The sequence below is a fragment of the Gilliamella sp. Imp1-1 genome (genome assembly GCF_001690415.1).
Classification (GTDB): Bacteria; Pseudomonadota; Gammaproteobacteria; order Enterobacterales; family Orbaceae; genus Gilliamella; species Gilliamella bombi.
The window spans coordinates 1-57,671 of the sequence record NZ_LZHK01000013.1 but is presented as its reverse complement, the minus strand read 5'-3'; the positions used below and the strand labels follow the sequence as shown (position 1 = coordinate 57,671).

Annotated in this window: 46 protein-coding genes (1 of these 46 running past the window's edge); 21 read left to right on the top strand and 25 right to left on the bottom strand. The window is 34.3% G+C overall.

Features of this window, described 5'->3' with window-relative positions:
* Positions 1–705 carry the 3' portion of a 3-deoxy-manno-octulosonate cytidylyltransferase gene (kdsB, locus tag A9G38_RS01900; RefSeq protein ID WP_034912915.1) on the top strand. It extends 60 nt beyond the left edge of the window, so 705 of the gene's 765 nt are visible here — the last part of the coding sequence; its start codon lies beyond the left edge, outside the window; the stop codon is at positions 703–705.
* A 3-nt stretch (positions 706–708) separates the two neighbouring features.
* A complete protein-coding gene (locus A9G38_RS01895) occupies positions 709–1,401 on the top strand; it encodes a DUF2461 domain-containing protein (RefSeq protein ID WP_034912912.1) in 693 nt (230 codons plus the stop codon).
* A gap of 22 nt (positions 1,402–1,423) precedes the next feature.
* Here A9G38_RS01895 and A9G38_RS01890 read toward each other — a convergent pair whose 3' ends face one another.
* The gene (locus A9G38_RS01890; RefSeq protein WP_034912908.1) at positions 1,424–2,086 is read right to left on the bottom strand and encodes a MarC family NAAT transporter; all 663 of its coding nucleotides are present in this window, start codon (positions 2,084–2,086) and stop codon (positions 1,424–1,426) included.
* A 275-nt stretch (positions 2,087–2,361) separates the two neighbouring features.
* A complete protein-coding gene (locus A9G38_RS01885; RefSeq protein ID WP_034912906.1) occupies positions 2,362–2,880 on the bottom strand; it encodes a single-stranded DNA-binding protein in 519 nt (172 codons plus the stop codon).
* A gap of 216 nt (positions 2,881–3,096) precedes the next feature.
* Between A9G38_RS01885 and corA the strand changes: the two genes are divergently transcribed.
* The 4 genes from corA (at position 3,097) to A9G38_RS01865 (ending at position 5,881) form a co-directional block, all read left to right on the top strand.
* Positions 3,097–4,038 carry a magnesium/cobalt transporter CorA gene (gene corA / locus A9G38_RS01880; protein ID WP_034912903.1) on the top strand — a complete coding sequence of 314 codons (942 nt, stop codon included), beginning with the start codon at positions 3,097–3,099 and terminating at the stop codon, positions 4,036–4,038.
* Positions 4,039–4,225: 187 nt separating this feature from the next.
* Positions 4,226–5,188 (top strand): glucokinase, encoded by a 963-nt coding sequence (locus A9G38_RS01875; RefSeq protein ID WP_034912899.1) that lies wholly within the window; start codon positions 4,226–4,228, stop codon positions 5,186–5,188.
* 25 nt (positions 5,189–5,213) lie between these two features.
* On the top strand, positions 5,214–5,462 hold the full coding sequence (locus A9G38_RS01870; protein WP_080702342.1) for a YcgL domain-containing protein: 249 nt from the start codon (positions 5,214–5,216) through the stop codon (positions 5,460–5,462).
* The gene (locus A9G38_RS01865) at positions 5,459–5,881 is read left to right on the top strand and encodes a YcgN family cysteine cluster protein (protein WP_034912894.1); all 423 of its coding nucleotides are present in this window, start codon (positions 5,459–5,461) and stop codon (positions 5,879–5,881) included. Before A9G38_RS01870 ends, A9G38_RS01865 begins: the two co-directional genes overlap by 4 nt.
* Positions 5,882–5,913: 32 nt before the next feature.
* Here A9G38_RS01865 and A9G38_RS01860 read toward each other — a convergent pair whose 3' ends face one another.
* Positions 5,914–6,471, bottom strand: coding sequence for a YggT family protein (locus A9G38_RS01860; protein WP_034912890.1), 558 nt, complete (start codon positions 6,469–6,471; stop codon positions 5,914–5,916).
* Positions 6,472–6,507: 36 nt separating this feature from the next.
* On the bottom strand, positions 6,508–7,209 hold the full coding sequence (locus tag A9G38_RS01855) for a YggS family pyridoxal phosphate-dependent enzyme (RefSeq protein WP_034912888.1): 702 nt from the start codon (positions 7,207–7,209) through the stop codon (positions 6,508–6,510).
* 37 nt (positions 7,210–7,246) lie between these two features.
* Here A9G38_RS01855 and A9G38_RS01850 point away from each other — a divergent pair, with 37 nt between their 5' ends.
* The 9 genes from A9G38_RS01850 to A9G38_RS01805 all read left to right on the top strand — a co-directional run bounded on the left by A9G38_RS01850 (position 7,247) and on the right by A9G38_RS01805 (position 23,422).
* Positions 7,247–8,188: a type IV pilus twitching motility protein PilT gene (locus A9G38_RS01850; protein WP_065623121.1), complete on the top strand. Its 942-nt coding sequence runs from the start codon at positions 7,247–7,249 to the stop codon at positions 8,186–8,188.
* A gap of 421 nt (positions 8,189–8,609) precedes the next feature.
* Positions 8,610–10,208 (top strand): hypothetical protein, encoded by a 1,599-nt coding sequence (locus tag A9G38_RS01845; RefSeq protein ID WP_034912880.1) that lies wholly within the window; start codon positions 8,610–8,612, stop codon positions 10,206–10,208.
* Between the two features lie 936 nt (positions 10,209–11,144).
* Positions 11,145–12,242, top strand: coding sequence for a hypothetical protein (locus A9G38_RS01835; RefSeq protein WP_065623120.1), 1,098 nt, complete (start codon positions 11,145–11,147; stop codon positions 12,240–12,242).
* Positions 12,243–12,953: 711 nt separating this feature from the next.
* Positions 12,954–18,107: an alpha-2-macroglobulin family protein gene (locus A9G38_RS01830; RefSeq protein ID WP_051634190.1), complete on the top strand. Its 5,154-nt coding sequence runs from the start codon at positions 12,954–12,956 to the stop codon at positions 18,105–18,107.
* A gap of 133 nt (positions 18,108–18,240) precedes the next feature.
* On the top strand, positions 18,241–20,538 hold the full coding sequence (pbpC, locus tag A9G38_RS01825; protein ID WP_034911076.1) for a penicillin-binding protein 1C: 2,298 nt from the start codon (positions 18,241–18,243) through the stop codon (positions 20,536–20,538).
* A gap of 19 nt (positions 20,539–20,557) precedes the next feature.
* Positions 20,558–20,980: a nucleoside-diphosphate kinase gene (ndk, locus tag A9G38_RS01820; RefSeq protein ID WP_034911074.1), complete on the top strand. Its 423-nt coding sequence runs from the start codon at positions 20,558–20,560 to the stop codon at positions 20,978–20,980.
* A gap of 190 nt (positions 20,981–21,170) precedes the next feature.
* Complete coding sequence (locus A9G38_RS01815; protein WP_442902854.1) at positions 21,171–22,004, top strand: ABC transporter substrate-binding protein; 834 nt, start codon at positions 21,171–21,173, stop codon at positions 22,002–22,004.
* Positions 22,005–22,006: 2 nt separating this feature from the next.
* Positions 22,007–22,732, top strand: a complete 726-nt coding sequence (locus tag A9G38_RS01810; RefSeq protein WP_034911070.1) for an amino acid ABC transporter permease — start codon at positions 22,007–22,009, stop codon at positions 22,730–22,732.
* Positions 22,733–22,738: 6 nt separating this feature from the next.
* Complete coding sequence (locus A9G38_RS01805) at positions 22,739–23,422, top strand: amino acid ABC transporter permease (RefSeq protein WP_034911098.1); 684 nt, start codon at positions 22,739–22,741, stop codon at positions 23,420–23,422.
* 603 nt (positions 23,423–24,025) lie between these two features.
* Here the strand turns inward: A9G38_RS01805 and fis are convergent.
* Genes fis through A9G38_RS01780 form a run of 5 tightly spaced genes read right to left on the bottom strand, consistent with a single transcriptional unit; the run spans position 24,026 to position 27,909 of the window.
* Positions 24,026–24,322: a DNA-binding transcriptional regulator Fis gene (fis, locus tag A9G38_RS01800; RefSeq protein WP_034883623.1), complete on the bottom strand. Its 297-nt coding sequence runs from the start codon at positions 24,320–24,322 to the stop codon at positions 24,026–24,028.
* Positions 24,323–24,329: 7 nt separating this feature from the next.
* Positions 24,330–25,337 (bottom strand): tRNA dihydrouridine synthase DusB, encoded by a 1,008-nt coding sequence (gene dusB / locus A9G38_RS01795; RefSeq protein WP_034911067.1) that lies wholly within the window; start codon positions 25,335–25,337, stop codon positions 24,330–24,332.
* 12 nt (positions 25,338–25,349) lie between these two features.
* The gene (gene prmA / locus A9G38_RS01790; protein WP_034911064.1) at positions 25,350–26,240 is read right to left on the bottom strand and encodes a 50S ribosomal protein L11 methyltransferase; all 891 of its coding nucleotides are present in this window, start codon (positions 26,238–26,240) and stop codon (positions 25,350–25,352) included.
* Positions 26,215–27,666 (bottom strand): sodium/pantothenate symporter, encoded by a 1,452-nt coding sequence (gene panF / locus A9G38_RS01785; RefSeq protein ID WP_034911060.1) that lies wholly within the window; start codon positions 27,664–27,666, stop codon positions 26,215–26,217. Before panF ends, prmA begins: the two co-directional genes overlap by 26 nt.
* A gap of 6 nt (positions 27,667–27,672) precedes the next feature.
* A complete protein-coding gene (locus tag A9G38_RS01780) occupies positions 27,673–27,909 on the bottom strand; it encodes a YhdT family protein (RefSeq protein ID WP_034911058.1) in 237 nt (78 codons plus the stop codon).
* A gap of 172 nt (positions 27,910–28,081) precedes the next feature.
* On the opposite strand from A9G38_RS01780, the gene ilvC reads away from it, so the two are divergent.
* Both ilvC and A9G38_RS01770 read left to right on the top strand, forming a co-directional pair.
* On the top strand, positions 28,082–29,560 hold the full coding sequence (gene ilvC / locus A9G38_RS01775) for a ketol-acid reductoisomerase (protein ID WP_034911056.1): 1,479 nt from the start codon (positions 28,082–28,084) through the stop codon (positions 29,558–29,560).
* 303 nt (positions 29,561–29,863) lie between these two features.
* Positions 29,864–30,436 (top strand): cell division protein ZapC, encoded by a 573-nt coding sequence (locus A9G38_RS01770; protein ID WP_051634189.1) that lies wholly within the window; start codon positions 29,864–29,866, stop codon positions 30,434–30,436.
* Here A9G38_RS01770 and A9G38_RS01765 read toward each other — a convergent pair.
* Both A9G38_RS01765 and greB read right to left on the bottom strand, forming a co-directional pair.
* On the bottom strand, positions 30,426–31,529 hold the full coding sequence (locus A9G38_RS01765; protein WP_034911054.1) for a YcbX family protein: 1,104 nt from the start codon (positions 31,527–31,529) through the stop codon (positions 30,426–30,428). The genes A9G38_RS01770 and A9G38_RS01765 overlap by 11 nt on opposite strands.
* A gap of 102 nt (positions 31,530–31,631) precedes the next feature.
* Positions 31,632–32,114 carry a transcription elongation factor GreB gene (gene greB / locus A9G38_RS01760; protein ID WP_034911052.1) on the bottom strand — a complete coding sequence of 161 codons (483 nt, stop codon included), beginning with the start codon at positions 32,112–32,114 and terminating at the stop codon, positions 31,632–31,634.
* A 545-nt stretch (positions 32,115–32,659) separates the two neighbouring features.
* On the opposite strand from greB, the gene A9G38_RS01755 reads away from it, so the two are divergent.
* Complete coding sequence (locus A9G38_RS01755) at positions 32,660–33,886, top strand: hypothetical protein (protein WP_034911050.1); 1,227 nt, start codon at positions 32,660–32,662, stop codon at positions 33,884–33,886.
* A gap of 163 nt (positions 33,887–34,049) precedes the next feature.
* A complete protein-coding gene (locus tag A9G38_RS01750) occupies positions 34,050–36,356 on the top strand; it encodes a Tex family protein (RefSeq protein ID WP_034911092.1) in 2,307 nt (768 codons plus the stop codon).
* A 314-nt stretch (positions 36,357–36,670) separates the two neighbouring features.
* On the opposite strand, the gene A9G38_RS01745 is transcribed toward A9G38_RS01750, so the two are convergent.
* From A9G38_RS01745 to A9G38_RS01695, 11 genes are all read right to left on the bottom strand, one after another.
* On the bottom strand, positions 36,671–37,537 hold the full coding sequence (locus tag A9G38_RS01745; protein ID WP_034911048.1) for a YjjW family glycine radical enzyme activase: 867 nt from the start codon (positions 37,535–37,537) through the stop codon (positions 36,671–36,673).
* Positions 37,512–39,059, bottom strand: a complete 1,548-nt coding sequence (locus tag A9G38_RS01740) for a YjjI family glycine radical enzyme (protein ID WP_202961540.1) — start codon at positions 39,057–39,059, stop codon at positions 37,512–37,514. Before A9G38_RS01740 ends, A9G38_RS01745 begins: the two co-directional genes overlap by 26 nt.
* 14 nt (positions 39,060–39,073) lie before the next feature.
* The gene (gene ushA / locus A9G38_RS01735; protein WP_141671681.1) at positions 39,074–40,756 is read right to left on the bottom strand and encodes a bifunctional UDP-sugar hydrolase/5'-nucleotidase UshA; all 1,683 of its coding nucleotides are present in this window, start codon (positions 40,754–40,756) and stop codon (positions 39,074–39,076) included.
* A 30-nt stretch (positions 40,757–40,786) separates the two neighbouring features.
* Complete coding sequence (locus A9G38_RS01730) at positions 40,787–42,088, bottom strand: pyrimidine-nucleoside phosphorylase (protein ID WP_034911047.1); 1,302 nt, start codon at positions 42,086–42,088, stop codon at positions 40,787–40,789.
* Positions 42,089–42,192: 104 nt separating this feature from the next.
* Positions 42,193–42,588 carry a cytidine deaminase gene (locus A9G38_RS01725; protein ID WP_034911046.1) on the bottom strand — a complete coding sequence of 132 codons (396 nt, stop codon included), beginning with the start codon at positions 42,586–42,588 and terminating at the stop codon, positions 42,193–42,195.
* 32 nt (positions 42,589–42,620) lie between these two features.
* Entirely contained in the window at positions 42,621–44,594 is a 1,974-nt protein-coding gene (locus A9G38_RS01720; RefSeq protein ID WP_034911045.1) for a bifunctional 2',3'-cyclic-nucleotide 2'-phosphodiesterase/3'-nucleotidase, read from the bottom strand.
* Positions 44,595–44,623: 29 nt separating this feature from the next.
* Positions 44,624–45,793, bottom strand: coding sequence for an adenosine deaminase (add, locus tag A9G38_RS01715; protein WP_034911043.1), 1,170 nt, complete (start codon positions 45,791–45,793; stop codon positions 44,624–44,626).
* A gap of 305 nt (positions 45,794–46,098) precedes the next feature.
* Positions 46,099–47,340, bottom strand: a complete 1,242-nt coding sequence (locus tag A9G38_RS01710; protein ID WP_034911041.1) for a nucleoside permease — start codon at positions 47,338–47,340, stop codon at positions 46,099–46,101.
* A gap of 104 nt (positions 47,341–47,444) precedes the next feature.
* Positions 47,445–48,161, bottom strand: coding sequence for a purine-nucleoside phosphorylase (gene deoD / locus A9G38_RS01705; protein ID WP_034911039.1), 717 nt, complete (start codon positions 48,159–48,161; stop codon positions 47,445–47,447).
* A gap of 52 nt (positions 48,162–48,213) precedes the next feature.
* A complete protein-coding gene (locus A9G38_RS01700; RefSeq protein ID WP_034911037.1) occupies positions 48,214–49,443 on the bottom strand; it encodes a phosphopentomutase in 1,230 nt (409 codons plus the stop codon).
* A gap of 763 nt (positions 49,444–50,206) precedes the next feature.
* A complete protein-coding gene (locus A9G38_RS01695; RefSeq protein ID WP_202961539.1) occupies positions 50,207–51,223 on the bottom strand; it encodes an amidohydrolase family protein in 1,017 nt (338 codons plus the stop codon).
* Positions 51,224–51,663: 440 nt separating this feature from the next.
* Between A9G38_RS01695 and A9G38_RS11535 the strand changes: the two genes are divergently transcribed.
* A complete protein-coding gene (locus A9G38_RS11535) occupies positions 51,664–51,840 on the top strand; it encodes a putative quinol monooxygenase (protein WP_080702321.1) in 177 nt (58 codons plus the stop codon).
* 47 nt (positions 51,841–51,887) lie between these two features.
* Here the strand turns inward: A9G38_RS11535 and pbpC (A9G38_RS01685) are convergent, their stop codons facing one another.
* The 3 genes from pbpC (A9G38_RS01685) to A9G38_RS01675 all read right to left on the bottom strand — a co-directional run bounded on the left by pbpC (A9G38_RS01685) (position 51,888) and on the right by A9G38_RS01675 (position 56,962).
* On the bottom strand, positions 51,888–54,227 hold the full coding sequence (gene pbpC, locus A9G38_RS01685; RefSeq protein WP_034911032.1) for a penicillin-binding protein 1C: 2,340 nt from the start codon (positions 54,225–54,227) through the stop codon (positions 51,888–51,890).
* Between the two features lie 70 nt (positions 54,228–54,297).
* A complete protein-coding gene (argS, locus tag A9G38_RS01680) occupies positions 54,298–56,031 on the bottom strand; it encodes an arginine--tRNA ligase (RefSeq protein ID WP_034911030.1) in 1,734 nt (577 codons plus the stop codon).
* A gap of 589 nt (positions 56,032–56,620) precedes the next feature.
* Positions 56,621–56,962: a hypothetical protein gene (locus A9G38_RS01675; protein ID WP_034911027.1), complete on the bottom strand. Its 342-nt coding sequence runs from the start codon at positions 56,960–56,962 to the stop codon at positions 56,621–56,623.
* Between the two features lie 113 nt (positions 56,963–57,075).
* Here A9G38_RS01675 and A9G38_RS01670 point away from each other — a divergent pair.
* On the top strand, positions 57,076–57,671 hold a 596-nt coding region (locus A9G38_RS01670), incomplete at its 3' end, for an SMI1/KNR4 family protein (RefSeq protein WP_065623119.1).

Here is a 57,671-nt window from a genome sequence, read left to right as displayed (position 1 = left end):
CTAGCGGATATTCATGGTAAACCTATGATTGTTCGTGTGATGGAGCAAGCAAAAAAATCATCAGCTAATCGAGTGATTATTGCAACAGATCATCAACAAGTTTATGAGGTAATCAAAGAGTATGGTGGTGAAGTCATTCTTACTAGTGACAAGCATAATTCTGGTACAGAAAGGCTGGCAGAGGTGATAAATACTTATCAGTTTACTGATGATGAGGTTATTGTTAATGTACAAGGGGATGAACCTTTAATACCGCCTGTTATTATTAATCAAGTGGCTGAAAATTTAGTGCAATATAAAACGGGAATGGCAACGTTAGCTGTGCCAATTGATTCTGTTGAAGAAGCATTTAATACTGGTGCAGTTAAAGTTGTGACAGATAAAGATGGTTATGCGCTTTATTTTTCAAGGGCTACCATACCTTGGGAGCGCGATCGTTTTGCGAAATTAACTGAACAGTTAAAACCATCGAGTATAGGTAATTTTTATCTTCGTCATATTGGTATTTATGCTTATCGTGCTGGCTTTATTCGTCAATATATTAAATGGGCGCCATCAACGCTTGAACAAATTGAGATGTTAGAGCAATTAAGAGTACTTTGGTACGGTGAAAAAATTCATGTCGCTGTGGCAAAACAACCTCCAGCAATTGGTGTAGACACTTTAGAAGATTTAGAAAAAGTAAGAGCGTTATTTAAGGAGTAAGCAATGGCAAACTTTACTGGCTTTACCCAAGCTGGGCTTAATTTTTTGCAAGACGCTTGGATTAATAACAGTAAACCGTGGTTTGAAGAACATCGTGCTATTTATGATAACGATTTAGTTAAACCGTTTAGGCTTTTGGTTGAACAATTAACACCAGAGATGCTCAAAATTGATGAGTGGTTTGAAACTCGCCCTGCTATTGGTAAAACGATTTCACGAATACATCGAGATACTCGTTTTTCAAATGATAAATCACTTTATCGTAGCCGATTATGGTTGACATTTAAACGACCAAATAAAGATTGGAAAGAAGCGCCCGCTTATTTTTTTGAAATTAGCCCAAGTAGTTATCAATATGGACTTGGTTATTATTGTTCATCAAAACAAACGATGGATATCTTTCGAGACGAGATTCTTAACGATACTAAGAAATTTTTAGCAATGACACGTTGCGTCAAAAAACCATTTGAGCTTGTTGGTGAAAGTTATAAACGCCCATTAATTAAAGAGCAGGACAAAAAAGTTGCAACTTGGTATAACCGTAAAAATATTGCGGTTATGGTGACAAGTAATCATATTGAGGATGTATTAAATAGCGATTTACCTGATAAACTGGTTAAAGGTTTTAAACAATTAGTTCCGCTTTATGATTATTTAATGCGGGTAGAAATGATTAAAAACATACCAAATCTTTAGCTTTGTTAGTTGATTTCTAATATTAAATATTAGGAAAATTCAATACAATTTCTTTAATGCCATTAATTATGAATTGAGTTCCAACACAAACTAATAAAAAGCCCATAATTCTTGAAGTGGCTTCAATGCCACTTTTCCCCATAAAGCGCATTATGCTACCTGCACTGCGCATACAAAACCAAAGAATAATACATAACAATAAAGGCACTAATATCGAAGCAGTATAAACAACCCAAGTTGAAACGTTATAGCCACCACTTTTTACTGTTGATGACATGCTTATTATCATTGCTATAGTTCCGGGGCCTGCTGTACTTGGCATGGCGAGAGGAACAAAAGCGATATTATTTGAGATCTCTTTCTTTTTTGCATCTGCTTCAAGAGTTTTGTGTGATGGTTGTTGTGGAAATAACATTCTAAAGCCAATAACACCAACAATCATGCCACCAGCAATGCGTAATCCGGGAATCGATATGCCAAATGTGCTCATTACTAGTTGCCCACAATAAAACGATACAACCATAATTATAAACACATAAATACAGGTCAATTTTGATTGGTAATTCCGCTCTTCATTGGTCATATCGCCCGATAGACCTAATAACAGTACCACAGTGGTTAAAGGATTCGTTAAAGGAATAAATAAAATTAAACCAAAGCCGACAGTTTGTATAAGTTCCAACATAGATTTATTTTAAATCCGACAAAATTTGCAGCTAAGTATAATTGAAATAAACAGAAAATGATATATGGAGGTAGTTGTAATTCGGTATCGGATTTTATTACCATGTTTGAAAAAATTGTAGGTACTACACTGATAATTTTAGGTCTAATATTAATAGAAATAATGTCAAGCCTGAATAATTTTTATGAATTAGTAGATAAAATGTGATATCGAATTAAGGTTTGAAAGGAGTAATGTTCGACTCCTTTCATAAAATCAAATTGAACTTTTAATACTTAAAATGGAATATCATCATCGAAATCCATTGGTGGTTCTGGAGTCGCCGCAGGCTGTGCAGGTGTATTTTGTGTTAGAGGGCGAGAAGGAGCCACTGGTGCAGATGAAGAATTATTTGCACTTTGCCCCCAATTTTGTGAATTATTATCAATGCCTTCACTGTTATTGCGTGTTGCTAAAATTTGTAAAGTACCACCAATTGGGTTAACTACAACTTCAGTTGTGTAACGATCTTGCCCTGATTGATCTTGCCATTTTCGAGTTTGTAATTGCCCTTCAATATAAATTTGGGAACCTTTTTTTAAGTATTCGCCAGCAATTTCAGCTAATTTACCGAATATAACAACGCGATGCCATTCAGTACGTTCACGGTATTCATTGGTTTGTTTATCTTTCCATGATTCTGATGTTGCAATGCTAATATTCGCAACTGCATTACCGTTAGACATATAACGAACTTCGGGATCTTGACCTAAATTACCAACTAAAATAACTTTATTTATTCCTCTATTGGCCATTATTAACTCCTAAACATGACATAAGTATTTTAAGCTACATATTGTAACATGAGACTGTAGTAATATCAGCGAATTTAATTTAATAATGGAATTTTTCTCCCATTTTATAAAGATTAGAAAGATTGGTTTAAACATAGGAATTTGCTGTCATAGCGAGTATAATGCTAGACATTTGTTAATGTGATGTTCTAAAAGATTTTTCCTATAGGAGGCCTTATGATTAATGCGTTTGGATTGAAAAACAAACAATTAGTAAAAATTAATGAAGGCGATATAAATAATGCAACTTGGATTGATTTAATTGAGCCAGAAGAAGCCGATCGAGATTTTGTTTTAACACATTTAGGACAAAACTTAGCAACAAGTATTGAACTTGACGATATTGAAGCGTCAGCTCGTTTTTTTGAAGATAACGAAGGTTTACATGTCCACTCTTTCTTTTTTTATGAAGATGCAGAAGATCGTGCAGGCAACTCAACAGTAGCTTTTACAGTGCATAATGGTCGTTTGTTTACACTACGTGAGCGAGATTTACCAGCATTTCGTTTGTATCGCATGCGATCGCGCTATCAAGGAATGAACGATGGAAATCCTTATGAAGTATTACTTGATTTATTTGAAGTTAAAGTTGAACAGTTAGCAGATCAAATTGAAAATATTTACAGTGAACTCGAAGAATTAAGTTTAATTATTATGGATCGCTCAGCTCAAGAGCATTACGATGAAGCTATCACCTCGTTGGCTGAACTTGAAGATACCGCGTGGAAAGTTCGCCTTTGTTTGATGGATAGCCAACGTGCGGTTAACTATTTAGTTCGTCGAGCTAAAATGCCAGTAGATCAATTAGAACAAGCTCGTGAAGTTATTCGCGATATTGAATCGCTTGTTCCACATAATGAGTCATTATTCCAAAAAGTAAACTTTTTAATGCAAGCTGCAACCAGTTTTATCAATATTGAACAGAGTCGAATTATCAAAATTTTCTCGGTTGTATCTGTTGTGTTTTTACCCCCAACGGTAGTTGCTTCAGCTTATGGTATGAATTTTGAATTTATGCCAGAATTAAAATGGGAATATGGTTATCCGTTTTCATTACTATTAATGTTGCTAGCAGGCGTTGCTCCTTATATTTATTTTAAACTTAAAAAGTGGTTGTAGATTTATTGATTTAAATTGAGTTTTTATTCGATAGTTTTTTAATATATTAGATGAAATTCTTATCGTACTAACTGCTTAGGATAATTTAATATAAATAATTATTAATATCAGCAATATACTTTCATCGATTGATGGGCAAACTTATTATTTTAACTAAAAAGAATTAATTTATCATAAAGGAAGTAACATGAATCAATATGCACTTGTCACCGATATTGGTGGAACTAATGCTCGATTTGCGCTTTATAATTTGGCTACAAATGAGTTATCAGCAATAACTAAAGTTCTTATTGCAAAGGATGATGTATTGCTAAAATTAATTAAGAATTACTTACAAGCTCAATCAGTTACTATAAAAATGGCTTGTATTGCAATTGCATGTCCGATTAATGATGAAGATATAATTAGCATGACAAACAATGATTTGTCGTTTTCACGATCTGAATTAGTTAAGGAACTTAATCTTGAAAAACTAGAAGTAATTAATGATTTTACAGCAGTATCAACTTCAATTCCTAAATTATCTAAACAAGATCTTGTTCAGATTGGTGGTGATGAACCTGATTTAGATTATCCAATTGCAATTTATGGTGCAGGTACAGGACTTGGAGTGTCACATTTAATTAAAGTAAATGGACGTTGGATTAGTTTGTCAGGAGAAGGGGGGCATACAGAGCTTCCAATGATAAGTGATGATGAAGACCGTATTTTAGTGCAACTTCGCAAAAAATTTGGGCGTGTTTCTACCGAGCGGTTTTTATCAGGCAATGGTATTGTTAATATTTATCAAGCGTTGTTACAAATTAATAATCAACCAGTAATAGAGATTACACCCGACATTATTGTTGAGAAAGCGCTATCTAAAAGTTGTCCACTTTGCTTGCAAACTTTAACCTATTTTTGTACTTTTATGGGGCGTTTTGGTGGTAATTTGGCATTAACACTTAATACACAAGGTGGCGTTTATATTGCTGGGGGTATTGTGCCACGCTTTATCGAATTTTTTAAAACATCTCCATTTAGAGATGCTTTTGAACATAAAGGTCGTATGTCCTATTTAGTCAAAAAAATTCCTGTTTATGTAATAACACATGAAGATCCAGGCTTGTTTGGTGCAGGTGTTTATTTACAAAATTGTCTTAATAAATAGTATTAATGAGTAAAGGTTTTATTTTATGATGTGGTGTTATATTTACCGAAGTACCAAAAAAGAGAACTGCTATCTATATATGGAACATAAAAATGATTTTTCAACGATTCCTGAAAAAGTAATGTCTATTTTTGGTTCACCTGTTTTTGTCATGAAAGTATTACTTGACGGTAAACGAAAATTTGTAGTTGGTACCGCCACTGAAATAGAAGAAAAGATTAAAACTGATGGATTTTTCTTACAAATGCTAAAAGAAGATGATTTCAAAGTATGATTGAGCCATTTTGGGAATATAAGACATTAGCTCAGATGAGTGATGAAGAATGGGAACAGCTCTGTGATGGTTGTGGTCAATGTTGCTTAAATAAATTGATGGACGAAGATACAGACGAGATCTTATATACTAATGTTGCTTGTAATTTGCTTGACTCCAATACTTGTCAATGTAAACATTATAATAGACGTTTTGATTATGAACCCGATTGTATCAAGTTGACTCGTGATAACCTCCTTACCATTGAATGGTTACCTTTAACCTGTACCTATCGTTATTTTTCTGAAACAGGACAATTGCCTCATTGGCATCCGCTTATTACGGGTAATAAAAAGCTTATGCATAAGCTGAAGATATCGGTTAAAAATCGGATTGTTTATGAAAAAGATGTGATTTGTTGGGAAGACCATATCATTTAAAATAGGGAGCTACAGCTCCCTTTGATTTTAATCTAAAGCACAATCCATAAATAACCAAATACATCAACAGCGAGCATATTTAAAAACATTAAAATAAATACAAAAATCATAAATGAGATATCAATCATTCCAAGCGGTGGCACAATACGGCGAATTGGTGCTATAAGTGGTTCAGTTAACTGAGCAAGTAATTCATCCGCGTTTGATTGTCCACGGCTAACCCAACTTAGAATTGCTCGAAATAGTAATAACCAGAATAATAAATGCCCAAATGCATGAGCTATGACAGCAATAGCATAAAGTAGGTATTTACTAGTCCAAATTGATTCATTAATCATTCCATAGTAGGAAATAAAAATAATTTTAATGACGGCAACAAAATATAAAAGAACCCATGTAGCGGTATCTATTTGTTTAATAGAAGGAATGACTTTGCGTAGTGGACCGATAACAGGTTGAGTTATTCGTACGATAAATTGGGTAAATGGGTTATAGAAATTTACACGCACACGTTGCATCCATAAACGCAAAATTAAAACATAGAGACATACCGTTAAGATGGTATTACCTAGAAAATAAAGCGATGTCATTTAAGACTCCTTAAAATAAACTATTGGGGCAATATATCACAAATACTGCCTTGCTCCAAAGATCGCTGTACCTATTCTAACCATAGTGCTACCAGCAACAATAGCAGCTTGCATGTCGCCACTCATGCCCATGGATAATGTATCCATAAATGGATAATCAGTTTGTAAAGAACGCAAAAGTTCGTGCATTTTGTTAAAGACGTTTAGTTGTTTGTCAAAATCATTTTCAATTTCAGGGATCGCCATTAATCCACGTAAATTTAAATTGGGTAGTGTTATAATTTGTTTTGCTAAATCAGAAACTTGTTCAGGATCAACCCCCGACTTGCTAGCTTCTTTACTAATATTAACTTGAATAAGTACATTTAAGTTTTCCATATTAGCTGGGCGCTGATCATTTAAACGTTGAGCAATTTTAAATCGATCAATGGTATGCATCCAATCAAAGTGTTCGGCGACTAATTTGCTTTTATTCGATTGTAATGGACCAATAAAATGCCAAGTTAATAAAGTATTGGGAAGTATTTGTTTAAAATACTGGATTTTTTCAACGCCTTCTTGAACATAGTTTTCACCAAAAGATAGTTGACCTGCATCTATCGCTTGTTTGATTAAGGTTACTGGCTTTGTTTTACTGACCGCAATAAGTTCGATTGTATTGGGATCTCGTTCGCATTTTTTTGCTATTTCTTGAATTGTGTTTTTTATAGTAAGTAAATTGTCACGTACTGTATTCATGTTAATTCCCAATTAATAAACTAATAGGTAAAATATAATGTTAAAATCGATGTTGTCGCTTAGTGTAACGCAAAAAGCATCCGATTTGCACCTTTCAAGTGGTGAAGTTGCACGCATTCGCATTAATGGACAATTACAGTGTGTATCAAACAAAAAGTTATCGCCGTTAGATTTAGAATCTGAACTATTAACGTTACTTAATGAATCACAAAAATTACAATTACAGCAAGATAAACAAATTGATTTAGCCTATCAATCTCCTGAAATAGGCCGTTTTAGAGTCAATATTTTTTATCAACAGCGTGGTATTTCGGCAGTGTTTCGAATGATTAAAAAACAGATTCCAGATCTAGATGAAATAGGTGCGCCCGAGGTTTTTAAAAAACTAACAACAAATGAAAGCGGTATTATTTTAGTTACTGGAACAACAGGAAGTGGTAAATCAACGACACTTGCATCATTAATTGAATATATTAACTCAACTCAATCCAAGCATATTATTACTTTAGAAGATCCTATTGAGTTTATTTATCATAATCAACATTCATTAATTCAACAGAGAGAACTTACAAATTTTGACTATGCACTTGATAGCCTTTTAAGGCAAGATCCTGACATAATATTGCTTGGGGAATTGCGTAATAAAAAATCTATCCAAACTGCATTAACAGTAGCAGAAACAGGGCATTTAGTTTTTGCTACGTTACATACATGCTCTGCTATTCAAAGTATTAATCGTATTATTGATGTATTTGATGAAAGTTCGCGTAACTTTATTCGCACACAATTATCAAATAATTTAAGAGCAATTATCAGTCAAAAGCTAATATTAACAAAAAATGGGCGTAAAGCGTTGTTTGAAGTGCTTATTAATACTCCTGCTGTCAGTAATTTAATTAATGAAGGCAAAATTAAACAAATTATTTCCCTTATGCAGACGGGACGACAACATGGTATGCAAATTATTACGGATCAATAATTACTGAAATTGAAATCATGTTTAATCATAAACTAATATTATTTATTTACCTGTGACTACAAGCGAATGGCAAAGCGGAAAGAGTGATACAAACTTTGAATTGAGATATGACATAATCAGCAAATATTTAGCGATTTCAGGGAAAATGCCTTATGATTTTTTAGCGGATTATTTTAACCATGAAGTGTAAACAACTTGGAGTTTTCCTAAAATTATCAAAGTTTAAAGCAATTAAAATTAACCCAAAAGCTTAATTGTAAAAAACGTTTACAAATGTTTACAAATCTTTATAAAAAAAATTTCATAAAAGTAGTCAAATTTTTTTTTAATAGCTATACTTTAATAATTGAAAAAACTCAGAAGATTGAGTGTTAGTAATCGAAATTAGAGTAAAATAAAAAAAATCTGACAGAGGGATATTATGTCAAACTATTTTAAATCTCAGCAAATCGATATCTTAGCTTTACAGTGTTATCGTGCTACCCGTATTTTTACGTTCATCTCATTTATATTCTCGACATTGCCTAAAAAATTATTGCCTGATTTAATGCGAAATTTAGTATCAAACGTTATATTTTTAGCTTCATTACTATTGTACTCTTTTGGTTCACAAGCATTAACATCTTATTCTGCCAATGCTATTCAAGGATCTGAACCATATTTTACGGTCGATGGTGGGCAAACTAAGATAACTTCGTCGGATGGGTTATTAGGTATTCGGTTATCTGACGGTACAATAATTACACCTTCAACTAATGATTCAACCACTGCAAATCCAATTGTGTTACCTAAGAGTGGGGAACGTTTTACTGATATTAGTATGTTTGTTCCACTATCAAAAAATTCTAGCGAGCTAAATATACCGTTAAACACACTTGTTACAGAACCATATAACTATTGGGGTGATGATGATGGTGATGGTCAAGTTTCAGCAACTGGCGAAATATCAGTAAAAATTACTGATAAAAATAATCGAGCTGTTAATCGTAGTGAAGTATTAACGATATGCCATGCACCTTATAAAGTAGTATTAAGTAATACTGATAGCACATTAAAAACAAAATATGGCACACCTGACCATATTATGGTTAGTGCTGCCACCACATCGTATTACATTAACCCAAAAGACTCACCAGCTGTTTGCTATGCCAGGGCAGGGTTTATGTATGGTGGTCGAGGAACTGTAGCTGATGAATTCCATCGCGGTCCAGCAAATATATGGGATCCAGATAGAGGCTTTCTTACCCAAACGGCTACCCCTGAATCATACGCTCGTAATTTTCCAACGACGGGCGGTGATAATGTGTATTTTTATTTAGAAATTGGAGGAATAGACGAAAAAGAGCTAACTTGGTCTTCAGTTACAAAAGAAGGAATAACGGCGACAATAGAATTAGTGCCGCCAGATGATCGTGCTTATAGCGAGTTTGACCGTAAAGGGGGAACACGAGTTACTTTAAAGGGCCCAACTGTGGAATGGGATGACATGATTAGTTTTCCTAATCGAATATACAAACCAAATTTACCACAAACATTTGAATTAGTGGGCGAAGATAACCATGGTAATAAAGTAAAATACGGGTTTGTATTGCAAAAATGGTTTGTAGCTAGAGGCAGCTTACCGCATTATGGTGAGAAGGCGCCTATCGATACGTGGTGTAGTCGTTTAGGAGATTATCGTGCGGTAAAAATAGAGGATCTGACCAATGCAAAATGTGGTGTTATAGATATAAATAATCTTCCTTATGGTCATTTTCCGTGTATAGATGGGGTGGATGGTGCGATGCCTTTCTCAAATGGAAATTATTACCAACGTCAAATAGGTGCCGGTTTTTTTACAGAGTGGGGAAATTATAGTAACTACCCGATGTCTCAGTTTAGCGCTAACGCTCACTATATAGGTTATAGTAAGAATAAGGATTATATGTTTTTAATTTACGGGGAAAGTGGCATAGTGAATGCTATGGAAAATTATGGAGAAGATATTAGCTATTATCCAGGGTTATGTGTTACCCCTTAACCTTTTAATCTGTAAGTGGATTTATAGTATTAAACAAAAATAACTCTAATAAAAAAAACAAAGCCCTAACTGTAAGGTTGGGCTTGATTTATATTTATACTTTTTTAAATAATTATGTAACGATTACACTAAAATAGTGTAACAAAAACTATAAAACTTTTTTGATAAAAATAAAAGATAAATAGAAAAGTAGCTGAACATCAATTGCATCATATATTTAAATAAGGTAGGTATTTAGGTTGGCTAAATGGTTGTGCCATTCTAAATATTGACATAGTTTTGTTATGTTATAATGATATCGATTTGCTTTTAGGGTAGCAAGTTTCGTTCTATTATCAGTGTTGCTTGCTTTAGAATATCGTTTTCCATATGGAGTTGTTTAAGCTCTTTGCGCAAAACGATTAACTATTGTTTTTGTTGAGTGCGATTATCTTTTGTTTTAAATGAGCCGCTTTGGCTTGCTTGCGTTATCCAACGGTCCAAAGCTGATGGTGTCAAATCATATTCGGCAACGATTTCACTACGTGATTTACATGTTGATAAAGACTGACCATTTGCTGTTTAAAATCATCTGTGAATGTTCGTCTTTTGCGTTTAATCTTATTCATATTTGTTCCTTTTTTAGTTGTGATAAGTTTACCTTACCCCTTAAAAAAGTTGTATGATTTAGTGTAACCGATCTATAGAATGCAAAATCTTAAGCGATTTCGGGAAAAGTACCTTATGAGTTTTTAGAGTTTTTTTTAACCACAAAGTATAAACATCTCAGTGTTTTTCTAAAATTTACATTTCTTTACAAAAAATTCCGCCAAAAAACTAGCCAACAATTTTTTAAATGGTTATACTTTTATCGCTATAGGAAAATAAGCTTATTAAACAAGCAAATAATTATAAAAATATAAATAAAACAAATAATTACTTGACAGGTTAACCATAATGCATTATCATTTAAGACATAGGCAAACCTATGTCTTAAATTTATTAAATAATCTTATTCGACGAGTTTTTACACGAAACTTATTTATATCTTCGAAATTATCTCTCAAAGCATTATCGAAATTATCGCTCAAATCACCTAAAACAGCTTTGCTAGTATTAGCATTGTTATTATTGTCATCGTCATGGGATGTACAGGCGAATGGTAAAAAAGCTCGAGCGGGTAATCGTAGTGATGCAATAATAATACCGTCGGCAGTTATCAATTATGTAAGGCCAAATCTATTTTGGGGTAATGGTAAATACGCAGGTCCAGCTGACATATGGAATCAGAATAAAGGCTTTTTAGTTCAATCAGTCAATCCTGAATCATATAATCAAAATTTCCCGACCACGGGTGCATATAATTTATATTTTGATTTACTCATAACAGGAATAGAACCAGAAGAATTGACATGGGAACCAGTCACGCATGAGGGAATTACTGCAACAGTGACAAATGTTGTAGCTCGTGAATGGTGGATTCCTTATGAGGACTTGGAACAAGTTGTAGCTCGCGTTAAGCTAACAGGTCCAGAGGCAAGAAATCAATGGGATAATCCGAATCCTAGACGAATTACTGTACCAAGGTTACCGCAGACGTTTGAGTTAGTGGGTAGGGATAGAGATGGCGTTGAAGTAGTAAAATATGGATTTGTATTAAGGCAATGGTTCGTCAGTCGGTGGCAAGATCTGTGGGGGGATATATTTTCTAATCAAACAAAATGGTGTAATAGTTTGAGTTATCGCCTTCCGCAGGTAAGAGATTTAACCAATGCAAAGTGTGGTATGTACACGAGTTTCCCCTGTATAAATGGCATAGATAATGTCACGTCATCATCATCTGATAACATTCACCAACGAAGAATAGGTAATGGATTTTTTACTGAGTGGGGCCCCATAACCTATTATGCTGATGCGGGATTCGCCAACACCTACTTTTGGACGAGTGATGTGGGAGCATACAGAGGTGATCAGTTCCTTGTTAGCTCAGGCGGTGGCAACGTCATCAGCAGCGGTGCCTCCTACCGTTACTATACTGTTTGCACCGCGCCTTAGTTTTTAGCGTTTATTTCTTAATCATTAGGACGCAGAAGGTGCTTATGGTGTGAGAGGATAATCTAACAAAAGAATAAAGCCACGGCGCAAGTTGGGCGCTGAGCAGGCAAAGCTAGCACTTTAATGACTAAAAGCCAAAACAACGCCCGACCAATACAATTTTAAAGCTTGTGTATTTGTTATTAACTAGCTGTTATTAACAAGTTTTTATTAATAGCCATTATCAAATAACAAAAGTGCTTTTCTTATTTCTTAAAAAGCCAAATTCAACGTAATAAAAAACTAGCTTATAAGTGTATGATTCCATTTAAAAATAATAATAAAAACCTTAATAAAATCAATAGTCTACCTGAACAATTTTGAGCAAAATAAACGCCCACAATATTGCCATAATATCGTAAAGTTCATATGCCTGCTTTATCCTAGTACCAAAAAGTGCCCTCAACTAAGCTAGGTTGTTAGTACGATAATTAGGGATTGATAAATTGGGTTTTATTAGGTAAATAGAGGTTAGTACAAATTTGAATATCTTACAAGGCGAATATTATGGATAATATGAGTAACTTTAAGTCGGCTACATTTTTCAGCCAATCCACTATAACTATTCTTACTAAACACCCTTTGCTAAAAGGTCGAAGGTAGTACATAATATGTGGTTAAAAATTAGATAAAAATAATTAGTAATAAGAATTATTGTTTATGGGGTGGAAAATGGGGTTAGTAAAGCATTTAGTTGTATTTAGCCTGCTGTTAGCATTAGCTGGTTGTGATAATAAAGACGCTGAACAAAACACACGCGCTGAACAGGCAGAAACGCAATCAGAAACAAAAGTTATTGATAATAATACAACCGCTGATATTAGCAATCCTAGTGATGACAACGATATCGTACAAGATGAATCGTCAAAACTAGCCTTTAACCCCACACCAGAATTAGTTGAAAAATATCACGGTAAAGAATTAACTGTTATTGATAGTTCAGAGGTCATTATTGATGGTTCAAGTACTTTAGTTATTACCTTTTCGGTTCCTTTAAATCCTAAACTCAATTTTTCTAATTTGCTTCGTTTAGTTGATCGCCAAACGGGTAATGTTGACGGAGCTTGGGAGTTGTCGGATAACGGATTAGAATTAAGACATCGCTATCTTGAACCAAATCGTCAATTAGATCTCACCATTGATAAGATGTTAGCTGCAATTAATGGCAACAGCTTAAAAGAAGTCTACCAAGCAGAAATTAAAACTCAAGATCGCCTGCCGATGGTGGGATTTGCTAGTAATGGTTTTTTGTTGCCAAGCAAATCAATGACAGGTTTACCTGTTACTACGCTTAATGTTAATAAAATTGATGTTAATTTCTTTAAAATTAAACCTGAACAGTTATCTGATTTTATCGCTGATTATGGTTTTATTAACCAAGTGTCAGCTTGGAATTCAAAGAATATTAATAAATTTGCTGATTTAGTTTATACGTCTCGGTTTGATCTTAATCCTAAGCGTAATTCGCAAGAAACCGTATTACTTAACTTATCATCCATTCCGCAACTTCAGCAAGAAGGGATTTATTTAGCTGTTATGAATCAAGCAGGAAGTTACGATTATACAAATCCTGCATCGCTATTTTCGATCAGTAATATAGGTGTTGCGGTTCATGCTTACAACAATGGTAAATTATCTGTTATTACCCATGGACTTGACAATGGAAAACCATTTGCTGATGTAAATATATCGATTTTATGTAACAAAAGTATTCGAGATAGTAATAAAAACTGTACCACTATTTCGGCTAAAACTGATGCTACAGGTTATGCTGAAGTCACTTTGCCAAAAGATATGGATTATGCACTACTTACGGCAAGTGATGGTAATCAAATTTCTTTGGTGAATTTGGATCGTAGCGCATTAAATTTAAGTGAATATAATTTAACGGGGTCTACTTTTTATCAAAAACAACTATTTGCTTTTGGGCCTCGTGATTTGTATCGCCCACAAGAGACGGTCTATTTTAATGCACTTTTGCGTAATGCTGATGGTAAGCCATTGCCTTTGCAACCAATTGTGGTTGATGTTATGTCACCCGATAATCAAGTTGTTGAGAATTTTACTGTCGATGCTAAAGCAAAATCTAACGGTTTATATCAATGGCAATATGTTATTCCAGCTAATGCAGCAACGGGTAAATGGGCATTTCGTTTTAATTTAGGCGACGATAATTACCGTTATGTGTGGTTCCGTGTGGAAGAATTTTTACCAGAGCGTATGGCAATGGAAATTACGACCGCATCCAATAAGCCTATTACGCTTGATAAACGTGTCAATTTTGATGTTAAAGGTTGGTATCTTTATGGTGCTCCAGCAGCAGGAAATAATTTAGAAGGTAATATTTATCTTAAAAAAATTGATTCAATACCTGAACTTGCTGATTATAAAATTGGTAATGTGACTGACAATAGTATAGGTAGACAACTTGATAATATTGAGACGACATTAGATAAAAATGGTAATGCACAAGTTGGAATTGATACTAGCGATTGGGGTAAGTTGAGTTCTCCTATTAAACTTATTTTGCAAGCCAGTTTACTTGATTCAGGAGGACGCCCTGTTACTCGTTATGCCAGCCAAATTATTTGGCCAAATCAGCAAATGCCTGCTGTGCGTGCACTATTTTCTCAATCACCTTATTATGATTGGTCATTAGATAAATATGAAACTAGTCCGACAGTTGATAAAGGTGCTAATGCTGAATTTGAAGTGGCTTATGTTAACACTGATGGGCAAAAGCTGGCTGCTAGTCATTTAAAGGCAAGAATTATTCGTGAACGTCATAATTATTATTGGACTTGGTCTGAACATACTGGGTGGTATCAAGCATACAATTCAAGTGAGTTCGTTGTGCAAGAGCAACCGCTGTCTATCGCTGCTAATGGTACAGCTAAAGTGAGTTACCAAACGGATGATTATGGCTTTTATCGTATTGAAGTTGTTGATACTAAAAATAATATTATCAGTAGTTTACGTTTTAGAAGTGGTTATAATTGGGAAGATAATACCAATGGCACCAATGCTGTTCGTCCAGATCAGGTTAAATTAAGCCTGGATAAAACCGCCTATTCGGTTGGTGATACTGCTAAAATACATGTACAAGCTCCAGTAGCAGGCTCGGGTTATATTTCACTTGAAACCAATGATGGTATATTATGGAAAAAAGATATCACTGTTGGTGAAAAAGGTCTTGATGTTGAAATTCCAATCCAAGATTGGGGACGCCATGATATTTATATTAGTGCGATGATTATTCGCCCATCAACCGATGCCGCGGTGCAGACAATTAAACGAGCTATTGGTTTGCTTTATCTACCAATTGATACTTCAGATCGTCAATTAAATGTCAATATCGAAGCACCGAAAAAGACAGAGCCTGAAAAAACCATTCCAATAAAAATTAAATTGGATAAAAAATCAATCCAAAAAGATCGTAAGGTAACGGTGTTGGTTTCGGCTGTGGATTCTGGCGTGTTGAATATTACCAATTTTGTTACCCCTGATCCTTATAGTGCGTTTTTAGGTCGTAAACGTTATAACGTCGATATTTATGATGTTTATGGTAAGTTGATTGAAGGTAAAGGTCGTAATGTCAATGTGAGCTTTGGTGGTGATGCAATGCTTGGTGCTAGCGCTAACGGCAAAAAACCATCAAATGATGTCAATATTGTGGCTCAGCAATTGCAAACCATTAAGCTAAATGATGATGGCGAGGGCGTTGTTGAGCTTATTTTGCCTGATTTTAATGGTGAATTGCGCATAATGGCACAAGCGTGGGATGATACACGTTTTGGTAAGGCTGAACAAACTATGCTAGTTGCCTCGCCAGTCGTTGCTGAATTATCGACACCGCGCTTTTTAACGGGTGGCGATACGGCTAACTTGGCGTTAGATTTGAATAATCTAACCGAAAAAACGCAAACAATGCAGATTGAGGTGTCTACTGATGGTTTGGTTCATCAAGATTCATCTAAAGTAACAACATTAACATTAAATAGTAAGCAAAGACAGATTATTCAAGTGCCAATCATGGCCGATTATGGCTATGGGAAAGGTTCTGTTACCATTAATGTTAAGGGTATTTTGTTAGAAGATGGTTCTGAGTATCAGATCAAACGATCTTGGAACATTGGCGTTAGACCAGGTTATTCCGCAACTACACAATATTATTCCATGGCAATAAATGGCGGTGAAAGTTGGTCGTTGCCAGAAGGTAGTCTTGTTGACATGATTGATAATACCGTTGAGGGTAAATTAATTGTATCAAATCAGCCTCCGCTTAATATTGCTCAGTATATTAAAGAGTTATTTGCTTATCCATATGGTTGTTTAGAACAAACTGTTAGTGGTTTAATGCCATCGTTATATGCAAACCAAGAGCAGCTTTCTGCATTGGGGATTAAAACTGAATCAGATGACAAACGACGTGAAAAAGTACAACTAGGTATTTCGCGAATTTTATCAATGCAACGTAATAATGGTAGTTTTGGTTTATGGAGCAAAGACAGTGCCGAGGAATATTGGTTAACGGTGTATGCAACTGATTTTTTAATCCAAGCAAGTGAGCGTGGTTATAATGTCAATAATAAAGAGCTTGATGCCGCAATTACCCGCATTAGCCAATATACTTATGATGCCAATGCATTTAATGGGTTACAAAGCTACTATGATAATTCACAAGCAAGCAATTATACGCAATTTGCAACTAAAGCTTATGCTTTAGCTGTGTTGGCAAGGCAAAATAAAATCACTGTGCCTATGCGTAATGAAATTAATCGGATGTATCAACAGATCACTGAAAATGATTTTAAAGTATTGTCACCATTACCAGTTGCTCAGTTAGCGCTTTCCGCCAAGCTGGCTGGTTTTGATAATATCTATAATAATTTGATGCCTCGAGTATTTACAACAAGTTATGATAATCGCTATTCTTGGTTAGGCGAATATGGTAGTGCTATTCGTGATAATGCATTAGTTTTATCTTTATTGGTAGAAAATAATTTAAGTGTTGATAAGCAAGCTGATTATTTAATTCAGTTATCTGATTTGCTTAATGATACTCGTTATTTTTCAACTCAGGAACTTAACGCATTATTTGTGGCTGGCTGGTCATTAGAACAACATAAATCTTCACATAAATTTAATGTGGTGATCAACGAGCAGTCAAATGAGGTTGATTCGACTTTATCACGCTCTTTTGGTTTTGCTAATTTAGCCAATAGATTAACGATTTCTAATCCAGAAAATGCACAACCACTTTATATTAAATTTACCGTTTCAGGCTATGGCAAGAAAGCGCCTGCACCAACGAGTGATGAAAATGTTTTAACTATCAATCGTTCCTATTACGATTTGAAAGGTAACAAAATTCAACCTGATCACTTGAAAGTGGGTGATTTAGTGGTGGTATTATTGGATGTTAGGGCACACAAAGAAGAAGTTCACGATGCGTTAATTGTTGATTTTTTACCCGCTGGACTTGAGTTAGAAAATCAAAATCTCACAAATAGTAGTGTGAGTCTACAGGCAATACCGGAAATTGCCAATTTGTTGAAAGATGAAGATAGCAATGATATTAAATATCAAGAATTCCGTGATGATAGATATGTTGCAGCTGTTGATATTAATCACTATGTGAGCGATGGTACTTATCGATCGCAGGTTGCTTATTTGGCTAGAGCTGTGACGGCTGGTAATTATATGATTCCATACCCTTATGTTGAATCTATGTATCGCCCCGATCGGTTTGCAATTGGTCAATCAATTGACTTAATGTCTATTGTTGAGCGCAATGTCGAGCCCAATGAATCTAAACAACAATAACTAGTATGTATCAATTAAATTTGATTTTTAAAATGTAAACAAATTGATTATCCGCTAACAATTGTTAGCGGCATCTATTTATACTGAAACATATTATACCGAAACATAGTGTTACCTGAAACTTTTTGACAAAATGAAAAAGCGCCTACTTAAAATTCTGGCTTTCTTATTTTTTTCTATCCTTTTGTTATTAGGTAGCTTTTTTGTTGCCGATTACTTTTATCCTTTATCAATAACAAAAAATAAAACAACACAAACAATTCTTGCGCAAGATGGTACGCCTCTGTGGCGATTTGCTGATGAAAATGGTATTTGGCGGTATCCTATCAAATTAGATGAAGTCCCCAATGATTACCTTGATGTGTTATTAAATTATGAAGACCGCTATTTTTATGATCATTTTGGTATAAATCCTGCCTCTTTATTGAGAGCAACTTGGCAAAATATCACCAATAAAAGAATTATTTCAGGTGGTAGTACTATTTCGATGCAGGTTGCAAGATTGCTTTATCCACACGATCGCTCCATATCAGGAAAGTTACAACAAATATTTCGAACACTACAACTTGAATTACGTTTTACAAAAGATGAAATTTTAACTTTATATATTAATCGCGCCCCATTTGGCGGGACAATCGAAGGCTTAGGGGCTGCTAGTTGGTCATATTTTGGTAAAGAGCCCAAAGCGTTAACACGTAGTGAGGCAGTTTTATTGGCTGTATTGCCACAAGCCCCCAGCCGTTTGCGTCCTGATAGGTACCCCGAACGAGCCAAACAAGCACGAGACAAAGTTTTAGCAAGATTGGCTCAATATCAGGTATGGTCACCTGATATTATAGAGCAAGTTAGAAAAGAAGAAGTATGGGTTTACCCACGTAAAAAGCCGCAATTAGCTCCTTTATTAGCTCGAAGATTAAGTCAACAATATCCTGATGTTGATATTATTCGATCAAATATTGATCTTTCTCTTCAATATAGCCTTGAAGATATTGCAGCTAATCGTAAAAATCAGTTACCTCCCAAAAACTCACTAGCTATTTTAGTTGTCGATCATACGGATATGTCCGTAAAAGGCTATGTTGGGTCGGTTGATTTTAACGATAAAGAGCGATTCGGTCAGGTCGATATGATAAATTCGCTTCGATCTCCTGGATCGACATTAAAGCCTTTTATGTATGCTTTAGCGATTGATGACGGCATGATTCATTCTGAATCGTTATTGCAAGATACACCTAGAATCAGTTCTGATTATCGACCTACGAATTTTGATGAAGATTTTTATGGACCAATAAGCGCCTCAGATGCATTAAAGAATTCATTAAACTTACCTGCTGTTGAGTTAATTGAGCTTTATGGACCAAAACGATTTGCTGGCAAGCTGTTTAGTATTGGCTTACCGCTTCAATCTAAAGGTAATGATCCTAATATATCGTATATTTTGGGTGGTGCGTCGTTAAGAATGGATAATTTAGTTAGCGCATATAGTGCCTTTGCACGTCATGGGCAAGTAAGTCCTTTACGATTTACGCAAGCAGATCCCTTACTAAGCAAGCCATTTATTAGCGATGGAAGTGCATGGATCACAAGACAGATGCTAGTTAATAATTATCAGCTTGCCTATAAAACAGGCACTAGCTATGGATATCGTGATGCATGGGCGATTGGGGTCAATCCTCGCTATTTGATTGGCATTTGGGTCGGTCGTCCTGATGGAACGCCCGTTGTTGGTCAATATGGCAGTATTACAGCGGTGCCGATACTACAGCAAGTTAACACGTTATTATTAAATAAAGAGCGACGAATAAATCGCCCACTTCCCTTAGTAACTAAACCGACAACAGTAACCTTAGAAAAAATTTGTTGGCCATCAGGACAAAAGTTACCTGCAACTGATGAAAACTGCCACCGTCAAAAAAATGCATGGGTATTAAATAATATGATACCTCCAACACTTGATACTCTAACGGCACTTAATAACAATATTTATCGTTCAGGGTGGGTGACTATTTGGGTAAATGATGCCGGCAAACGTGTGTCAGCAGACTGTAGCAATGCACATAAAAAACAGGTTGCACTTTGGCCAATAGCTTTAGAAAATTGGCTACTACCCAAAGAACGTCGACAATCGCTAATTCCTGAAGTTGATAATCATTGCCCAGTGTTTGGTAAAGATATCTTTTTGCCACTCAATATTATTGGGCTGCAAGATAAGCAATTGGTAAAACGATTACCTGGGCAGCAAGATGTCACTATCGATCTAACTCCACAAGGTGGTGTTGGTGACAAATGGTGGTTTTTAGATGGTCAACTTATTGAGAAAACGTATGGCGATCAAAAGGTAGCTTTGACAGTTACTCATAAAGGTTTACATCATCTATTTTTATTAGATCAAAGTGGACAAATCTCACGAATGACATTTACCCTTGACTAAACTAACAAGGAGCAAATCTATGGCTATTGAAAGAACTTTATCTATCATCAAACCTAATGCTGTTAAAAAACAATTGATTGGTGAAATTGAAACCCGTATTAGCCAAGCAAAACTTAACATTATTGCCTTAAAAATGCTTAGATTAACCAAAGAACAGGCAGAAGGATTTTATGCTGAGCACCAAGGTAAATCATTTTTTGATAAGTTGGTTAAATTTATGATATCTGGGCCGATAGTTGTTCAGATTCTCGAAGGCGATAATGCTATTAAGCGTTATCGGGAATTGATGGGACCAACTGATTTATCTAAAGCAGCCGCAGGCACTTTACGAGCTGATTTTGCTGACAGTATGACCGAAAATGCCGTACATGGCTCAGATTCTCTAACCTCGGCTGAAAAAGAAATTGCTTATTTTTTTGTTGATAGCGAGATAGTAGGGTAAATCAATATTATTAAATAAATCAATATAGTGATATAAGCTGTTTTGGCTTATATTCGTTTTTCTAATGTCATTAATCGAAAACTACCACATATAACTTTTAGTTATAACCATGTAAGTATTTGTTATTTATTCATTCGATTCTTTGTTGCTAGACTTTAACTGTATATAACATAACCTTGACTGAGGGAGAATCGGAATGAAATTGTTGACTAAATCACTAACTGTTGTTGCATTAGTAAGTAGTTTGTTAGGTACAAATTCTGCTTATGCAGATCGCCTTGATGATATTGAGAAACGAGGAGAAATAAAAATCGCGGTATTTGATAGTAATCCGCCATTTGGTTATATTGACGAAAAGACAAATAAAATTGTTGGTCTTGACGTTGATTATGCCAACGAGATAGCAAAAGCACTAAAGGTTAATGTTGAGCTTGTTCCGACTAATCCAGCTAATCGAATTCCATTATTAGCATCCCAAAAAGCCGATTTAATTGTAGCTAATTTTACCGTTACTGATGAAAGAGCAAAAACCGTTGATTTTAGCCTTCCTTATTTTGCGACTGGTCAGAAATTTGTAGCAAAAAAAGGCGTATTGAAATCAGCAGATGATTTGAAAAATCTTCGTATTGGTGCCGATAAAGGTACAGTTATGGAAATTACATTGCGAGAAAAATACCCAACAGCTAAAGTAATTTCTTATGATGATACACCATTTGCGTTTGCGGCATTACGTAATGGTGTTGTACAGGCAATTACTCAAGATGATGCGAAATTAGTCGGTTTATTAGCGAATTTACCAGAAGAACAACGAGCTGTGTTTGAAATTTCACCATTTAGTATTACTCAAGAATATCAAGCTGTTGGTATACCAAAAGGGGAAGATCGCTTGAAAGAAAAAGTGAATCAAATTTTGTTAACACTAGAAAAAGAAGGTGAAGCATTAACGATTTATAATCGTTGGTTTGGACCTGAAACTGCATCAGCGATGCCTCGTGGTGATTTTAAAATTGGTAAAGGTCAGTAGTTATGTATGAGCAATTACTTGAGCCTCGTTATTTGTGGTGGTTATGGGATGGTTTTTTAGTTACGTTAGCTATCTCATTGCTAACCATTATATTTTCAACATCACTAGGTTTTTTGCTGGTTATTGCTCAACAAAGTCGAATTAAATTCATTCAAGTTATAGTAATGGGGTATAACGCAATTTTTCGTTATTCTCCGTTATTGCCTCAACTCTTTTTTTGGTATTTTGGTGTGGGTAATTTATTACCAATAGAATTTAAATTATGGTTATTTGACGAACCGCAAATCCAGTTGCTGTTTTTTTCACTGAAAATGCCATCATTTGAATTTATAATCGGTTTAGTTGGTTTAACTTGTTATTCCAGTGCTTTTATTGCCGAAGAATTTAGAGCGGGTATAGCTGGTGTAAGTCGGGGGCAAGAACAGGCTTCATTGGCATTAGGTTTAACTTGGTGGCAAAGTATGCGATTTATTATTTTGCCACAAAGTTTTCGTATTGCATTTCCGCCTTTAATTGGTCAGTACATGAATATTATAAAAAATTCGTCGTTAACAATGGCCATTGGTGTGTTAGAACTTTCTTATGTATCGCGTCAAGTTGAAACCGAATCATTAAAAACCTTTCAAGATTTTGCTATTGCAACTTTATTATATATTTTGGCGATAGTGATTGTTGGAACTTTGGGTAATATTTATCAAGCAAAACGATTGCAAATAGGTAAGGTGTAATCATTTATGGAGCTTAAAGGTTTAGAGGTTATTTACCACAATTTCAGTTATATGATGTGGGGAAATTTTCCCGGAGGAATTTTTTTAACGCTGTTAATGAGTTTTGCTGCAATTATATTTTCAACTTTTTTGGGTATACTTGCTGGAGTCGGGTTGACTGTCTTAAAAGGAATTATGCGTTATTTTTTAGTCGGTATACTTGGTTTTTTAAGAGCGATTCCTGTCATTATGCTTATTTTCTGGACTTACTTTCTTCTACCTGTGTTACTTAGTGTAGATGTGCCAGCAATTGCAACGGTAATATTTGCATTATCCTTGATAGGAGCTGCATACATTGGACATTCAGTTCATGCAGGTATGATTGCTGTGGCTAAAGAACAATGGCAAGCGGCGTTTTCATTAGGCTTAACTAAAAAGCAAGTTATTATATTTATCATATTACCACAAGCCCTTAAAATGATGTTGCCGTCTTTTGTAAACCAATGGGTATCACTGATTAAAGATACTTCACTGGCTTATATTGTTGGAGTAGCAGAATTTACTTTTATTGCAACCCAAATTAATAATCGTAGTATGATTTATCCAACAGAAATTTTTCTATTTGTTATAGTTGTTTATTTTATCATCTGCGCCTCGCTTGATTTTGCGGTTATGTTTTTCTCAAAACGCCAATTATTTTGCTTTAAATAAAACAATATTCTCATAGGGTATATGGGGGATTTCACTATTTACTTGAATAACGTTCTCTTAATTTATTCATGTAAAATTCGATTGAATCTTTACCTTTGGGATGTGTTTCAATATAGCTATTAAATATTATTTGTATAAGTCGAAAAAAATGTGGAAGATATATTATTGAATTTTCATGATCACCAATCTTAAAAGATGCATTTTTAAATGTACTAGCTTAAATTAAATCTGAGCTACTACAACTGATTTCTTGAAGAGCAAGTCCTTTCTCATTGCTCATTTTTAAAGCGATAGTAACTATCTCGATTATATCCTATGACTTTACGGGCTTATTGTGCGTATTAAGCTGCTGATGAATTTTAAAAGCCATAATTCAGATTTAATGATTTTTCTGTTTGATTCAATTATGACACTCTTAGTTACGTTATAAAATAACTCAAATGTCAGATTAAAACTATTACTTATGAGGTATAGAACCCCAGTTCCTTTGTATATTTTATAAAAGAGGATAATTCAATGAATTTTTTAATTGTGTTCTAAAATAGAAAAAAGCACCTCATATTAAGGTACTTTTTATATTATAAAATGTTAAATAATAGAAGATTAACTCATTCCATATTGTTTTAATTTTTTGCGAAGTGTACCGCGGTTGATACCAAGCATATTTGCTGCTCGAGTTTGATTGCCGCGTGTATATTGCATAACCATATCAAGGAATGGATGTTCAACTTCAGCTAACACTAATTCATAAAGGTCTGTAGGATCTTCACCATTTAATTGTGATAAATAGTTTTTTAAAGCTTGCTTCACTGAATCACGCAATGGTTTTTGTGTTATTTGGTCTTGAGAATTTACAGTTGTAAATTTAAGTGCTGCAGCTGTAACGCGTTGTTCTGACATAGTATTCTTAACTCTTTGGGTTGTTTCTAATTTTACTAAAAAATGCTTTTAGAGTGTTTACTTGCTCACTTGTATTGCTAAGTACACTAAATAAGCGCCTGAATTGATCGCTGTCAGCATAATTCTTGGTGTACCAATTTACATGCTTTCTGGCAATCCTTAATCCTTTGTATTCTCCATAGAATTGATAAAGATCATCAAGATGTGATAGTACAACTTGTTCTACTTCATCAATACTTTTGTTTTTCTGTAACTGTCCATGTGTTAAATAGAATGCAATTTCTTCAAATATCCAAGGTCGCCCTTGTGCCGCTCGCCCGATCATTATAGCATCAGCCTGCGTATATTGAAAAACATCTTTTGCCTGTTCAGGTGTACAAATATCTCCATTAGCAATTACAGGAATTGTAACATTTTCTTTAACTGCTCTAATAGAGTCATATTCAGCGACACCGTTGAATAAGCAAGCACGTGTTCTTCCGTGAATAGTAATTGCCTTTATACCACAATCCTGTGCAATTTGTGCGATTTCTATGCAATTTCTATTTTCTTTATTCCATCCAGTCCGCGTTTTTAATGTTACCGGAACATCAACTGCACCGACAACTTTCTGCAAAATTTTTTTAATAAGTTCCGGATACTGCATTAAAGCAGAACCAGCCAATTTTTTATTGACCTTTTTAGCCGGGCATCCCATATTAATGTCAATCAACTGAGCACCGTGTTTGACATTAAATTCAGCAGCTTTTGCCATTTCGTCGGGATCAGAACCGACAATTTGTACTGCACGAATACCAACATCATCACTCGCTATCATTCGCAGAGCTGATTTATCGGTATGCCAAACATCAGAATTTGCTAAAAACATTTCTGAAACAGTCATACCAGCACCAAATCGATGACATAGATTACGAAATGGTTTATCACTTATTCCTGCCATTGGTGCAGCAATTAAATTATTCTTTAATTTTAGTTCACCAATGCTAAGTAAATTAAAGTTGGCTATATTACGCATTTTTTTTCAAACTTAAAAGGGGGTAGCGTTAATTTTTTTTATTTTTTTACCAGTAATACGACACCACTCATCAAGTTCAACCACTGGATCTAATTTAAAATTGGGTTGGTAAGCCATACAAACACTTGAGGATTGGGTAGTTAGAATACCAGATAGACCTAGTTTACCTTCAGGTTTTACTAATTTACTTATATGTGGTTCAAGTTCTTTTAATGGTCCAGCTAAAATATTGGCAACAACTATATCTGCCTGCAAATTGTCTGGGATCTCTTTTGATAAATAAAGATCTAGCCTTTCACTGACATCATTACGCTGTGCATTGTCACGGCTAGCTTGAATGGCTTGAGGATCAATATCAATACCGATTACTTGTTTTGCACCTAATTTTAGTGCAGCAATTGCCAAAATACCAGATCCACAACCATAATCGATAACTAATTTATCTTTAAGGTCTAAACTATCAAGCCAAGTTAAGCATAATGCCGTGGTTGGGTGAGTACCTGTGCCGAATGCTAATCCAGGATCTAACATGACATTAACTGCATTAGCATCGGGCACTTCGCGCCAACTAGGACAAATCCAAAGTCGCTCACCAAATTTCATAGGATGAAAGTTGTCCATCCATTCACGTTCCCAGTCTTTATCTTCTAATTGTTCAATTTTATAAGAATATTGTTCAAGATTTAGCATTGCTCTTAATTCATCGATATCTGTTTGAGCATCATAAAGCCCAATCACATCGGTATTACCCCAAAGTTTAGTTTCGCCAGGTAATGGTTCAAAAACAGGTGTGTCAAAGGTATCTTGAAAAGTGACTGATACAGCACCAGACTCCTCTAATTGTTCGCTAATTTGTTCAGCAAGATCGTTGGTCGTATTAATTTTGAGTTGAATCCAAGGCATAATTTTTTCCTGTGTTACCAAACATATTGGCAATCATAAACACTACCAATCCAATAATTAAGGATGGGATAATCGGGTTAAAAGCATAAAGCTTTATATTGTAAACAGATAAAAGAATATAGCTTATTGCACCGGCAAACATAGAACATAAAGCACCAGTCGAATTTGCTTTTTTCCAATAAAGTCCAAGTACTAATGGCCATAAGAATACGGCTTCAAGCCCGCCAAATGCAAGTAAATTTAACCAAATAATCATGTCTGGTGGATTCCAAGCCGCTAGGATGAGTAATCCACCAAAACTAAAAGTTATGATAACAGATGTGCGAGTTAATCTTTTATCACTATAGCTTTTGGTATGATTCATACTTAAAAATAGATCTTTAATAATAACTGATGAAATTTGTAGCAATTGGGCGTTGATTGTTGACATAATTGCAGCAAGTGGAGCAGCCAAAAAGATACCGGCCACTAATGGTGGCATAATTTTAATTATTAAAGTTGGAACAATTTGATCGGGAACAGTTAAATCACTAATAATAGCTCGTCCAAGAGCGCCAGATAAGTGCATAGTTAGCATAATGATTGTGACAACAATCGTACCAATTATAATTCCTTTATGTACAGCTTTACTGTCTTTGTACGCCATACAGCGAACCGCTGTATGAGGTAAACCAACCACAGCAAAACAGACTAAAACCCAAAATGATGCCATAAACGGAAAGTCCATAAAATTGTTAGGACCTTGTGGTGTTAGTAATGCAGGATCGATTTCATTCAAACGGTGAATAATCGCTGTTATACCACCACCAGCATAAATAATTGCTGTTAATAGCAATATAGCGCCAATTATCATTACTAAACCTTGAAAAGCATCATTAAGTATACTTGCTCTAAATCCTCCAAAAGCAGTATATATAACGGTACCAACACCAAAAATTAATAATCCGATATCGTAAGAAATGCCAACTGATGATTCCAATAATCGTGCACCACCAACAAACTGTACCGTCATAGCACCAATAAAAGCCACAACTAATGAGATGCTTGCAAACCAAACTATGGCTTTACTTTTATAGTGAGCATAAAGCATATCACTTAACGTTATAGCATTATATTTACGAGCCAAAATGGCAAATTTTTTGCCTAGGATACCAAGCGAGAGTAATACAGTTGGTACTTGGATCATCGATAATAGCACCCAACCAAGACCAAATTTATAAGCAGCACCAGGACCACCAATAAACGAGCTAGCACTAATATAAGTTGCAGCTAGTGTCATGGCGAGTAAAAATCCTCCCATGGTTCTATTGCCGATAAAATAATCAGTGAATTGATTTACTTTTTTGCGTTTTACATAAGCATAAATTGATAATGCAAACACAAAAATAAGATAGATGACAAGCGGTACAATAATATCTAAATGCATGTTAAATCACTTAGTTTGTTCTAATGAGAAATTTTTAAATTGAAATTTTACAACTACCCAACAAAGCAATATAAAACCGATAGGCACCATAATGCAAGATAGTTCAAACCACAATGGAAGACCTAAAAATCCTATTTTGTCGTTAATACAGTATGCACAAACGATCCATCCAAGAAGATAAATAAAAGTTAGCAATAGCGAAAGTTTAGCCTCTTTATTTGCTTGTTTATATCGAGCATCCATATTGATTTATTCAAAATTAAGGGTGGTTTAGAGTAAAAGAAAGAATTGAACTTAGCAAGTATATTGCGATTTATGCAATATTATATTTTAAATATATCAATTTTAGCAATATTAAAAGTATTATATAGTGTTTTATTGTTGATTATAAATACCTAAACTCTTGGAGAGAAAAATGTCAAACTATTTTAATACATTGAATTTGCGTGAAAAATTAGAACAATTAGGTCAATGTCGTTTTATGGCTCGTGATGAATTTGCATCAGAAGCTAATTTTTTAAAAGGTAAAAAAATTGTAATTGTTGGTTGTGGAGCACAAGGTCTTAACCAAGGTCTAAATATGCGAGATTCAGGTTTAGATATATCTTATGCATTACGTAAAGAAGCTATTGCTGAAAAACGTGCATCATGGAAGAAAGCAACTGAAAATGGTTTTAAAGTAGGAAGTTATGAAGAATTAATTCCAACAGCAGATCTTGTTATCAATTTGACTCCTGACAAACAACATTCTGCCGTTGTTCAAGCTATTCAACCGTTGATGAAAAAAGGCTCTGCGCTTGGCTATTCTCACGGATTTAATATTGTTGAAGTAGGAGAAAAGATTCGCTCTGATATTACAGTAGTGATGGTAGCCCCAAAATGTCCTGGTACTGAAGTTCGTGAAGAATATAAACGAGGTTTTGGTGTGCCGACACTAATTGCAGTTCATCCAGAAAACGATCCAAAAGATGAAGGGCTAGCAATAGCTAAAGCATGGGCAGCGGCAACAGGCGGACATCGTGCAGGCGTTTTACAATCGTCATTTGTCGCCGAAGTTAAGTCAGATTTAATGGGCGAACAAACAATTCTTTGTGGAATGTTACAAACAGGATCATTACTTTGTTTTGATAAGCTAGTGGCAGATGGTGTTGATCCTGCTTATGCATGTAAATTACTCCAATTTGGTTGGGAAACGATCACTGAGGCGCTAAAACAAGGTGGAATTACTTTAATGATGGATCGTTTATCAAATCCAGCTAAATTGAGAGCAAATGCTTTAGCAAAAGAATTAAAAGTGATCATGACGGATCTTTACCGTAAACATATGGACGACATTATATCAGGCGAGTTTTCATCAACTATGATGAAAGACTGGGCAAATGATGATGTAAACCTTCTTAAATGGCGTAAAGAAACGGGTGAAACCGCTTTTGAAAAAGCTGCTGACTATCAAGGTAAAATTGATGAACAAGCTTATTTTGATCAAGGTGTTGTTATGGTTGCAATGGTTAAAGCCGGTGTTGAACTTGCCTTCGAAACTATGCTTGAATCTGGTATTTTAGCTGAATCAGCTTATTATGAATCATTACATGAGTTACCACTTATTGCTAATACTATTGCGCGTAAACGTTTGTATGAAATGAATGTTGTTATTTCTGACACAGCTGAGTATGGCAACTATCTATTTGCTAATGCCGCTGTACCACTATTAAAAGAAAAATTCATGCCAATGTTACAAGCTGGCGATCTAGGTAAAGCGATCCCTGAAGGTAGTGTTGATAATGCACAATTACGCGATGTGAATGAAGAAATCCGTAATCATCCAATTGAAACAATCGGTCGTAAATTACGTAGTTATATGACTGATATGAAACGCATCAATGTTGCAAGCTAAATAGCTATTTATAACTATAAAAAAGGTGCTGAAAAGTACCTTTTTTTGTATCTAAAAATTGAATTTATTGTAAAAAACTTTCAGGTAAGTATATGTTTCAGTATAAAATGATTAGATCTAAAGGGATCTAACTGGATCTAATTTAGATCCAATTTATATTTTTTTGATCCTTTCACTTTATAATTAAATTTTTTAAAAATTATATAATTAAATTATTTTTATTTTAACTTTTTATTTATTTTTTATGTAATTTATGTTATCTTTTTGACCAATTTTAAATCAAATGATAAGGGTAACATATTAATGAAAATGACTTTTCGACCAACTGATTGTTGGCGATGGTATTTTGATAGCGAATACGATAGTTTAATGCTTGAAGTTTCATCTGAAATGTTATTTCGTTCTTGTTATCCAAGTAAAATGTTAGTTCCTGATGTTTTTGGCGAATTTCCATTTTCTGTTAGTGACGCAACGTCTTATTATCAATTTTATAATAGTTGTCAGTTACTTAATTTGACAGATTCACAAAAGATTGAACTAGCTATTAACGCTATTGTTGCAGCTAATTTTTTAAAGCCTCAAATGCCTAAAAGTTGGTATTTTTCACAACAACCAATGTTATACAAGCCTAAAATAGCTGATATTGTTGAGGTAATTTTACAAGAAGATGGACAAAAGGTTTGTTTGATGGTCGTTGAAGCGGGGGAAAATGCATCTCTTTGTATTATTGCACAAGCTTCATTTGTGGCAATGAATAAAACGTTTGTGTTTTCTGAAGCAATTAAAGTAATGAATGATAGATTAATATCTGTAGAGAAAAAATTTACTGAACAAAAGCTGACTTCAGATAATTTTGAATTTAAGGCTATTTCTTAAGTAATTTAATTGTAATATCTCCTTTAGGCACACAACTACAGGCTAAAATTTTATTATTTCGCCTAATAGCAGCTTGTGTTAATGCCTCTACTTCACCTTGTTTTAATTCAACTAGACAACGTCCACAAATACCTGCACGGCAAGAATAAGGTAATGTTATTTTATGTTGTTCTAACTGCTCTAAAATAGTTTGCTTATTATTAGCTTTAATTATTTGATTTTCAAAATTTATTGTACAAACTTTTGCTTCAGTTTTTATTTCTGTTGGAAAGGTTTTAATATAATTTTTAGCTGGTTGCCGTTCCAATACTTCAATTTTATCGTGAACTGAAATTGTTCCATGATTTCGGGCTATCATATTCATACCAAAATCAATTTCACCTTGCTTATCGGCTCTAAAGTAACGTAAGGTTTTAATTGGTTCATTATCAGCTAAGAATATTGCAGATTTTATGTTCATTGTCGTTATAACACAGCGACTACAAGGTTTAACAATATCAAAAATCACATTGCCAATTTTTATTGTTTTCCAGCCATCCTCCGCAAAAGGAAGTGCTCCTTGGATAATAATATTTCCACGAAATTGTCTAATATCTAGTTTTTCAGGGCATTGCTGTTGTAAATAATCAAATGAAGCTTTATTTAATAACAAATAAGGATAACCATCAGCAAAACTAACAGGAATATCAGGATAGCGTTTAGTTCGACGAGTTAATTGTTGACCAACCCATCTTAATTGTACATCTTTATGCAAAATTTGACTGAAAAATTGATTGATTCTTATAGGAGCTATTAGTGATGTAAAATGATTACCCCAAATTTCAGTAGGCTCGTAATTCAACGAAAACTCATCAAGATTAAATATTATTATTTCAGTTGGAGATAGTGAAATATGTACTTCGTTTTTTACTATGGATGTTTTGATTTTCAGGAGCTCAGGGTGTTGTCTTGCCGTGATAAAAGTGCCATCGGGTTCACTAAGCATCAATATGCGGTCATGCTCAAAGCCTCCATCAACTGTATTTGCCTTTGTTAATTGTATCCCTTGCATTGATTTGATTGGGTAGATGTATAGTTGATTGACGAAAATCATAATATCTTACATAGATTACAAATGTTTTGATAATTATATACTTAATTACCCATATCTTATAGTTTTTAGATTTAACAAATAGAATGAATAAGTTAAGGCATATTAGCATAACTCGCTATAGCTTATTTCAGTAATATAATATAGTACTTTGCCATTAGGGGTGATAACGGCTATTTCATCATCAACTTTATGACCTATTAATGCTTTTGCTACAGGGCTATTAATTGATATCCAATTTTTTTTAGGATCAAATTCATCGCTACCAACAATACGGTAAATATGTAAATTACCAGATTCATCTTCCAATTTTACCCATGCGCCAAAAAATACTTTACCTTCTTGTTTTGGGTGTGGTTCGACAATTGTTAACGTTTCTAGTCGCTTGGTAAGAAAACGTATACGCCGATCAATTTCACGTAATCTTCGTTTTCCATAAATATATTCTGCATTCTCACTACGATCTCCGAGGGCTGCTGCATCTGATACAGCTTGTGTAACGCGAGGTCTTTCTTCTTTCCATAAATATTTCAATTCACCATTAAGGTTCAAATAACCTTCTCTTGTTATATAATTATTCTTTCGCATATTTTCATTCCCTATAGTAATCTTTATTTTTCGAGTAAAAACTCGATTTTTCTTTATTAAAATATATTGCTCGAGTAAAAGATCGACATTTATTTGGTAAAATTTATTCTATTTTTTAATATTTATCAAAATAACGTTAAATAATCTTTAAAAATCAACATTAAAATGATATTATTTTTTTATTGCTTGTGTTGTGTTTTTTTATTTTATTCTTGGAATATCTCTTGTTTAATAAGTAATTAAGTTAATTATATCGCATAAATAAGTTTAATTTCGCAATTATACAATAATAAAATAAATAAGTTGTTATTATTATCACCATTAGGAATGAATATGACTACACGGAAAGAGCCAATTTGGGGTCTAGTTTGTCTTATTAGTTTTTTTCAACTAAATCTTTAGCATTATCGGCTGTTACTGCAAATCCTATTAATGGAAATAGTCCTCGTTTTATTAGTTCAATTGAAAATAATATTCAATCCAATAAAGCATTTAATTATTTTGGTGTCATCTATAATGGAAACACCTATTTTTATACAGGTGATTTGAACACAGCATTAGGCTCAGATGTTTCAACTAAAACTCCTGAAAGTTTAGGTTTATTAGCAGCAATTAAACAACCAGAAAGCTCTGAGGTTATAGATGTTGATGGTGATGGAGATATTAAATTATCAGAGGACAAGGATAACCCAGTTTCGCTGGAATGGTATTACGAAGACGAAAATAATAAAGAAGTTAAATTAACAGACGATCAAACAAAAACGACATTTGAAAAATTAGTAAAAAGTGGTATTTATCCTTATATTAAAGTTAGTGGTGGGGTAGCTTTAACTACAAAATACGGAGTTCCAAATTTTCAAAATTATCCAGATAGTAAGATTGCTATAACAAAAACACCTTATCGAAATTTTAATGTACAAGTAGGTGGTGAAGCTATCAAATATGCTAGTCCACATATGCTTTATAGTGCTACAGCTTATTCTTGGGGGGATAGATCTGTTTTTGATTGGGTAGACTGGAATGGTTTTGTACCACAAGATGATTATTTAAATAACTTCCCTTCAGTTGGTGTAAATGGTCTCTTTTTCTATTTAATTACCGAGAATATTGATAATTCATTAAGCACAACAAAATGGATCGTAAGAACATCGGATCCTGATAAAGGATCACCTGGAGCAATTACAGCGACAGTTGCAAAGTCAGAGGCTCCAAGAGCAGTAGTTGTAGGTGGTTTTAAGGCTTATGATGCAAAAAATATGGTTCTGGTTACGTTAAAAGGTCCTGATTCCTCATCTAAAGGTGCTAATCGAGCTACAGCGCCCAAAGCGAATTTACCTGTTGATATTGAGATAATAGGCGAAACCAAACAAGGCGTAATGCTTAGTTACAGTTTCCGGATAACTAAATGGTTTATCAATAGAGGAGAATATATTGATACATATCAAGAGCAAAAAGATTGGTGCAGAAGTTTAGGTGAATATAAATTAGCATCGCTCAGAGAGTTGAGTAATGCTAACTTTCTGCTTCATCAAGATAAATATGGTAATAATCCTGATAACTACTACAAAAGATCCGTACATGGGGGATTAATTACTGAATGGGGGGGATTAGCGTATTATCAAGGCGATAATTTTCATAACCCAACCTATGGTTGGACTAGTGATTTTTCTAAGTCTACGGGTGATCCTATTTATATCAATATGAATGATGCTGCACTAAATGGCGATAGAGATGATCAGCATCCGTATTACGCATTATGTAGTTCTAAATAAAGAAGTTAAATTTGTGGTTAGCTCTATTAAATGTTAGCCAAGCTAAAAATATCCCAATAACTAGCAGTTATATTTTTGGGGGAGGAGATAAAAGGCTCAGAATTGCAACAGAAACAAGGATAGGTATATAATCACTACTTTGCTTAAAATTGTTAAAAATACCATGATGAATAAACAAATTAGCCATATTATAGCCAGTGAGTTAGCCGTAAAGTCAGAACAAGTTCAAGCGGCGATTCAATTATTAGATGAGGGTAGTACCGTTCCTTTTATTGCTCGTTATCGAAAAGAAGTGACAGGTGGGCTTGATGATACCCAATTACGTACTCTTGATAGTCGATTGAGCTATTTGCGAGAACTTGAAGATCGTAAGCAAACAATTTTAAAGTCTATTGAAGAACAAGGTAAATTGACATTAGAATTAAGTAACAGTATTACACAAACGCTTAGTAAAACTGAACTCGAAGATCTCTATTTACCATATAAACCTAAACGCCGTACTCGAGGTCAAATTGCCATTGAAGCAGGGCTTGAGCCATTGGCGGATGGCTTATGGCAGAATCCCATGCTTGATCCTGTAATTGAAGCCGAAAAATATATCAATTCCGATAAAGGTATTACTGATACAAAATCAGCAATGGATGGAGCTCGTTACATTTTGATGGAGCGCTTTGCAGAAGATGCAGCATTATTAGCAAAAGTGCGTCATTATCTTTGGAATAATGCTCATTTAGTTTCGCAAGTGGTGAGTGGTAAAGAGGAAGAAGGAGCTAAATTCCGAGACTATTTTTCACAAAGCGAGCTGATTTCTAAAATACCATCTCATCGTGCATTAGCAATGTTTAGAGGGCGAAATGAAGGCTTTTTACAACTCTCCTTAAATGCTGATCCGCAATTTGAACAAGCGCCTAAAGAGAGTTATTGTGAACAAATTATCACTGAATATCTAGGCGTCCACTTTAATGAACAGCCAGCAGATAAATGGCGCAAAGCTGTGATTAATTGGACATGGCGCATTAAAATTCTGATGCACATGGAAACCGAATTAATGACAACATTACGTGAGCGAGCAGAGGAAGAAGCGATTAACGTATTTGCTGCTAACTTGCATGATATGTTAATGGCTGCTCCAGCAGGTATGAAAGTTACTATGGGCATGGATCCCGGTTTAAGGACGGGTGTAAAAATAGCTGTTGTTGATGCAACAGGTAAATTAGTTGCGACTGAAACGATTTACCCTCATACAGGGCAGGCAGATAAAGCAGCTATGGTTATTGCCGCACTTTGTATTAAATATCAAGTTGAATTAGTGGCCATTGGTAATGGTACAGCTTCGCGCGAAACTGAACGTTTTTATCTTGATGTTCAAAAGAAATATCCAGAAGTGAAAGCGCAAAAAGTGATTGTAAGCGAAGCAGGTGCCTCAGTTTATTCTGCATCAGAACTAGCAGCGCAAGAATTTCCTGATTTAGATGTATCTATTCGTGGTGCAGTATCAATTGCACGTCGTTTACAAGATCCATTAGCAGAGCTTGTTAAAATAGATCCTAAATCGATTGGGGTGGGGCAATATCAGCATGATGTTAGCCAAACTCAGTTAGCAAAAAAACTTGATGCTGTTGTTGAAGATGGTGTTAATGCCGTTGGTGTGAATTTAAACACTGCTTCGATGATGTTACTTGCTCGTATTGCTGGACTTAATAAAGTAATAGCTCAAAATATAATTAATTGGCGTAATGAAAATGGACAATTTACGGATCGTAAACAATTATTGAAAGTGGCTCGCTTAGGTCCTAAAGCATTTGAACAGTGCGCTGGATTTTTACGTATAATGGATGGTAAAAATCCTCTTGACGCATCGGCTGTTCATCCAGAAGCTTACCCTGTTGTAGAACGAATTTTAGAAAAAAATCACAAATCTTTAAAAGAAATTTTAGGTGATACAAACTATTTAAAATCACTTAAAGCAATCGATTACGTAGATGATCATTTTGGTGTGCCAACAGTTACAGATATTATCAAAGAGCTTGATAAACCTGGTCGTGATCCAAGACCTGAATTTAAAACTGCGCAGTTTGCTGATGATATAGAAACGATGGAAGACCTAAAAATAGGTCTGATTATGGAGGGATCTGTTACTAATGTAACTAATTTTGGCGCATTTGTTGATATTGGTGTGCATCAAGATGGTTTAGTGCATATTTCAGCTTTATCAGATAAGTTTGTTGATGATCCAAGAACAGTGGTAAAAGCTGGTGATATAGTCAAAGTTAAAGTAATAGAAGTTGACATTCCTCGAAAACGTATCGCTTTATCAATGCGATTAGATGATCCTGCAACGTCAAAAACTGATAATCGAAAATTCATTAATGAACGTTCGGTTAACAATACTAAAAAACAACATTCATCTTCAATGACTAATAATGTCATGGGAAATGCATTTGCAACTGCATTTAAAAAGAATAAATAATATTTTTCTAGTTTAAGGGACAATTGTCCCTTTTCTGCATTTAAAACCATCTAGTTAAAGCTACCTAATAGCGATCTATTCAATATAGAACTGAAACATATAATTAAAGCCAACTCAGGTTTATCTTTTTTACTTAATGTAATAGTATTATCGGTTATGATATAAAGTATTACTAATATTCTATAATTCTATTGTAAATATCCTTAAATAAGCAGCATAATTTCTACTTGAATCTTGACTAAGTTTGAAGTATTTACACATTGGTATAAATTATCTGTTATTTATTGATACTTAAAAGTAACAAGTTATTACCATTACAAATAAACATTAGGTAATATAATATGTTGTAGGCTATGCTGTTTTAATTGTTCTGCAAACTGTTCTACTTCAGGCCTACTGGCGGATGGCCAGTTTTTAGCGATACCATGTACACCATGATTATGAAAAGCATTAATTCTTATTTGAATATTGGGATCTAAATCAATTAAAAATTTGGCAATATTTTTAGCATTATCCTGTAGATCCGTTTGTTTAGGAATAATTAAAAGTCTTACCTCATATAGTTTTTTTATTTTTGCCAGATAGTTAATCGTTTCTTTTACTCGTTGATTGTCTCTTCCCGTTAACTTTTTATGCACATCATTATCCCAAGCTTTGAGATCAATCATTGCGCCATCCATCACATTTTCTACTTTTTGCCATCCTGTTTTAGTTAAATAACCATTGCTATCAATAAAACAGGTAAGGTGCTTTAAATCGTTAGATTGTTTGATAACATTGAATAACTCTTTAATAAAGGGTAACTGCATTGTTGCTTCTCCACCACTTATGGTAATACCATTTAAAAATGGTAGATATTTCCGGATAGCGATTAAAATATCATCTACACTATATCTATAAGTCATTGGTGATGAAGAATGTTTACAAGTATTAATACAAGTATCACATTGCTGACAATTTGAAGTTTGCCATATAACTTTATTGTTACTAAAACTTAATGCTTTGTGTGGACAAGTATCAACACATTGACCACAATCCTTGCACAATGATATCGTATAAGGATTATGGCAGTTTAAACAACGAAAATTACATCCTTGTAAAAATATAACTAGTCGATTACCAGGTCCATCTACACAAGAAAAGGGTAAAAGCTTATTAACGATTGCCCATGACTTGCTCATGACTAATTACTCGTGGTTTTCGACATAAATAACTATTATTTTCGGTATCGTCGGCAGCCTCGGCTCCTAAGAAAGTAGTATTAATTCGTGAGCCTTCTTTTTTATATCTTTTAATATCAGATAATCTCACCATATAACCTGTAACTCGAACAAGATCATTACCACTGATATTGGCAGTAAATTCGCGGAAACCAAATTTGAAAGCAGCTTTACAAATTTGTAGCAAAGCTAGGGGATTATTTTTTATTGTCTCATCAATTGTTAAAATGTCACTAATACCCGAAGTGAAATACTGGTGATGTTTATACAGAGCCATAATATGAGTGACAGGATCGGGTTCTTGCCCATATGGTATTCTTAACCCAGGTGTTGTTGCTCTATCTATACTAATGCCTGATTGTGAATGCAGCATTGCTTTCCCTTTCCAAGCATAATCTATTGTATGGTTATCAATAAATTCGGCAATTAATTGTGTAATAGTTAATGCAAGTTCATTAGCTTGTTCATCAAAACCATAACGTCCAGCTAAATTTGCTTTTTCTTGCAAGATATTGACAGCTTCAGCCATTCCAAATATACCAAACATTGGAGCAAATCGTTTTGGATCAATTAAACCTTCTTCAACTAAAAAACTGCTATTAAAAAAGTTTGATTTATTGTAAAGAAAGTTTGACCTTGCTTGAATAAGATTGAGCTGCAATTGACAATAGTGGGGTAAGATATTTGACAGAAAGTCTTCTATATTTTTACTGCGTATCGCAACTTCTTTTAAATTGATTCGTGAAAGCGTGCTTCCCCCTCCAGCTACTGGTAGTGAATTATAGCAACTTACAACACCGTAACCTTGGTTATCAAAATCTTTTTGAATCATATTGTTGTTTGCAATATGAGGTTTGCTTGTTTCACAAATATTTTCAATTGCCACTAATAATAATGATTCTGGTGTAATGTCTTCATCATAGATAAAGGTTAAATTTGGAGCAACTTGTTTGAGTTCTCTATCTATACGCAAGATTACCCGACAGATAATATTATCGGTTGGTCCAATGTTTGCATGCATAAATGCATCAGGTAAATTACGATCAAGCATGATCCAAAAATGCTTTAATCGCTGATAAATCTCATCTTCAGTAATATTACCAACGTAAGGAAGTAAAATTTGATCTAAGCATCCTAAATAAACAGGCATACCAGTTACTGAAGGAACATGATGATAGATGATGATAAGCAAATTTAATGCATCATCAAATGTTTCAGCTGGATTAAGTTCTAGCCATTGTGATCCTTGTTTTAAAAATTTCACATAATCAGGTAAAACATAACGAGGTTTATAAGGTGCGTGACCTTCGTACATATCACAAATAACGCGGTCATTTAAAGCTTGTTGTGTTTCTTCATCCAGATCTACATAAGGTAAATTATTTTCTGCTGCTAAGGCGAGCAAATTTGATTTTTGTTTGGGTGACAAATTAGGGTCTGTCACAATATTATAACAACTTTGTTGAAATTCGGTCATGCTCATAATTATCTCAATATTTATTTCTCAATAATAAATTGTTTTGGTTCATAATCAGACGCAGTAATTGGCGAATGAGTCTCAAAATATTGTTTTACTACATCGGCATCGCGATAACCCGTATCAACGTAAGTCGGTGATGTATTAGTTATTGGATAGCCATCTCCACCAGCGGCTAAAAAGTCAAGTGTAGCAATGCGATAGTTTTTTTGTAAATCGATCGGTTGATCATTAATTTTTACATCTTCAATATTGTTCCCATTTCTTGTTAGGTTTATATTTTTCAAATGTGCATACCCACCCGAACCTTGCTTTTTACTTAATGCAACTTTTAGATAATCAATTAATTCATTGCCAGTTAATTCGAAATAAACCACACTGTTACCAAAAGGTTCTACTTTTAAAATATCACGATAAGTAATATTACCTTCAATTAAAGAGTCACGAATCATACCCCCAGACATAATGCCAACGTCTGCATTGGTTTTTTCAACAAAAGCACTGAGTAACAGTTGTCCCATATTGCTTTGTTGGTATCTAACAACATCTCGATTACCTTCTAATCGTCCTTTTAACTCGCCACTTTTCACTAACAACTGCTGTTTACCTAATTCTTGATAAGGTCTTAAATTTTCAAGTAAGGATTTATCTTGAGGAATTTCTTGCGTGTAATATTCAAGGCGTTTGGTACTGTTACCATTATCAACCTCTTTTTTAAGGTTAATAGGAATTAATTGGTAATTTTTTAACGTGATTTTGCCATTTAAAAAGACAAAATCTGCACGTCCAACATATTTCCCCCATTCGTGGGCCTGCACAATCCATGTGCCATTTTGTTGATCTGGCGCACAAGGTGTACCTGGTACATATTCGGTAATACGTTTATTAGGACTAGCCATACACACAGGGTTTTGTGAGTGTCCTCCCATTATCATATCTAAATCGCCGGCCTGTAAATTTCTGGCTAATTCAACATCACCCAGTGCCATTGAGCCATGTTCACCATTTTCATAATGCCCCATATGAGTGACAGCAATAATCATATCAGGGTGTTCATTATCTTTTAACTGTTTAATTATTTTTTGTGCTTCGGGTAAGGTTTGTCGAAATTCGACGCCTTCCGTATTTTTGGGTGAAGCAAGAAAAATGGTATCGTCAGTGGTTAAACCAAACACAGCAACTTTAATACCATTCAAATCAAACATTTTATAGGCATCAAATACATGTTTATCTGTGCCTTTAAAGTAAGTGTTTGCCGATAAAAAAGGAAATTTTGCCCATTTTTGTTGCTCACGAATAATAGTCAAAGGATGATCAAACTCATGATTACCCACAGCCATAGCATCGTAACCAACCGCATTCATGCCAATAAAATCAGGTTTGGCTTGCTGTACATCAGATTCAGGGACACCAGTATTAATATCACCACCTGATAGCAGCAGTAATTTCCCTCCTTTTGCCGTAACTTCTTTTCGAATTTCATCTACTACGGTTTTTTGAGCAGCAAGCCCATACTCACCAATATCATTTTGCCAAAAACGGCCGTGGTGGTCATTGGTATGCAAAATAGTAAATTGATAAGACTTGTCTTTTTCTAAAGTTGGAACTGATGAGCTTTTTGTGGAAACAGCGGCCATGCAAGAGGCTGAAAATAGCCCCATACAAACAAGTAATGATAGCTTTTTATTTAATTGATAATGCATGGTATCTCCTAAATCATTATATAACAGCTATTATCCTGTAATCACCTTGTAAATAAGTTGAGGCTCAGTTGCGTTATCGCTAATGGTAATATTGTCATATAATTTTTGCTTGATAGTATCAAGCTTATCAGTATTGGCGTGTATCGTTAATAAAGCTTCACCTTCAGTAACTTTGTCGCCTACTTTTTTATGTAACACGATTCCAACAGCTGGATCAATAATATCTTCTTTGGTTGCACGACCAGCACCTAATTGCATTGCAGCGATCCCGATTTGATCTGCGATAATTTTTGATACATAACCTGACTTAAGGGCTGGTAGGGCAATTTGGTAAGGTGCACTAGCCAATTTTTCAGGATGATCAACGACCGAACTATCACCGCCTTGTGCTTCAATTAGGGTTTTAAACTTCTCGATAGCTTTACCATTTTTAATGACTTCTTGAAGTTTTATTCTGGCTTCTTCTAATGTTTTTGCTTTATCGGCAAGTACAACCATTTGACTACCTAATGTTAAAACCAGTTCGGTTAAATCGGCTGGACCATGACCTTTTAACGTATCAATTGCTTCTTTTACTTCAAGAGCATTACCAATTGCAAAACCAAGAGGTTGAGACATATCCGAAATAATTGCCATGGTTCTACGGCCAATTTGATTACCAATATTTACCATTTCATGGGCTAATTTTTCTGAATCGGCCATATCTTTCATTAGCGCACCATCACCTGTTTTAACATCAAGAACGATGGCATCAGCACCCGCTGCCAATTTTTTACTCATAATTGAACTTGCAATAAGAGGAATAGAGTTAACAGTACCTGTTACATCACGTAACGAATAAAGTTTCTTGTCTGCTGGGGTTAAATTGCCTGATTGACCAATAACTGCAAGGCCTTTATTATTAACTTGATTAATAAAATCTTGTTTACTTAATTCAATTTTAAAATCAGGAATCGATTCAAATTTATCTGTGGTGCCACCCGTGTGACCAAGCCCTCGTCCAGACATTTTAGCTACTGGGACATCTAAAGCTGCTACTAAAGGAGCTAGAACTAATGTTGTAGTGTCACCTACACCGCCAGTTGAATGTTTATCAACTTTAATGCCTTTGATTGAAGACAGATCAACAGTATCGCCAGAATACATCATCGCCGAGGTTAAATCTGCGCACTCTTTGGAAGTCATACCTTGATAATAAATTGCCATTAATAAAGCACTAACTTGATAATCGGGGATAGTTCCATTGGTATAATTAGTGATAAAAAATTGGATTTCATCAGTGGTTAATACATTGCCGTCACGTTTTTTTTCTATAATATCTACAAATCTCATTACTATTCTCTCTTACTATCAATAAATAAAATTAGTGTATTGCTTTGTTTATACAAAATAAATATTAAGTCCTAATTATTATTTTTTATTGTTAAAAAATAATGTTAATCAAGATCACTTGGTGAAAAAGACCAAGGTAATAATTCTCCCACTGTTGTTTCCTGAATTCTACCGTTCATATTGGTCAAAATAACAGGCATATCTTTAGCACAAAACTCACTAATAACTTGACGGCAAGCTCCACATGGTGAAATAGGCCCATCAGTATCTCCAATTACCACCAATTTTTTAAATTTTGTTTTACCTTCAGAAACCGCTTTAAAAATTGCCGTTCTTTCGGCACAATTTGCTAGTCCATAAGATGCATTTTCAATATTACAACCTAAAATTGCTTCATCATCTTCAGTAATTAGCACGGCACCAACCTGAAATTTAGAATAAGGTACATAAGCTTTAGAACGGGCTGTTTTAGCAAGTTCAATCAGTTTTTCAATTTTCATATTAATAATCCTTTTGGCCATAATAAATCTAACTAAATTTTAGGTTGAGTGTTAACAGGAGACTGCAAATCTATCTTATAAACACCAAAACCAGATGTATCTGTATCGATAAAATGAATAGGGTATAGTGAATGTTTTTCGATATAGGTTTTAGCTTCATCAGTTGGTGATGATTCAAAGCGAATATCTAATTTTGTGTTACTAATAATTGGAGAAATTTGCCAATTATTGTCGATGGTAACATTCGTTATACTATATTTTTGGGTAGTATTGGTAATATAGGCTGAAAGAATTACTCTTAGATCGTCAGGAGAATTAAATTTGACATTTTTTTCACCAGTACCTGGAAATATACCACTATAAGCACGATAATTATTGGTGGCAATTAAGAATTCTTGGTTAGGAGCAATTGTTTTTTGTTGATAAGTCAGATTCCTAATTCTTTCAGATGTAGGGTTAATTAACTGGCAATTTGCATCATAACGGGGTGGCTTTGTTACATCTATTTGATAATTTACTCCATCAATAATATCAAAATTATAGGTTCTGAATTTATCCCAATTAATCAAATATTGTGGTTGTGATGAATTAGTATTAATTTGATTATATACACCAGCTGAACACTCTAACCACTCTTTGACATCTTTACCTGTAATTTTCACAGCAGACAAAATATTAGGATAAAGGTAAATATCTGCAGCATTTCTAAACGACAAATTACCTGCTTTAACATCAACAAAAGCGCTAGGATCGTTTTTCCTGCCGCCAGCTTTAAATGGTGCAATGGCCGATAAAACGGGCAAACCATCAAGATCAGGATCCCCTTTAATAAACTGCTTAACGTAATCGATTTGTGCATCATTAATAATTTGTAAGGCAGATGTATCTTCAACCAATGCTAGATAGCTCGTAATATCGGTTGAAACTTTACCTATTGGTTTACTAACAAATTCACGTGTTCCTTGGTGATCTTTGTTTAGAATGTCGACGATTTTTTGATCGGCTTTAACAAGTGCCTTTTTAGTTTTTACATCATAGATTGGTCTAGCTTCTGATTTACCTGAAATCACTTGCCATTTTGATTTATCACCATCAAGAACTAAGTCCACCACTCCCAAATGGCTACCCCAATGTCCGGGCATAACAGCAGGCACATGATTAATGTTACCAGTTTTGATATCGGTATTTGGTAATGATTTGAAATCTTCACTAGGAAATATGCCGTGAGAATGGCCAAACATAATTGCATTAATACCCTCTACTTGACTCAAGTAGTAAACCGAATTTTCAGCTAATGCTTTATAAGGCTCAGCTGAAACACCAGAATGTGGAATGGCAATAATAACATCAGCGCCTTGTTTTTTCATTTCAGGGACTAATAGTTTGGCCGTTTCTGTAATATCTTTGACGACAACTTTTCCATCAAGATTAAGTTTGTCCCATTGCATAATCTGTGGAGGGACGAAACCAATATAGCCGATTTTAATCGTGTGTTTATTGCCGTTTCTATCAATAACAGGAGTATCTAAGATAATATATTGTGTAAAAAATGGCTTTTGAGTTTTGGCATCATAAACATTAGCGTTGATGTAAGGAAATGTAGCCCCAGAAAGACTTTTTTGTAGAAATTCCAATCCAAAATTAAATTCGTGGTTACCAATATTACCCACACTATAATTAAGTGTATTGAGCGCTTTATAAACAGGATGAATATCGCCATCATTAAGCCCCATATTTACGGCATAATCAGCCATTGGGCTGCCTTGAATTAGATCACCATTATCAACAAGAACACTATTTTTTACTTCACTTCTTGCTTGATGAATTAAATTAGCAGTTTTTACTAATCCAAAAGAATCAACAGATTGATCTTTGAAATAATCGTAATTCATCATGTTTCCATGCAAGTCGGTTGTTTCAATTATCCTTAAATCAACAGTTGCAGCATTAACAACGCCAGATATAAATAGGGTTAAAAAGGGTAAAGTTAACTTATTTTTTTTCATGCAAATCTCCTATTATTCTGACAAGTAAATTAGTTAACGGGTATGGCTAGTAACAGTTTCTGATACTCTAAAAATCGTTCAATGATTGCTGGATGATATTTTTTGTCATTAATAAATTTTTTAAGTAATTGTCTATCATCAGATGAAAAACATAAAAGAACTTGCTCAGTTAAACGACTTTTAACCGTATCTTCAACAAATGCGGCTTGAATGCCACATAGTGTTATATCAAGCAATTCTAATCGTGAAAATGCAAATATGGATTGGGCGATACTATATTCTTTTTCAATATCAGTACCAAAAATCCCTGCATCATCTGTATTTAAAGTAATGCGAACTCCTTGGTCATAAAGTTGCCTTATTGGATGTTGATAAATATCGCCATGCAATTCATTCACTAAAATTCGATTACTCGTTAAAGCAATTTCTAATGTAATTTTTTTTTCGACCAGTTCACAAATAAGCGCTTTGTTTTCAATGGCACGAATGCCATGACCAATTCTGTTTGCACCGTGTTTAAGAGCTTGAATAATACTCTCATCTGAATCAATTTCGCCAGCATGATACGATTTTTTTAAATTCATCTGAGTAGCCAGCTTATGTGCATCTTTAAAATCCTTAAAATGCCCAACCTTTTCGTTACCAGCAATATTAAATCCCGTAATAAAGGGGTGATGATTTTGCTGAATAAAACGCAACGTATCATAAACAACTTTAGCGCCTAGGTGTCTAACACCAATAACATGATATCTAACTGTAATATCATAGTCGTTTTGTACTTTTATAATCGCTTTGTCCATGTAGAAAAGAGTTTTATTAAACCTTTCTTTATCCCAAATTAATTTTCCATTCACTTCGGTTGTGCAAATATGATAAGGGGATAAAAATAGTTCACAATAAATTAACCCTTGTTTAGCATTTCTATAAAGAAAATCATAAGTAATAGAATAATAATCTTCAGGATCTTTTAGAAAGCTAGAAACGGTATCATATGTATTAATAAATTCTTCAAATTTGGACTCGTCATACAAATATCTACCATTTTTATATTCTTTGGCATTGTATTGACCAGATTGGTAACATAGTGTATTAGGAAAAGGAATATTATTTTTTTGAGCTAATTGGTGAGCCATGGCAGGGGTAATGCTGCCTTCAACATGTTCGTGCAATATAACTTTAGGTATCATTTGATCGTTCATTAGGTATTTAATCTATTTTTAAATGAGATAAATTGGCTTTAATAACATTGGTTTTACTAACAATGATATCAAAAGCTTATTAAAAAATTTTTAATAACATGTATATCATCGTCAATTGGGTTATTTTAACTTGATAAGATACTTATCTGCTATATCTTTTGCATCACTTATTTATATTTTTGTGCGGTAAATCAAATTTTTACGATAATTTATTGTTAGTAAAAAAGGCAACAAAATGTATTGTTGCCTACATATTGATTAAGTGGGAAAAAGCTTCAGCACACAATGAATAATTAATAAATGATTTAAACGGTTTTTGGATTAGGCTTTTCGTTTTTAAAGATCAACATAAATACAATTGCTAGAACCAAAGCATAACCTGCAAAAATAAGCCAAACTGTTTGCCATTCAGTAACATTTCCAGTTTTATAATAATCGACTACATAACCACTGCCTACCGAACCTAAATAAGCACCGAACCCATTAGTCATGGTCATAAATAATCCTTGAGCACTATTACGAATAGTTGGCGATACCGATTTTTCAACATACATTGAACCAGATATATTGTAAAAGTCGAAAGCACAACCATAAACAATCATTGAAAGAAGAAGTAATACAGAACCGAAAAGAGATGGATCGCCATAAGCAAATAAACCAAAACGAGCAACCCAAGCAAGCATACTAATAAGCATAACATATTTGATACCTAAACGTTTCATAAAGAAAGGTACAAATAAGATAAATGCGACTTCTGACATTTGAGAAATAGACAACAGTATAGAAGGGTATTTAACCACTAAACTATCAGCATATTCAGGGAATCTTTCAAAATCATGTAAAAATGGATTACCAAAAGTATTGGTTATTTGTAAAATACCGCCTAATAAAACCGCAAATAGAAAAAATATAACCATTCGTGGTTGTTTGAATAAAACAATAGCATCTAACCCTAATGCGCTAATGATGTTTTTTTCTTCAGTTTTATTTTTTGTTGTTGGAATCAATGGTAGCAAGAATGAATAAAGGCTGAGTAATAAAGCAGATGCAGCTGCAATATAAAGTTGCATGCTACTCAGTTCTAATTTTAAAAGACTCACAAGCCACATAGCAACAATAAATCCAATGGTGCCAAAAATTCTGATACAAGGGAACTCGGTAATAACATCAAGTCCACGTGATTCTAAGCAAGAATAAGCGATTGAATTTGAAATGGCGATGGTTGGCATGAAAGCTAGGCAATGAATCAATATCACAATCATCATCATGAAAGGAGATGTTACAGAAGCCGCAATAAATAGTGTTAAAGCACCAATTAAATGACAAAGCATATACAAACGGTTAGCAGGTATCCATCTATCCGCTACAATCCCAAGTAAGCCAGGCATAAATAAAGATGCGATACCCATTGTTCCGTATATCGAACCTACTTCAAGACCAGTAAATTGTAATTTACGTATCATATAAGAACCGAGAGTTATTAACCAACTTCCCCAGATAAAATATTGTAAGAAAAATATAACCCTAAGTTTAAAATGAATATTCATTTATAATTCCTTAATAAACAAGATTTACTATAATCTAATATCTAAATATCAATAAAATAATTATTTGATCAAAATAAAAAATGGCAGATTAACCTGCCATTTTTTTAGTTTTGATTTAATAAAACAGACTCCAGTGCAACAGTGATCATTTCTTTGAACCCTAATTGTCTTTGTTCTGCTGACATTGCTTCGCCTTTTCGGATATGATCTGAAACCGTACAAATAGCCAGTGCTTTTGCACCATATTCAGCCGCAACGCCATAAATGCCAGCTGCTTCCATTTCGACGCCTAAAATATTGTATTTTTCCATAACATCAAACATATCAGGTTCAACACTATAAAAAAGGTCAGCAGAAAAAAGGTTACCAACTTTAACATTCACACCCAATTTTTTAGCTGCATTAACGGCATTACAAGTTAAATCAAAATCGGCGATAGCGGCAAAATCATGATCTTTAAAACGTAAACGGTTGACTTTTGAATCGGTACAAGCACCTAACCCAACAATAACATCCCCCAAGTTGACATTAGGGTTAATTGCACCACATGAACCAATACGAATGATGTTTTCAACACCATAAAATTTAATTAGTTCGGTTGTATAGATTGAACAAGATGGAATACCCATTCCATGCCCCATAACTGAAACCTTTTTATCTTTGTAATAACCAGTAAAACCCAACATGGATCTTACATTAGTAACTTCTGTTGCATTCTCTAAAAAGGTTTCTGCAATAAATTTTGCTCGTAGCGGATCGCCGGGCATTAAAACGGTTTTTGCAAAGGCATTATCAACAGCATTAATATGCGGGGTAGACATTAACTTCTCCTGATATTTGTTTTGAAATCGATATTACTTAAACTTAAATTATTTATTTTTTTATAAAAGATTTACCGTAATCCATTGGCGATAAATCAAAATAATCGGCAACACTCTGTCCTATATCGGCAAATGTTTCACGATGACCTAAAGAGCCAACAGGCACACTATCTCCGTAGACAATGACAGGTATATGTTCGCGAGTATGATCGGTACCTGACCAAGTTGGATCACAACCATGATCGGCGCTAATAATAAGCAGATCGCCAGGTTGGATAAGCGCTAACATCTCAGGAAGACGACTATCAAAATATTCTAAAGCAGCGGCATAACCTGAGACATCGCGACGATGCCCATAAGAAGAGTCAAAATCGACAAAATTAGTAAATACAATCGTATTATCTTTAGCCTGCTTAATTTCTTCTAGTGACGCATTAAATAAAGCTTCAAGACCGGTTGCTTTTACTTTTTTGGTAATTCCAACTTGTGCATAAATATCGGCAATTTTACCAATTGACACTACGGTACCTTGTTTTTCATCAACTAGTTTTTTAATCATCGTTGGTGCTGGTGGTTCAACAGCAAGATCGTGGCGGTTACCCGTACGCACAAATTCGCCCGCTTTTTTACCAACAAAAGGTCTAGCAATAACGCGGCCAATGTTGTAATTACCTTTATTTAGCTCATCACGTGCAATTTCGCATACTTCATAAAGTTTATCTAAACCAAATGCCTCCTCATGACATGCAATTTGGAATACAGAATCAGCAGAAGTATAAAAAATTGGCTTGCCAGATGCTATATGTTCTTTACCAAGTTCATCAAGAATGACTGTACCAGATGAGTGACAATTACCGAGGTAACCAGGAAGTTTTGCACGAGAGACAATTTTATCTAAAAGATCTTGAGGGAAGCTATTAGTGGTATTAGTAAAATAACCCCAGTCAAAAAGAACTGGCACGCCAGCTAATTCCCAATGTCCTGATGGAGTATCTTTACCTGAGGAAATCTCGCTTGCATAGCCATATGAACCAATAATTTCACCTTCAGTTTGCATACCTTTAGGATAATGACCAGTTGATTCATACGCCGCTTCGATTAAGCCTAATTTGCCTAAATTAGGTAAATTTAATGGACCACTACGACCATGCTCAGCTTTACCTAAAGCACAAGCTTCAGCAATATGTCCTAAAGTATCAGCACCCTCATCGCCATATTTATTTGCATCTTCAGCGCCACCGATACCAAACGAATCTAGGATCATAATAAAAACTCTTTTCATAATTTCCTCTAACTAATAAGCAAAACTTAACTTGTGTACAATCTTTTTTATTAGAATTCTGGTTATAATTTATAAAAACATCGCTTAGTTAGCTATAATACACGATAACAAAAAACAAAAAAGATTTAAGCGTTGCTTTAGCTGAATATTTGTATAAATAATGTGATTAATTTGATCTTAGTCATATTTTTGTATATCAAAAAATTTATAAAACTCTTTTTTTAAGTGTAGAAATTACTCGTGTTGTTTACACTATTTTGAGAAAAAAACGTAATGAATATACATAAAAAACAAAACATTCCTATAGCGACGTGAATATCTATTGTTTAAAAATAAATTATAATTTTACAAAATCACCTTGCTCATAAACGAAATTGGAAATCGAAAAGAGTGATACGAACGTTAAATGGAGATGTAGTATAATCGTCAAACCTTTAGATATTCAAAATATAGAAAATAAAGGCTTAAATGATTTATCAACCATAATAATACAGTTAAACCCATAAAGCGATTTTCGGAAGAAAATGCCTTATGGGTTTTTAGAGGATTATTTTAACTATGAAGTATAAACAATCTGGTGTTTCCCTATACCTAAATTTTCCAGCGTTTTTATGCTTTTGGTCAGTTGGTTGCCATTTTTCTTAGTTTGTATTCATCATTTTATATTTACCTTATTTTTTACTCATTAGAGTAGTTTAAAAATTAGGTAAATACACAAATTTATTTACATGGGCGTATTCTGTTAAATTTACTCTATTCCAAATCAATCAATACCTAGCACCATTCGCCCATTCTTAGTTGCCACATTAATCACATTGTCTAAATCGGTATAACGGCATCCTGTTACTAACAATTTAAGTTCTTCCCACATATTACCCGTTGAAAATGGTAACATATAATCACTAACATTATCTGTGCCAATAGCAACCGGAATACCAGCAGCCGCCAGTTCATCAACAGGGGTTAATGAGTTACGAGTAGGACCTTGTTCTTCACGACGAGGGCTATCGATCCAAGCAAAAGGACAAGCAATAACCATCATTTTGGCCTCTTTCATTTTTTTGTAGAGTTTTTGGCGATATGCTAAACTATGCGCGGTGATAGAAATGCTATGGATAGCAACAACTCGCCCGTGCATACCATGCTCAAGAGTTTTATCGGTAAGTTGTTCTGTTTCGATCTCATCTTGTGAGTTAAATTGGTCAACATGTACATGCACCATTTTACCCAATGACTTACCTGTTTGCATTAACACATCAAGATGTTTAAGTCCCATACCTTCACCATGATCACGCTCATCACGACGCGGTAAACCGCCAATAATATCAACTAAATCAGCTCCTTTATCAAACCAATAACGTGCTTCTTTATCAATAACACCTTTAAGTGTTTGATTAACTAATTTTATGGTGATGTCATTTTTATAAGTTTCTCGTGCTCTTAAGGCACCTTTAATTGCTCGTTCTTCAGCAATAGGATCAATATCAACAAACGATCCCATGGCACTTACACCTTGCTCAATCATACGCTCAACCGCCATACTAAAATGACGATAGTAATCATCTTCACTCATTGATGCTTTGACTTTATCTAATGTATCCCATTTTTCAATTAAAGTCTGTTTTTGATAGACATCAAAACTATCAACCGAAATAGTAAAAGCACGATCAGCATGCATATGTGCATTAACCCATCCGCCTTTTTGCTTAATATTATTCATTAAATAGGCTTTTAAACTTTGGTCTCTTGTGGTTAATAACATGTTTTTATGTTCAATCATAATATGCCTCTACAATTTAATCATTTTAAATGAAGTTGATAAAGTCGGGCACAATAGGCAAAAAAAATCCCCCAAAAAGGAGGATAAAATGGAATCAATAATATTAATGATTAAGATTACTGAGTTACAATTGATCATTGCGCCTACACCGTATCGATAAAAAATTGCAGAAATTCTAACCAAAATATTTTTAATAGCAAGTACTATAATTTATAAAATATATAAATAAATGAAATAGTTAAAGTATTATTTTTTAGATTTCTTACTTCAAAAAATAGTTTTTAATAAAGTTAATTACCAATAAAATAAAAAATAAAGTTATAAATAGTTATTTAATAAAAATAATTTGTTGTCACAAAAATGAGATTATTAACCTTAAATACTGCTTTTTGATATTAGCAGTAGCAAGCGTATACTACACAAGCAACTTATTTTGAAATATAGGTAGGCTACTTCAAAGTATAGATAATTCAAATATCTTCATAGTGGTCGAAACATGGGCATCACAGCAGGCAATTGATTTTCACAACACAACGCCATATTTTGTTGAATTTGCCAACTTTGCTAAAGATCATACTGATAGATTAGAGATAAATATTGCCAAACAAGTAATATGAATTAAAGGATGATAGTAGTTAACATTTGGGGTTAGCTACCATATTAATTAATCAAATAGTTCGATTTTTATATTCCGTGAATCACTTCGACCCATATCGTCAAGCACTAAAATTTTAAAAGTCCCGCTTTGTGTTGGGATCCAGTTAAGAGCCTTCCGTGGCTCGGTTTGCCCAATAAAACTGTTATTAACAAACCAATAAAGTGATTTAACATCACCATCACAATTAGCAGTAAAACTAATTTGTTCATTTTTTTGCTTAGTGGTTCTAAATTGATAAACTACATTTTTAAGAGGCGAAGTTATTTTTGGCGGTTCGCCTATAAAATTTTGTGATGAATGACAATGTTTTGTTGATGGTGGCGCTTTTTTAGGAATTCCTGCTTTAGCAAAAACAGCAGCTAAATCTGACGGCCAATATTCAAAAACAGCTAAGTGAGAGGTTGTTAAATCATAAGGAGGACAAACAGCCTTACCTGTTTGATTGTCGACCATAACGGGTCTAAAAATGGTATCGGGATTAATTGGTGACACTCCCGGAATAAACCACGTTTTACCTTTTGCCTTGCACCATTGAGTCAGTAGATTGCCACTGGTTAGGCAAATATCGATACGCTTTAAATTTGGAGGTAATGGGCGATTAGGTTCACGTAAATTAGGATAATAAGCGTTAATACTTTCAACGATATTAAAAAAGAGCGGTGTGGCGGCATCGACGCCTACAAAGGCATTATTACCACTACCATCAAAGTTACCAAGCCAAACCACCATTGCATAGTTACCAAAAGTTCCAGCTGTCCAAGCATCACGAAATCCCCATGATGTACCTGTCTTCCAGGCAACTGGCACCACCTTTTTTTGCATTTTGCTAAGTACATCTTGTGGGCGGCTATTTTGTTTCAACATATCAATGGTCATAAATGCTGCTTGTGGACTTAACAGCTTTTGTGGCTCGGGCGAGTCGTTGGCTTCAATAAATTGCAATGGCTGCCAACGGCCTTCGTTGGCTAGCATGGCATACAACCCGACTAACTCTTGAGCACTAACTTCACCACCACCTAACACTAAAGACAAACCATAATGCGACTCATCGGCGAGTTTTTGGATATGGGCATTGACCAAAAATTGATAAAAAGAGGGATTATGTAATTTAGAGGCCACCGATACAGCAGGAATATTACGGCTATGAATTAATGCATCGGTTGCCGAAATAGGGCCACGAAAGTTACGATCAAAGTTTTCTGGCGTGTATGAACCAAAATCAGTTGCCACATCTTTTAAAATTGTACGAGGATGTAAAACACCTTGGTCCATACCAAGCGCATAAATAAACGGCTTAAGTGTAGATCCGGGTGAGCGTTTAGCAAGTGTACCATTAACTTGACCTTGAATAGAATTATTAAAATAATTAGCCGAGCCAATCAGTGCCTTAACCTTCATTGTTTGGGTATCAACCAAAATTATCGACGCATTATTAATACCTTTTATGCGATTTCGCTCAATAAACAAATTGACTTGCCGACTAATGATTTTTTGCAGATTATTATCTAACGTAGTTTTAATTTCTTGAGCATCGCTTTGCTGTTGTTGAATGATTTGATTAATAAAATGCGGTGCACCAAAAGGCATTCGTTCTGGTTGACGCAAAACCAACTTTTGCGAAAAAAGAGCGACAATATTGCTATCAACAAAATATTTTTCTTGCCAACGCTCAAATAATTGATTTCTTGCTTTAACTAACGCTTTGCCAGCAAATCCTGTTTTTCGATCAACTCGATATGTTGGTGATTGAGGTAATACCACCAAAGTTAACGCCTCGGGCAAATTGACTTGTGAAGGTGGTTTATTAAAATAGATAAATGACGCAGCACCAATACTTTCAATATTGCGACCAAAAGGGGCATAATTTAAATACGCTTCTAAAATATCATGTTTAGAATACATCAACTCTAACTGTATAGCCCTAGCAATTTGATGCAACTTCCCACCAATGGTTTTAGTATTTAACCGCCAATGCATTCGTGCAAGTTGCATGGTAATGGTTGAAGCACCTTGACGATTTCCACCACCAAGATAGGTTGCTCCAAAAGCCCTAATTAGACTAAATGGATTAAAGCCAACATGATAATAAAACCACTGATCTTCGTGCAGTAACAAACCATTAACAATATCAGGCGAAATATCTTCTAAAGGCGTCCATAAACGATAACGATCATCATTGGCTAATGTCATTCGAATTAGCTGGTTATTATTATCATAATAGCGCTTTGAAAAAGTAAGTGATTCAGAAAGAGGGGCATGAGGTAACAAACGAATAATAAGGATCGCAATAAATAATAGTAACAAAGCCATTAATTTATTTTGATGACGAATAATAAACCTAAACATATTTAGTCAAAAGCTTAAAACGCATGTATTAAAAAACACCACCAATGCGTTCACATCGGTGGTGGTTAAATTACATTTTATCAACAGTCTTAATGCCTAGCATATCAAGGCCAGTTTTAAGTGTTTTAGCTGTTAAAGAAGCTAATTTTAAGCGACTTTGTTTCAGGTTTTCGTTTTTGGCTGCTAAAATAGGGCAGTTTTCATAAAAACTTGAAAACAGCGTTGCAATTTCATAAAGATAAGCACAAAGCACATGCGGTGTACCTTCGCTTGCCACGATTGAAATAGTCTCATCAAATTGAATTAAACGAATTGCTAAAGCACGCTCTTTATCAGATTCCAAACTAATATTAGCTGTTAAGCTATCTTCGGAAATGTTGGACTTTTTAAAAATTGATAACACACGGGTATAAGCATATTGTAAATAAGGTGCGGTATTGCCTTCAAATGACAACATATTATCCCAATCAAAAACATAATCAGTAGTCCGATTTTTAGAAAGATCAGCATATTTAACTGCACCAATAGCCACTGCATCGACAATTTTAGCAAGCTCATTTTCAGAAAGGTCAGGATTTTTGTTACGAATTAAAGTTGTTGCTCGCTCACACGCTTCATCTAGCAAATCATTTAATTTAACAGTATCACCAGAACGGGTTTTAAACGGCTTACCATCTTTACCTAACATCATACCAAACATATGGTGTTCAAGCTTTAATGATTCTGGTACATACTTAGCTTTGTGAACAATAGCCCAAACTTGCTCTAAATGTTGATGTTGGCGGGAATCAGTATAATAAAGAATACGATCGGCATGTAACGTTTCGTAACGGTATTTAGCACAAGCAATATCGGTTGTTGCATAAAGGTAGCCACCATCACGTTTTTGGATGATAACACCCATCGGTTCGCCTTCTTTGTTTTTATACTCATCAAGAAAAACAACAATCGCCCCTTCACTTTCAACCGCAAGCCCTTTCTGTTTTAAATCGGCAACAATATTAGGTAGCATGCTGTTATAAATACTCTCACCCATCGTGTCTTCAAGCGATAACGTAACATTTAAACGTTTATAAGTGGCAATATTTTGCGTCATGGTAATATCAACTAGCTTGCGCCACATATCACGACAATATTCATCGCCACCTTGTAATTTCACTACATAATTACGAGCTTTTTCGGCAAACACTTCGTCTTCGTCATAATGTTTTTTAGCGGCGCGATAGAATGACTCTAAATCTGAAAGATCCATATCATTGGCATGTTCATTTTGCATCTTTTCAAGATACGCAATTAACATACCAAATTGCGTTCCCCAATCACCAACATGATTAGCACGAATAACATTATGACCTAAAAAAGATAAAACACGAACGCTAGCATCACCAATAATAGTTGAACGCAAGTGTCCAACATGCATCTCTTTGGCGACATTAGGCGCCGAATAATCAACTACTATAGTTTGCGGTTTGGCGGGTAAAGTAATATTAAGCTTATCACCACTTAAAGCAACTTCATTTTGCTCAGCAATCCAGCTATTTTTCAAAAAGATATTAATAAAACCAGGACCTGCAATTTCAACTTTTTCGGCGATATCATCGATATCTAAATGTTGCAAAACAGCTTGGGCAAGATCTCGAGGTGGCATACCAAGTTTTTTGGCAACTGACATAATGCCATTAGCTTGGTAATCACCAAATTGTGCTTTGTTTGATTGCTTAATTAAAGCGTCACAGTTCTTATCTGCACCTGCCATAATCATAGCTTGCGAAACACGTTGCGTTAATAATTGTTGAATATTCACACTAAACCTAACCAATTATAATAAAATGCCCAATATAATACCGACAAAGTGATGAATTGTCACTGATCGCATAAAAAGGGAGGGATCCTTTTTATTAAAAAGAGTGTAAAAAATCAAATAAAATTGATGCTACAGCCAAAATGTTTTAATCAAGCTTTAGTTTTCATCAAAAAACAAAAATATAATGTAATTGTTTGATTTTTCTAAAAAATACCATTTATAAAAAACTTCAATAAAATCAATAGTCTACCTGAGCAATTTTAGAGCGGAAAAATACTCTCACAACACTGTGTAAGATCAATATGAATTTATGTTCAGACTAATATTGACAAATACCCACTTGGAAAAAGAGATAAAAATGGATACTAAATACAGGCTAAATTGGATAATAAATAAGCGTATTGTAACACGTTAGAAGGTATTTTTTACCAAATTTGAATTGGTTGTCCGTAATGAGATATTTCAATAAAAAACTCACGAAAGGGTCATATTGCTAGTGTCTATAAATATCGTCAATTGGTATAACGATATTAGCATGTTGTATGATACGGTTAAAAATGTAAAGAAGGATCATGATGAATACAAAAGCTCAACATCCCCGAGTAATATTTTTATTGCACATTTCTTTTAAAAACATATCTGAATAAGAGCTTAAATCATCTTGATTTTTACCAAGCGAGTATTTTTTCCCTAATTTGAGCAGCCAATCACTAAAATGATGTAAAAATAATTTATTATCATTATCGATTTCAAATATTGCAGAATCAGAATAAGAATCAACTAATAAATCTAATATCTCCAAAAAAGCTTTATCATTTTTTAAAATCTCATCAACTGTAATTGCTTGAAGATATTTTATTATGTCTATTATCTGAGATAACGTTAAAATAGTTGGACCATTTTTTATATTATTTAATATTTGTTGGATCATAGCATTTATCTAAAAATTAACATCTCATTCTATTTATATAGTAGATGAATTTTGTACTTTTTGAACAATTTTTAGAACGATAATTACAGATGTAATATAATTAGGGAATTAATATGATTAATATAGATAATTTTTATGACTACGAAAAAAAACTGACTGATAAAGATTTAAATGCTTGTGAAAAGAAGTTAGGTATCACAATTCCAGATTCTCTAAAACAGCTTTACCTTAATTGTAATGGCGGAATGGTATATAAAGATATTTGGAAAACAACTGTTCCTCCATACAAACTTCAAGTTTTTAATTTTATTCCTATAAAATATAATAAAGCATTTAAAAATGACCCAGATTTTATCATGGAAGGTATTGCCTTCAAACACTGGGACGATAAAAAGTTACCTAAGGAGCTGTTACCTTTTGCTCGCGATTTAAGCAATGGTTTTTTGTGTATAAATATTAATACTGGTGCGATATATCAATATCTCAGACTAGAATGGGACGACACTCTAAATACAGAACAAAATTTAAAAAAAAATAGCATTTATTTATCTGATTCATTAGAAAATTTTTTGAATTCCTTAATTTATGATGAAGAGCAAAGCAATGCAGAAACCGTTGAAGATGAAGATATTAAACCAAGAGCAAGTAACAAATTCTATGACTCAGAACAAGCAATTAATACCGCTGACCTAAATGAGGTTGAAAAACT

Bases quoted from the DNA above. Each gene is read 5' to 3' on its own strand.
- A9G38_RS01895 (WP_034912912.1), top strand. From the start codon at position 709: ATGGCAAACTTTACTGGCTTTACCCAAGCTGGGCTTAATTTTTTGCAA.
- A9G38_RS01890 (WP_034912908.1), bottom strand. From the start codon at position 2,086: ATGTTGGAACTTATACAAACTGTCGGCTTTGGTTTAATTTTATTTATT.
- A9G38_RS01885 (WP_034912906.1), bottom strand. From the start codon at position 2,880: ATGGCCAATAGAGGAATAAATAAAGTTATTTTAGTTGGTAATTTAGGT.
- corA (WP_034912903.1), top strand. From the start codon at position 3,097: ATGATTAATGCGTTTGGATTGAAAAACAAACAATTAGTAAAAATTAAT.
- A9G38_RS01875 (WP_034912899.1), top strand. From the start codon at position 4,226: ATGAATCAATATGCACTTGTCACCGATATTGGTGGAACTAATGCTCGA.
- A9G38_RS01870 (WP_080702342.1), top strand. From the start codon at position 5,214: ATGATGTGGTGTTATATTTACCGAAGTACCAAAAAAGAGAACTGCTAT.
- A9G38_RS01865 (WP_034912894.1), top strand. From the start codon at position 5,459: ATGATTGAGCCATTTTGGGAATATAAGACATTAGCTCAGATGAGTGAT.
- A9G38_RS01860 (WP_034912890.1), bottom strand. From the start codon at position 6,471: ATGACATCGCTTTATTTTCTAGGTAATACCATCTTAACGGTATGTCTC.
- A9G38_RS01855 (WP_034912888.1), bottom strand. From the start codon at position 7,209: ATGAATACAGTACGTGACAATTTACTTACTATAAAAAACACAATTCAA.
- A9G38_RS01850 (WP_065623121.1), top strand. From the start codon at position 7,247: ATGTTAAAATCGATGTTGTCGCTTAGTGTAACGCAAAAAGCATCCGAT.
- A9G38_RS01845 (WP_034912880.1), top strand. From the start codon at position 8,610: ATGTCAAACTATTTTAAATCTCAGCAAATCGATATCTTAGCTTTACAG.
- A9G38_RS01835 (WP_065623120.1), top strand. From the start codon at position 11,145: ATGCATTATCATTTAAGACATAGGCAAACCTATGTCTTAAATTTATTA.
- A9G38_RS01830 (WP_051634190.1), top strand. From the start codon at position 12,954: ATGGGGTTAGTAAAGCATTTAGTTGTATTTAGCCTGCTGTTAGCATTA.
- pbpC (WP_034911076.1), top strand. From the start codon at position 18,241: ATGAAAAAGCGCCTACTTAAAATTCTGGCTTTCTTATTTTTTTCTATC.
- ndk (WP_034911074.1), top strand. From the start codon at position 20,558: ATGGCTATTGAAAGAACTTTATCTATCATCAAACCTAATGCTGTTAAA.
- A9G38_RS01810 (WP_034911070.1), top strand. From the start codon at position 22,007: ATGTATGAGCAATTACTTGAGCCTCGTTATTTGTGGTGGTTATGGGAT.
- A9G38_RS01805 (WP_034911098.1), top strand. From the start codon at position 22,739: ATGGAGCTTAAAGGTTTAGAGGTTATTTACCACAATTTCAGTTATATG.
- fis (WP_034883623.1), bottom strand. From the start codon at position 24,322: ATGTCAGAACAACGCGTTACAGCTGCAGCACTTAAATTTACAACTGTA.
- dusB (WP_034911067.1), bottom strand. From the start codon at position 25,337: ATGCGTAATATAGCCAACTTTAATTTACTTAGCATTGGTGAACTAAAA.
- prmA (WP_034911064.1), bottom strand. From the start codon at position 26,240: ATGCCTTGGATTCAACTCAAAATTAATACGACCAACGATCTTGCTGAA.
- panF (WP_034911060.1), bottom strand. From the start codon at position 27,666: ATGCATTTAGATATTATTGTACCGCTTGTCATCTATCTTATTTTTGTG.
- A9G38_RS01780 (WP_034911058.1), bottom strand. From the start codon at position 27,909: ATGGATGCTCGATATAAACAAGCAAATAAAGAGGCTAAACTTTCGCTA.
- ilvC (WP_034911056.1), top strand. From the start codon at position 28,082: ATGTCAAACTATTTTAATACATTGAATTTGCGTGAAAAATTAGAACAA.
- A9G38_RS01770 (WP_051634189.1), top strand. From the start codon at position 29,864: ATGAAAATGACTTTTCGACCAACTGATTGTTGGCGATGGTATTTTGAT.
- A9G38_RS01765 (WP_034911054.1), bottom strand. From the start codon at position 31,529: ATGATTTTCGTCAATCAACTATACATCTACCCAATCAAATCAATGCAA.
- greB (WP_034911052.1), bottom strand. From the start codon at position 32,114: ATGCGAAAGAATAATTATATAACAAGAGAAGGTTATTTGAACCTTAAT.
- A9G38_RS01750 (WP_034911092.1), top strand. From the start codon at position 34,050: ATGATGAATAAACAAATTAGCCATATTATAGCCAGTGAGTTAGCCGTA.
- A9G38_RS01745 (WP_034911048.1), bottom strand. From the start codon at position 37,537: ATGAGCAAGTCATGGGCAATCGTTAATAAGCTTTTACCCTTTTCTTGT.
- A9G38_RS01740 (WP_202961540.1), bottom strand. From the start codon at position 39,059: ATGAGCATGACCGAATTTCAACAAAGTTGTTATAATATTGTGACAGAC.
- ushA (WP_141671681.1), bottom strand. From the start codon at position 40,756: ATGCATTATCAATTAAATAAAAAGCTATCATTACTTGTTTGTATGGGG.
- A9G38_RS01730 (WP_034911047.1), bottom strand. From the start codon at position 42,088: ATGAGATTTGTAGATATTATAGAAAAAAAACGTGACGGCAATGTATTA.
- A9G38_RS01725 (WP_034911046.1), bottom strand. From the start codon at position 42,588: ATGAAAATTGAAAAACTGATTGAACTTGCTAAAACAGCCCGTTCTAAA.
- A9G38_RS01720 (WP_034911045.1), bottom strand. From the start codon at position 44,594: ATGAAAAAAAATAAGTTAACTTTACCCTTTTTAACCCTATTTATATCT.
- add (WP_034911043.1), bottom strand. From the start codon at position 45,793: ATGAACGATCAAATGATACCTAAAGTTATATTGCACGAACATGTTGAA.
- A9G38_RS01710 (WP_034911041.1), bottom strand. From the start codon at position 47,340: ATGAATATTCATTTTAAACTTAGGGTTATATTTTTCTTACAATATTTT.
- deoD (WP_034911039.1), bottom strand. From the start codon at position 48,161: ATGTCTACCCCGCATATTAATGCTGTTGATAATGCCTTTGCAAAAACC.
- A9G38_RS01700 (WP_034911037.1), bottom strand. From the start codon at position 49,443: ATGAAAAGAGTTTTTATTATGATCCTAGATTCGTTTGGTATCGGTGGC.
- A9G38_RS01695 (WP_202961539.1), bottom strand. From the start codon at position 51,223: ATGATTGAACATAAAAACATGTTATTAACCACAAGAGACCAAAGTTTA.
- pbpC (WP_034911032.1), bottom strand. From the start codon at position 54,227: ATGTTTAGGTTTATTATTCGTCATCAAAATAAATTAATGGCTTTGTTA.
- A9G38_RS01675 (WP_034911027.1), bottom strand. From the start codon at position 56,962: ATGATCCAACAAATATTAAATAATATAAAAAATGGTCCAACTATTTTA.